Below are 45,722 nucleotides of genomic sequence, written 5' to 3'. Positions count from 1 at the left end.
GGGGAGGGGGCCAAGCCTTGATTTTTGGCTACCTTTTTATCAAGAAAAAGGTAGGAGCCCTTCCGGCGGCGAGGAAGCTCAAAAAACTCATTGGCAAAACAGATTGCTTCGTCGTACTTTCTTGCAATGACGATGGAATGGCAACAAAACCACCCCTGCCAACGCACTACCCATCACACCCCCTCCTTAAACAAGGAGGGGAGTTCCCCTCATGGCGCATCAGTAAATCCCCCTATCCGCCTATCGGCACCTTTCCCCTTGAAGGGAAAGGACTGGTAAAAGGACTGGTTGCAAAATTCGCCCTCAACCCACTAGCGACCGCCAAACAGCGAAAGCTTTAAGGTTTCCGCCTGCGCGGAAATGACGTTGGTGTACTAGGCTTCTTGCAGGGAACAATCCCCGTTACGCACTCTCTGGCCTAGGAAATGATAGAAGGATAGGCCGTTGAAACTTGTGCAGTTCCATTCGGATTTGCAGGCACAAAACAGCGGTCAGTCCGATCCTTCATCGGACCTCATCCGCTGTTGCCATTAAAGTTTCGATATTAATAAATAGCTCCCTCCCTTTAAGGGGAGGGCTGGGGAGGGGGCCAAGCCTTGATTTTTGGCTACCTTTTTATCAAGAAAAAGGTAGGAGCCCTTCCGGCGGCGAGGAAGCTCAAAAAACTCATTTGCAAACAGATTGCTTCGTCGTGCCTCCTTGCAATAACAACTTATAGATAAACTTCTGGGAAATGATCGGTTTTGCACCACAACAGCAAAAGCCTTAAAATCATCTTCGATGAGCACTTGCGTGGTTCCCACTTGCGCGGAAATCACGCAAATGGAATGTAGAATCATTATCCTCAAACACTAATTACAGTACTTCGCCATTACACCATCAGCAACATCACTTTTCAAAGCCTTTACCTTGTTCCAATCACTGCATGCGCCCGCTAGATTTCCCAACATTTGTTTGCAAATTCCCCGATGGTATAAATCGGTTGTCTCATCTGGCCTGGTTGCCAATGCCTGATCATAGTAATATAATGCCGTTTCATAATCCTTGTTGTGATAAGCCTGATTGGCTTTTTGCGAATTAAAAAAACTAGGTATAGCTTCGTCGGAAGTAAAATATTTCTTTTCCTGATACATTAAAACCCTAACCGGCCTCCCATTTCTCGTAGCAGGTTTCCAATTGTTTCTTGCTGCATAAAAAATTTTAGTGTAAGCTTTATCATAGGCTGGGTTTATGCCCTGAATAATCTTCAAACCGTCGGCCTTACCATTAGCATCAACAATAAAGGTAGCGTGTAAAGTACCTGTTCTGGTGCTCACATTTACCTTATATAGTTCATGCGATATATGCTCACTAAAATCGGTTCCTTTAAAAAGAGCATAAATCTTCTGCCCTGAATTAAATAAGGTATCAGTACCATTAACTTTGTAAATATCATTAGGACTTAAGGGAAGATTTTGCTGTATAAACCCCTCCCTGTAAAAGGTATAACGCAAGGAAGTCGGGCTATCAAGCGATCCGTTTAAATCGGCACTGATGAGAATAAGCCTGTTATTGGTCAACTCCATAATTCTAAAGGTATTTATCAAATAGCCCACCGCAGACTTCAGTAAAATTCTATTGCCTTTAAGTTCATAACGGAATTCAGATCCCAGCACATGATAAACTGCTGCGAAGTACATTTTATCTGGTGCCTCGAAAGTGTATTTGGTATAGCTATACTTTAAAACATTTTCATCCGGCAATTCATCGCCACTCAGGTAACTCACATTCGAGGCCACCCACGATCCTAAAATTTCTGATGTTTTAATTTCTGCCTTGCCAAACATCGCCAGCAGGCAAAATGTCGTAATAAGAAATGAGCGCATGATCCTTTGTTTGTACGAATATAAACTTTCTAAATCCAGTTTTCAAAATATGCCCATTTTTGCTGGCTTCGAAAATATTTAAAACGTATTGCCGTCATCCATTCAAATATACTGCTATGCCTTTTCCTGCCTCAAACTTCAATTTTCATCCAAAAACCCTTTCAGCCAGTTGCCAATTTAATATCTTTGCCGCAAAATATTGTCCCTAACAAAAGCATTTATACAAAGCATGAATACCCAAAATGAGGATATGGTTTCGAACTGGATCAAAGAAAATGGCAATCCGGCAATCGAAAAATTAACAAAAGTAAACCTGGAAACGGCCACTAAGGTTGCAGCGCTCCTCAAACAAAAAGGACTCCATGCTGATGCACTTGCCCAATTGGTTGATACACAAATCGCAGAAGTGAACAAATGGCTGGATGGAAAACACAACTTCAGCGAAAAAACCCTGGCGCAAATTGTTGCAACAATGGAGGGAAAAAATTAACCACCATTTAGCAAGCAGTCAAAAAATAACAGATGTTTATTGAGCTTTAATTATAACATATACTCAAAACCATTATTTCCCGCAATTGTAATCAGCGGTTCTATTGTAGTTTTAAATTTGATCTTATAGTCTTCCGGCAATTCCGTTACACTTTCCAGATCAGGAAATATACTTAAGTAATCTTCCAGTAGCTTTTCTTTGGGCATTTTATGTTTAATAATTTCAATGGCTGTTTTTTGTACACGATAAAAGGCCTCGAAATACTTTTCCATTCGAGGCAGCTTATCTGATTTGGAACTGTTAAAAGCAGGGTTGGCAGGGATTAAATTCCACAGCAAATCGTGTGACACGAATGCATAGGGAATAAAATGTTCTACTGCAAAACGATCCCTGTAAAGCCGGGTATTGGTATAAATGCAATCTACACCACCTAACTCATCTATGACCACACCCCAAACTTTTCGCTGTTTCGCCAAACCATTTCTTTGCGCAGGCTTAATCAACTTGTTGGGAATATCCGGAACATTGGGGTTATGTTTCTGTAGGTATAAACTCAGTTTCCAGTAGCAAAAGCTTTTTAAAATCCCTACATTTCTATTGAGATAATCTATCCAGATTGGATTAATGGTAATATGGGTTTGATCTACCGAATACAGGCAATCATTTTCGTACTGTTGCGAGGCCTGATAAACAGCACTTCGGTTTTCGGCTATAGACGGAAACCATGGACTTAAAAAACGATGCGGCACCTGCTTGTCAAAATGCCACAATATTTTTTGAGTGGACAGAAGATCACTGTTGTTTAGGCGTTTTTTTATCCGGCTACGATCTTCATCTATACTAATCCCTTCAACTGCCGCTACTTCTTTAACCTTATCATGTAACTGATCTTGCTTACCGAAACTGATGTGGAAATAATTAATGGTATACCAACTGGTGGCAACCATTCCAATAAATAATCTTTGCTTGGGAATATGGTATTGCCCATCTTCTACCTCATCTAAAATAGATAGGAACCAATAAAATTTATAGGCCGCAGCCGTGTTATTAAAACTGGCCGCTAACAGGTTTATAGGTAATTGGTCGTGAAAAGGGATCATTCAGTTGCAATATATCTATTACTGTACAAACAACAAATTCAATTATAATAATATTCAGCAATTTCTTGAGGATTTCATATTTTACAACATTAGCGGCTCTACATTGTTATTAAAGCATGGCAGACGTTCACAGCAAAGAAACCCGCTCTTATAACATGAGCCGCATTAAGGGCAAAAACACCAAGCCCGAAATGCTGGTGCGCCGATTTCTACATTCCAATGGTTTCAGATACTGTCTTCATGTAAAAGATTTGCCCGGTAAACCAGACATTGTACTGCCAAAATATAAAACGGTTATTTTTATTCAGGGTTGTTTCTGGCATGGGCATGATCAATGCAGATACTACGTTGTACCAAAAACAAAAACCGAATGGTGGCTCGCTAAAATTAATGGCAACAAATCAAAAGACAGCTTAAATATCGAGGAGTTAAGCCAATTGGGCTGGAAGGTGATTGAAATTTGGGAATGCGAGTTGAAGCCAAAGTTGATAAATGAAACTTTGACTCAGTTATTGTCGTCTTTATAGAAATAAACAGCTATAATCTTTTATTTGAACTATTTATTTTTCTTTGGCAATAATATATTTTAAAATATTTAAATCTAATTTTTTTCGATCGGTAAAGGAATAAGATAACTTTAAATTATTCATTTAGCTAAGTGTTTGATTTACCGGAATGGAAAATACACAAATAATTCTGTTAACGAATTTTGACTGGTCTTCTTAAATCTTCTATATCAGATACCTGAGAATGATATTTGATTTTTTGGACAGTTACTAGGTAGGTATCACATAATATGATTTAATACATGAATAATTTAATAGTTAGAGCAATTGAAGCATGGGAAAGTAGCGAACTAAAAGTTTTTAAGTACATTTCCCCCAGTGACGCGGGAAAAAGCAGGGGGCATCAATCAGGGATTTATATTCAAAAAGATAGCGGTCTTTTTATGTTTGAAAGGCCATGCAAAAAAGGAGAAAATAGGCAAAAGTTCGCATCAATAAAATGGCAAGATGGAATTCTAATAGAAGCATCCAGATTTATATATTATGGTAAAGGTACTCGGATGAGTTTAGAATCACCTGTACTAAAAGGAAAGTTAATGAAACAGATTTTCTTATAATGGTTAAAATTAAAGAAGATTTTTATAAAGCTTTTATCCTTAGTGATCAGGAAGAGATAAAATTGTTCTACAAGAATTTATCTAAATGAGATACTTTTGATATGCAAATCAGTGTAATTTATTATTGTTTAGATAATAAACTTTACTAACTTCGACCTTTAAATATATTTAATGTGAACTATATTGATCTCTTCGCTGGTGCCGGAGGCCTGTCAGAAGGCTTCAAAAGAGCAGGTTATTCTCCTGTTGCACACGTGGAGATTGATGCTGCTGCATCGTACTCCTTAAGAACAAGAGCAGCATATTACCACCTTAAAGAAAACAATCAGCTAGATCAGTATCTTTCTTATCTGAAAGGAGAAATACCTAGACAAGAATTGTATAGCAGAATACCAGACGAAATATTGAATTCCATTATTAATCTCGGCATTGGCGATGAAAACAATCAGGAAATTTTTAGCCGTATTAACCGAAATCTAAATAATAACAAAGAAATAGATCTCATTGTAGGTGGACCACCATGCCAAGCATACTCTTTGGTGGGCCGTGCAAGGTCTGAACATGGTATGAAGAAAGACTCCCGTAACTTTCTTTACGTCCAATATGCAAACTATCTGACGCAATATCAACCTAAAATGTTTGTGTTTGAAAATGTGTTAGGGCTCAAATCTGCAGGTGGAGGTATCTATTTACAAAACATGGAAAAGCTTTTTAACAAGAAAGGATATAGCATTCATATTTTTTCGGTTAAAGCAGAAAACTTTGGCGTACTACAAAAGCGAAGGCGTTTGATCATTATTGGCTGGAGACAGGATTTTACACCAAACCTACCCGATTTAGATAATTATCAAAGTGGGCTAAAGGCTAATGTATCATGCTTGTTTGCCGATTTACCAGCTATACAAGCGGGGGAAGGAAAAGATAAGTTTTTAAGTTATGCCAATAAAAAGAACGAATATCTTGAAGCAGCTCATATACGAAATGGAATTCCCACGCTAACTCAACATATTGCCCGGCCACATGCTTTGCAGGATAAAGAAATTTACCGTATAGCTGTTGATAAATGGAACAACGATAAAGAGCGCTTAAATTATAACGATTTGCCAGATCGTTTAAAAACTCACCAAAACAGATCTTCTTTTTTTGACAGGTTTAAGGTGGTGGCAGCTGATCTGGAGGCCTCTCAAACGATAGTTGCTCATATCGCAAAGGACGGACATTATTATATCCACCCTGATAACTCACAAAACAGATCAATTTCTGTTCGGGAGGCAGCTCGCTTACAATCCTTTCCTGATGATTTCTACTTCGAAGGTGTAAAAGAAGGTGCGAGCCGTACAGCTGCCTTTAAGCAAATTGGTAATGCGGTACCTTGCCTACTTGGTCAACAAATAGCTGTTAATATAAAAGATCTCCTTTAAATTATAATTTTAAATTTTTCCAGTTTTTTAATAGAATTAAATGCCTTAATTAGTGCTAATTCTTTTACTTTCTCTTTTTTCTGAAATGAGCTGTAAACAGATTTTATATTGCCAAGTTCCAAATGATCGAATATTTTGGTTTGACTAGCAACATCGATAATTCTCTTCCATTCTTCTTTTGAAAGGAGTAAAAATTTATCATAAATAAATTTCACTTCAATAGCGTCTTCATCCTGTAGCTTAGATAATGCCTTAATAGTTTCTATCAATGAAGGGTTTTCCTTCATATAAATCATGACTTTACTGCCAAAAGAAATCTCCCGTGATGATAAATTCTTATTGTCTTTTATCTTTTTGAGTAAATCAAAAGCTAAATAATAATCAAATTCTTCTGGTTTATTTTGGTCTATGTATGTCCTAAAGCCGTCCCAAAATCTTAATCCTGTTTTTCTTATTTCACTTATTGTAAATAGTTCATTTTCAAGGTTGTTTGTGTCTGTTTCTTTTTCAATTTCTCTACTGTCTCTTTCTTGCTCGCTAATAAGGTAACTCTCTAGCGTCTTCTCTAAATTCTCTTGATAATTTGCATTTTTTAAGTTTGCCCAGGAAGCCTCCTTTTTTGCATATTCTGAGAATAGTGTATTGTTTGATGCTTTTAATAAATGTTGATAAACAAAAATCATTAACCTTTTTAAAGTACCATTTAATTCATCATCAGTTTTCTGATCATCATAGATTTTCCAGAGATCAATTCTATTTTTAGTTAAGTAATGGAAATAGGAAACAGTATAAGCTACAGTGAATGACTTTAAATTAGTATCTCCAATTGAATCTACATTCTTCCTGCCAAAAAGTTTGTCTACAGATTTAAAAAGGATTGCGTTAGCAATTAATTTTCTATAAAAATTTTCTCCGGGCAACTTATTCTTCTTGACTAATTCTTCAATTTTTTTCGTGTAGTGGATAAAATTTTTTTGAGAACCAAGAGATACGTGGTGGGGTTCCAAATCCCAAATATTAATGTATTTAGCGATGTCTGATTTGACAAATTTAAAGCTATTTGGATTTTGTTCTTTAAACTTTTTTTGTTGACTTAAAGTCTGTTTATTAAGTGTTTCTCTGTATTGACCGCTTGCTCGCTCAAAGAACCATAATACAGATTGATTTCTGTTTTCAGGATTCACGACATACTTTCTTCTGGAGAGATTCTCAATCTGAACAAAATAAGGATTGTTAGAGGATAGGTCTAACTCAGTAACCTTATTTTGGCTATTTGCGAATCTCGCAATATTTGGTACCTCTTCATTTTTTTTCTCCTTATCTTTAATAACTGTAAGTTTCATTTGAACAAAAATTTTGTTCAAATCTGCATCTTTATATTTTTTCTGGGTATGATAAAGTGATGCGGTCGTTTGTCCACCATTAACAATTTGAAAATCATTTAAATGGGTAATAACCAGTTGATCGTCAAAAACCGCGGTCGTTACATTTTCAGCGGTTGCAGTTATACCATTGTTGTAAGGTAAAAACATGTGAGGCTTGTTCTGTATAGTTTCCCTTATCCCTTTATTGAATTTTCCTGTTTGGCCCAAAAAAGCTCTAACGTTACTTTCTAATAACTCATTCGAAAATTCTTTGTAAAGTTTTGCTAGAACTTCTCCTGGAACAATTGCTAGATAACAGTCATAAATTTCGTCTATTGTAGGAACCTTTAAACAAGGCAAGCCTTTGCGATTATCGCTAAATTTCTCGAATTCTATTTCAATCGGTTCGTGAATACTGTTAGATTCATTGATTTTAAATAATCGACTAACATCCCATGTATGCACGAATACACCGATATTATTTATTTCAAGCCGCTCTTTGTCATGGTTTGAAAAACCATTGATTAAGAAAAATATATTTATTCTGTCAAAATCTTTTCCTTGTTTTGATATAATTTTTATTAATTCATTTAGTTCTGTGTGTGAATGATCTATATAATCTATATGCCTTTTTAAAGCACCATTAATGAATTTTTTTATTTGATTCAGCGATTTAGTGTAATCAGCCTGAGTAATACTATATTCATAACTGTCATTTTTATAGTAAGTGATGAATAAATCTAAAGTTTCAAAATATGTCTTATTGTTCTCATCCTTAAATTGATCTTTCAAACAATAACCATTTAATTTCCAATCTATACTTCCTTGACTGTTTGGATGTACATACGATAATACCCTGGCACCTTCCGATTTTCCTATGGTTTCAAGCACTTCTATACAGTACTGAGTAAATTTATCTTCAAAGCTGGCACCCTCGCCATCAGAATAAACTAGTGATGCTACATCTGATTTTAATTCTTCAATATAGTTAGTAAGAGCCCTTTCCATTAATTAAATGAATTTATTATTATATCTGATTCAACCCTAAATTTTTCAACCGCAGAAAGTTCGATAGAGTAGGAGGTATTATAAATTCCCAATGGCAGTTGTGATTTTATAATTCTAGGGAAATCTCGGCTGATTCTATAGTTGTGTATTTGTTTGATAGAATACATTGTGTTATAATGGTCATCATCTAAGTAACCTAAAAGTAATAATCTTTCATCAAAGAATTTGAGTTTGTCTAAATCTGAATATAATTTATCTCTTATTTGAGAAATTAAAGAGTTCAAAGAAAAACCGTTTTCTTTTACATTTTCTACGACATAAAGAATAAGGTAAAGTTCGTTGACATTTTGAGTATCTAGTTGTCCCTCGTTTGTGATTTTTAGGCTTGGGTGCTTTGATGAAGTGAGTTTTATTTCAATGCCTATATTGCCAAATCTGAAATCTTTATCATCTTGTTCAGGTCCCATCCAAGCACCTAATAGTTTACTAATAGACACATTATTGTCAATCAAAGAATTGATAAAGAAAAGTTCTCCTATTAAACCCTTTTGATATTCAAGTGGCATTCCACTAAAGCTAATTTTATCAAATAGCTTTTTCCATTTAAAAATTACATTTAATGTTGTAGTAAGCGCTTCATTTTCGGAGGTTGTTGTTACAATATCTTCTATAATGTTTTGAACAAACAACGCGAAGATATCTTTCAAGTCATTATCTATCAGATAAATGTTTAATTCTAAAGAGCTATCCGTTTCAAAAGAAAATATCTCAACACCCCTGAAACGATAATTTTTGAGCTCAGGAATTATTATACTTTTTGCAACAGACATGATGTACAAATACTGTCCTGTTATATTGTTGGTGCCAGCATAGCAATTTAAATGTAAGATGTTTTCAAGCCTTGTTTTCATAATGAAATCACCTGTTGGTTTCTGGGTTTCCCAAATTGATTTGATGTTTACCATAAACTATTCATTATCATTATTTGGAGAATCGTCATCGTCCTGCGGCTCTTCATCAAAGCCATCAAAAATTGTCGTTGTGTATGAGGTTTTAAGTTCATTTTCAATTTTCGGAAAATGTAGACTGTAGCCGATAATAGGTATTCCGTTATTCACATTCGGTGTTCCTCTTTCGTCTAACGCATAGATTAAAAGCAAGCCTTTCTTTTCAATGGCTCTTTGTTCTTTGATTTCTTTATTGCTCTTTAACCCATTTGTCACAAGATCAACTTGTCTATCTTTTAGATCATCAATTTGATTTTTTGCAATTAAATAATAGTCACTTGCCCTAGATATTTTTGGTTGGTTACGGACACTGCATCCCAAGGTGATTTTTTCTCCATTAAAATGCAAGTCATAAGTCACTATGTTTTCTTTTTCTTGCCTCTCTTTTAACGGCGTATTACCTGCATAATCAATAAATACCTTATCATCTGTATTTGAAATGATGCATATGCTCCATTCATTAATATTTAAGTTTTTAGATTGTATTTTAATATACTCGCTCAACGTTGCATTGTTAATGCTCGGTTGTTCAATTTTAAAAGTATCAATGAAATCACAAATTGGACTAATATCCTGATTAGGGTAAAATAAATATCTTATTTTTTCTCTTGTTACTTGCCTATTCTGCATCTTGGGGAACCCAATTGCAGAAATTAAATCGTTTAATGCTTTATAGTTATTTTCAATTGCCTTTTTTGTCTTAAGCAACTGATAAGTTTGAGGATTGGTTCCAGAAAAGGAAATTTCAATGTTTTTTGAGAAATTGAGTTTAGCCAAACTTGTAATTGTCATTAGTCCATGATGATTTCTCACTTTTAACCTGAAATCTTTTGGACGCTGATGCGATGTGGTCATTTCGTCAAAATCATTACGCATCTCTTCGGTTGCCATTGTAATATGATTGAACCATTCAAAAATCTGTTCAGTGGTGTACAATCTACATAGATCTACATAGCCAGGGCGATAGCCAAACCAACGACCCATTTGCATTAACGAGTCGTACATTTTTGTGGTTCTCAGGTAATAACTTATAGACAACCCTTCTAATGTAATCCCTCTGGATAACCTACTTCCGCCAACGGCAATTACAGACAATCCTTGTTCGTATCTAGCATAAGCAATCTCCTCTATATTATGATACTCCAAATTGGTTGTAGATCGAGTTCCATGAACAGCACGGACATCGATTTTTGATGCTGCTTTTTTTAGCTCTTTTTTAATTTCTTCCCAAGAATGTTGTTTAATTCGGATGTCTTTATAATCTAGATTGTCTAAGATATTGTCTGTAGTAGGAACGAAGTCCGTTTGGTATAAAACTCTCAGTTCTTCCAAAATGCCTTCGTCCTCACTATTGATTGCATTCGCGAATTCTTTCGTTTTTCCGTTTACCAGGTAGGCAACTCTATCTATCCATTTTACAAGCAACGCAACGTGAACAAGCATAGAATTATGTTTGTTTTCATGCCCTCTCAATCTACGAATTGCACAAGTTAAAAAGAAGGATTTTATTGCCTTTTCTAAACTGGATGGGAGATATTCAGGTAAATCATCTTTGTTAGATTTATTTATCGTTTTAAAAAAAGGAGGATCGAAATCATTGATTTCTCTAAATATATCCAAAGGTTCTTTTTCTTCACCATTCGGATTCTCAAATCCAAATACTTTAGCAGCACCAAAGTAATTTGTTGGCGCTTTAATATTGATGATAAAATCTCGCGGAAATAAATCTTCTCCAATTTTATATTCCTTGTTTTTTACAACAGTTTTTAACTCGTCATTATACTCTTGTGCAATAAACAGATTTGCATAAGGCGTTGCTGTATAACCTATAAAAGTGTTTTGGTTGAATAAGTTTAGTAGCGTTCTAATTAATCGATTGATAGTCTTTATATCCTCGATACTTTTTGAAGCGTTTACGGATGCTGCATCGGCTTCGTCATCAATGACTAAAACGGGGACATTAAAAAGTTTTGGTGATCCGTCAATATTTTTTGCATTTACATCTTTTGCAAACCAATCTATCAGGTTTTCAAGAATGCTTTTATTTTTCTTAATAACAAATACTACTGGATTTTTACCAATTGGAATATTTAACCTATTTGCTATAGATTGACTAAAATCCCCTTCGTCATTATTTTTGTAGTACGAAGAAGTTAAAGAGTAGATTTCGGTATTGACTTTGTATTTACCAACCCCGATAATTTTATTCTCTCCCTTATTGTTGATGAATGCAGAGCTATTTCTTCCAATATAGCCTGAATCTATCCTTTCTTGTGTCTGTCTCCTTAATGAGCTAATTGTTCCTGCAATAACAATTATAACTTTATATCCAGCATCAGTAGCCTTATTAATTAATCCCACATAATTAGACGTTTTTCCAGATTGTACGTGACCAACAACCATTCCTCGTCTATCCCATGAATTATTGTCTTTGGGGTTTATACACTTGTCTAATATTTTATCTGTAAAATCATCTAAATCGTTAACTGGAAAAGACGGATCGTTTTCAGCCATATAAAGCTTGTACCTATTCCATAATTCAAAATTGATATTTGCTTTTTCATCATTTAACCAAGGAGTTACGTCTTTGTCATAAAGTTCGGTAATTGCTCCTTTACCAATGCTGAAATCAGCACGAAGAATTTCAAATAATTCTTGCTTATCTAAAGTTTGCCCATCAACAATGTTGATAGCCGAGGCTTTTTCAATCACATTTAATAAAATGTCATCAGTAATTTCTCCTTGGTGTAATGCCAATAGCGTGTGGGAAATTGCTCTCGCAGATTGTAGTAAAGTACTCATTTTAGATAGTCGTTAATAAGTGGAAATAGATTAAAAGGAGTGGAATTCATTAGTTGTTGTTTAGCTAGCGATTCTGGTATTCCTTGTGCCGAATAAACTTGATAAATTTCTACTGCCAAACTTATTAGCTCGTCGCTAGGTATATCATTATGCTTTTCTAACTCGTGAAAAGCAGGGTCTTCATTCTGGTTGCTTAATATCAATTCGATAGGCACGTTGTCTTCAAGTAATTTTAAGGCTTTGGTTAACAGTTTATTTTTTTCGTTCAGTAGTGATATGATAATTGGATGTTTTTTATTTATTCTATATTTTTTAATTCCTTCTCTAGTTATTTCATCTTTCCAAAGAGGCTCGTAGCTATGTTGGGTATATGTTGTCAATGTCTTTTGTCCCCGCCAGTTATAAATCTTTGCTGATTTCATAATTGCAATTTTTGCAATTCTAGAAAGCTCTCTCCTAATTTCAATAGGAGGCGTGGCCGTAGACTTTTTGATGTCGAGGTTCCAATTAAAATCATTGGCATTAGAGAAGTTTACTGCAATACGTGACAGCTTAGAATAGTCTCTTTTCTTTTCTAGGCCCAACCAATCTCCGGCCACCAATAATCTATCCCCTCTGTACACGTAAAATCCCTGTTGTTGAAACCAGCCTAAAGCACCTCCTGATTTTTCATAATCATCTTTTCCTATTTCAGACATATGTGGTAAAATGAAATAGGTAATTTCTACATTGCCAAAAGTTTCTGGTAATCCCATTTCTGGCTTCGCAGCCAGATTTAGTAGAAAGGGATTGATTGGTTCTAATTCTTCATTTTGAAAATAGATCTTGATTTTTTTAGTTTCAATAAATTTGTGAAATACGAGTGCTAAATGTGCTTTCACCACTTGCATTTCTTGGTAGAAAGCATTTTTAACTGCTTCATTATTTATGTCTGCGTTACCAACTATTCTATCTAATTTCTCCCAAAGCACTAAAGTACCAGATAACTGCTTATCAATAACGTCTAAAAAAAAGTTTTCCGAAACAAAATCTAAAAGAAACCATTCATTTTCATCATTGATAAAATCAATATCCCAACAGCGTTTGATAACGTTGTAGTTTTCTTTTTTAGTGATACAGGTAAGTCTCTTGCATTGAGAAAATGACGCGGTTTTTAAACCCATGCCAAACCTCCCTAAGTCTTTCTCGTGTCGTTCTTCTTCTGGATCTTTACTTCCTGGAGTCATAGCTATTACCAATTCCTCCTGATTCATTCCACTTCCGTTATCATAAATAGAAATGAAAGAATTCTGTCCTTTCCATTGATATTCAACACGGATTTCACTAGCACCGGCAGAAATGCTGTTATCTATAATATCGGCTATGGCCGTAGACAGATTATAACCAAAACTACGATAAGAATTTATGGTCGATTTAGGTTTCGGCTTTGCAGTTTCGGCTATAAAATTCTTCATATCAGGAAATTATTTTGTTAATAAATTGAGCTCGGTTGGAGAAACTATCCAGTTAACTTGTATAGAGGTATAAATGTGTTTTTTAGGTTTTAGTTCTTCTGTTGGATTTTGAATAAAAGTAACTCGCGGTTTGTTTTCTATGTCGGAAATGATACAAAGGAAATAATTTTCTCGTTTTTCATGAGCCATTGTCCATTCTTTATCAGTTAAAAGAATTCCTCCTTTTTCACTTGATAAACCTTTTACTTCTATATAAAACTCAGCTTCATCAGCCTGGATTTTAAAATCGTACCCGACTCCAAAGTCTCTAACGTCAATGAGTTCTCCAGCCATTGGAGCATTTGTTTTTGAATGGTAATCGATAAAGAAATTTTCTGCAGCTTTTCCAGTAGGTGCTCTTATAACAAAATCTCTCAGCTCTTTATTATCATCTTCGTTGATGATGGTCAATAGGCTTCTTAATTCTTCATAATTTTTATAGATATTTCCAGAAAGTATGTCTTTTGCGATCTCTCTAACTTGAAGCTCAGAGAGATTTTCTAACGCTTGCGCAATTGTCACTCTGCTTATGCTCATAGGTCTTTGGTGCCATCCGGCTCTATGTTCGAAAAGTGGATCAAATTCATCTCTCCAATTTTTAACTGAATTAATATTGATTTTAAGCTTTGAACTTACATCTTCGAACGCACTGCTCCAAGTCTTATAGCCTAAACCGCTTAGAGCTTTTTTATCATATTTTGCAAGATAATATGAAACATATAATGCTAATTTGTGATTGTCTTTCATTAAGCTAGTGCTTGTCTATCTATTATTTCCATGATATAATTATTCATAAGAAGCAAAAAATACTGTCTAGATTGCTTGTGCAATCTCATCAGAAACAATAACGTCCTTCGCTGAACTTTCATAGTATTGCGCAGTTAGTTCAGAAATAAGGTATGCGTCATCTAACATCTTTATGAAAAGCTCTCTGGATATTTTTGTGTGTAAAATTATTTGAGTGCCGTCGTCATTATACTTCATCTTATTAATTAAAGATGGGTGAGTTTTAGTAAAAGCTATTATTCTATCATTTGGAATGTTATTCGTAAATACAGGAGAATTCCTAATTTTAACTACCTTCCTTGCAAAGCTAGTCTTGCCTAATAGATCTTGTATTCCTTGTACAGAATCTAAAACAGCAATTTGAGTTAACAATTGAAGGCTATTTGTCGCTTCTCTAACGATTACTTCGTGAAAGCCAAAGCTCGTTTCAAGTAACTTTAAAGAGAGGAATACGTAAGTCTCATTTATCGATAAAGCATCGAAATTTGGTGTTAATCTTAAAACTTTATCCTCGAATCTCTCTAATCTGTTGTTTGCTTTCCAAAGTAAATATCCCCCTCTTCCGAAAACTTCAACGTTCGTAAGTTTTTTGTATAGTTTTATTTGGTTCTCTTCTGTGCCTATTTTGATAATTAGCGAATCAATATTCGCCAAATCATCATTCTGAAAAGAAAAAATAGGTGTTTCATCATTTAAAGCCGAGGAATAGTAGTTTAAACCTTCTGGTAAATCCAAATCATATTCAAAGACAGTATTCGCTCTATTATCTGCTTCTGAAACTTTGATAATCGTTTGTTCTTCCACTGATATGATTTTGTCTCTAATACTTTGGAGAAAAATATCTTGTATTACAGTAATTTCTTCATTATCAATATCAAGTTTTTTTACTTGATAACTATCTTTCATAACTGCATAAACGATTGTAGAAAGATTATTTCCTTGCTCTAACAAAAGATTTAATGAGTTTGTTAATTCTTCTCTATTCATACTTTATTTTAATTTTGTATAAAATATTCTGTTATCCAGCTTTATATAATCACATCTATCTCCTTTTTTTAGATTATGTTTAGTTATTAAAATGATACCATTTCTTTTCTCATTATTCTCGAATGAGCCATTTATATTAAATATTTTAAATCCTAAAAGAGCAAGAGTAGGGTTGGCGTAAAATAAATCGGTTTTGACATAAATAGCGCAGATTACTATCATAAGTATTAATAGAACTAAATGATAGCGAAATTCAGCGAAATTGAAACATACCAATGGTACAATATATGTTGTTAAAAAGGTCAAGTGCTCATAATTAATATTTTCAACTTCATCAATTAGAAAAGGCATATTTGTTGAACTCTTCAATTCATAAGAAAAGTCAAAATAAGATACTACTCCTGTAATAATCCCTATAAGACATAGTATCGAGATTATGTTTTTTGAAATTAATTCTTGCCAACCTATAAAATGACAATCATTAGAAATACATATTGGCGCATATCCTGTTATAATAATTGTTAGAACGAAGAATAACCACATTGATAATAGAAATAGGCCAATTTTCCTTTTCATGACCTAACTCCCTCCATTTTAAACTCTCTTGCACCAATCCTAATAAATTTCACTTTATCACCTGCTTTAATCCCTAATTCTTCTAAAGCGTCGCTTCCTAATCTTAAAATATGCGAGCGTTTACCTTTATGCTTAAAAGGAATAGTGTAGTCGTTTTTAATTGTGATTTTCAATTCATCATTTTGCTCTGGAAATAACCCTTTAAAAGCAGCCGTTATTCTTAGCTGCTTATTTTTAATGTCGTTTTCTGTTATGGAATTTCCATCAGAAGGAAGAGTAAATGTTAGACTGGTATTTTTCATAATACTTTCAGTTATTTTATTTCTATTCTTTCGTACAGATTACTTAAGTGTACTATTAAAATTTCAACAAATCTTCCCAGTAAATATCCATATGTTGAATCACACTCAATAGGGATGCCATCATCCTCTGTTAGTTTAAAATAGATTTCTGTATTTAGCTTGTTCCCAAATGGCTTTACATAAAGGCTGTTTTCCCATTGTTCGGATTTGGTGGAATGGTAGAATATAAAATGGTTTTTGCTATCAATATGAACGGACCAAGTTTTTAAGGTTCCATTGTTGATATACTCCTTAATTGTAGTTACTAGCTTTTTTGCGTCGTTTGTGTAAACAGTTATATGCATACTTTTAATTTAGATTTTTCGCTTTTCCTATACCCCTCCCCAAACTCCTTCAATCTCTTAATCGGCTTTCACCTTAACCTTTCTTCTTTTTAGTAGATGCTCCCTTTATAGCTTTTGGTTTTTCTGCTTTTTCTAATTTTTTTATGCTTTCGGCCGTAGGCAAATCTTCGGGCATAGTACCACCCAATTCTCGGATAGTTTTCCTTACTGTTTTTCCTACTTCAAAATGCGTTTGGTTGGCAGCATTCTTACCCTGTATCTGTTCACGCCGTAGTTTTTCTTCTGTTTGTGTTGCACGGAACAGGTTTGCAGCAAGTTCTGTACTCCCCATGTGGTCGAGTATTTGTTGGCTGTTTTTTAATCCTTTCTTTGCATGTATCTTCTTGGCATCTAAACCACCATACAGCCCCATATATCCGTGGTTTTGGAATATTGCGTAATCAATACTCTCAATTACCCCCGCTTTTTTAGCCGCTGCGGCAAGCTGAATGTTGTGCTTTGCCAATTCATCCCTCAGAAATAACCTTTTTTTATCCTCACTTTGAAGTCTATTGTAGGCCTCCATTTGTTGTATTTCCTGCAAACGGGTTTGTACGGCAAAATAGGTTTGCCCTAATGCAACCACTTCTTTGCTTGGATCGGCATTTTGCACTACAAGGTAACAGGCATATCGGCTCAGCTTGTAACTTTGCATTTCTCTTTCTGCGCCCGAGCCAATGGCTACCATCTCGTTGAACTCAACGAGATGGTTTTCGACATCTTGCCCACTATTTTTACAGGCTTCAATGGCTTTAGCTATAACAGATGAGAAGTTTCTAAAATCGGTATATTCCAATGCTTTGGCTAATTGCCTTGCCATCCAGTATTCGTTCCCTGTTTCGTCTATCTGTTTAATTTGCTCAAATAAACTTAAGCTCTGTTTCGATAATTCTTTAGCCATAACTATCCTTTCTTGCTACTTGTTTCCTATTGCTCTAATCTCAATTACCCTCTCTTCAAACTGCTTGCTCTCACTGCCATCTTTATTGAGTTTTGGGATTTTTTCATAAGTTATTTCTATCTACATGCGAGATTACATAATAGATGTTTCCTCTATCAGTCTCTTCTAACGCAACTCCTACAGCTATTTTCTTTTTACCTACATTCCATATGCAAGCTTCAAAGGCTTTGCCATTCTTCATTTTTTTTTCCTTTGGATAACCACTGTTGTGCTGTGGAGTTCCGTAGGTTTTCATAAAATATTCCTTAATCAAATCCATTCGGTTAAAAAGGGCTTGATCAAATTTTGTATTATAAAATGTAGCACTATCAATCAAATAGACCATATTCAGTTCGTTTGAACTGTTGAAGAATGAAGTAAGAATGTATTTGTTTCCATCCAGATCAATCAAGGAGTCTGGATATAATTCGTTAAATTCTTTTTCAGATATACCAAACTTCGCATTACCGACGGCAATGTCTTCAGTTGCCCTAATCAAGCTATCAGTTAACACACCAACTTTTCCTTTATTGTTTTGTCCGCACGAAAAAAGGAACGCCATAACGGAAACGAACATTAAAATAAAGATGTGTCTATTTTTCATTTATTAGCTTAAACTATATTATAATAGAAACTACTTATTTAATTAGTTTTTCTTTTTGTTAATTCAATTACTTAGTGTTATTCAATAATTCCCTAATATCTACATCTAAGAAAACCGAAATATTATAAAGCTCTTCAATAGAGGGTTGTTGTTTATTGCTGCACCATCTAGACACTGTTTCTTCTCTTCTTTGAAGCTTTTCAGCAAGTATCTTGTTAGATATTTTCTTTTCGGCTAATACAACTTTAATTCTATTGAAATCTTTCATTTATGATTTTTTTAGTCAATATTTTGATTTTAATAATCAATTAACTATATTTGTTATCAGTTAATTATAGCGACAAATAGAGTTGGGTGTAAGCCTTGCTTTTTACGATGTCACTCATGAAAGAAAACCGCTAAACTTTCCACATGAGCAGACCGTGAGTTCGCTTTCTATTGGATTTTGTATCTTCGCATACTTATTCAATAGGGCGAAACTCATGTAAGTCTTTTGTGGAACACAAACCTAGGTTTGTGCGGTTCTTAGCGGTACCTCTTTCAAAAGCATTGAGTTTCGCCTTATTGGTTCTCACCAATCAGGTTTCCTTTCATTGCTTTTACGGGTACACATCGTTTTACATAAAAATTAACCGTTTATGAAAACGAAAAAATTAAGCTCCATTAAAGTGCCCCACTTCCATGAGGTGGTGCACAATTATTCCCTTAAACTCTTGTTAAAGAACATTATTTGTTCTCCATCGTAATGCAGGCTAGAAATTCCAAGTAAAAAGCGCCCTAAAAACTGAGGCCATGATTGCGAAGTTCGCATACATAAGTCTGAGTGAAGGTTAATTTAGCTTGGTACCAGCCCTTATTGCTAATTAGGCAAAGTGCAGTACTATGGTTTATCGCAATCCCAAGGTAAGCATCTTTTTTCTAATTACAATTACGGTTTTCCGTAAAAGCATGCAAAACACATGTTGAGGGCTGGTTTTTGTTTTATTTTTTTCAACATAACAAATAAATGATCCGAAGATGGGCCGATAAGCTGAAAGAATTACTATTAAAAGAGATTGCCACGGCTGATGAAGAATCATCCTCGCAATGACGGGTTATGGATATGACTAACGGAAAATGCCTGGCGCTGCATCATGCTATAGCCGCCATGCCATCCGGCCTGGCAGATGATGGAAGGATAGGCCGTTGAAACTTTTGCAAAAACTTTCAAATACCACAGAACAAGGCAACGCGTCCTCCCGATCCTTCATCAGGGCTTGTGTTGCCGCTTTTAAAGTTTCGACGAGCATAGCCGACATCAGGTGCAAGCCTTGATTGTTTGGTCCTTTATCATCAAGGATAAAGGACTAGGCAGCCGCCAATGAGGCAAAACAATGAAAAGAAAATTATATAACATACTTCAATAAGCTCAACAAATAAATAAACACAAGAGAAACATTCTATCAGTCCACTTAATCAAACAATCAGAAAGATGAGTCAATTAAAAAACTTGTTTTATTCGATTCCCCCTATCTTGAGGGCCTGGAATAGCAATGCCTATCTATTTGCCATCTTTCAGATCCCTCCCTTTTATGTTACCCATCCCATCGAGTGCCCCTTTGATTATTTGTTCGCTTTGAAACCTAAAAATCCTGTTTAGTTTGAGGTGGCAAGCCCTGTTCCAGTCTGGTTTTTTCATAAGAATTATGGTTGATTTAATAATGGTAAACGGAATGGACGGGGCTTTGCTTTGATTAAAGCCAAAGCAGATACTAAGGCCGAAAGCCTGTTTTGTGGAATGAGATCCTTCGAAACTCAGGATGACAATACACCAAAAAGATTGCCACGGTGGCGAAAAGCCATCCCACGCAATAATGGAATTAGGATGACTAAGCCTATATGATTAAAAGAAATACAATTGCTTTGTGCAAAAGATAGATCAGTACGGCAGGCAAAGGGTTTCCTTCAATGACAGAGCTGTAGGCAAATAATATTAATTGATCAACTAAATCAAAACTGTGCCCAGGGCTCTCTTTAAGGGGAGTGGGGAGAAGTTAAACCAAACAAATAATGACTAAAAAAATAACGATATCCATCGTAATGGCCGTGCTATGCCTAAATTTTGGAGCAATAGCACAAACCCTCACCAAAATAACGGGCAGGGTTGCAAACCTGGAGGGCAAACCCTTACCAGGGGCAACATTAAAAATAAAACAGAGTGGAGCAATAACAACAACCAATAACAATGGCGAGTTTGTGCTCAATGTAACTGAACCCGCTGGCACTTTGCTGATTAGCTTTACAGGTTATAAAAACAAGTCGCTAAATTATCAGGTGACCAATCAGAGCCAGCTGCAAATTATACTCGATGAAAACACCAACAGCCTGGATGAAGTACAAATTATGGGTTATGGGCAAACCACCAGAAGAACAAATACAGGTAACATATCAACCGTAAAGGCAGCAGACCTGGAAAGGCAGCCCGTTACCAATCCATTGGCCGCATTGCAGGGCCGGGTGCCGGGGCTAAGTATTACCCAAACCAGCGGTGTGGCAGGTTCGGCCTTCAAAGTGCTTATTCGGGGTCAAAGTGCACTTGATGCCGGCTTATCGCAAAATGATCCGCTTTTTATTATTGATGGCATTCCCTTTGAACCTGGCAATACGATCAGTGGCCGCTTAAATTCTGCGGCAAACAACAGCGCTGATGAAGGAGGGTTAAGTCCTTTAAACACCATTAACCCACAGGATATAGAAAGTATTGATGTGCTAAAAGATGCCGATGCCACCGCCATTTATGGGAGCAGGGGAGCCAATGGCGTAATTCTGATCACCACCAAACAGGGGAAAAATGGAAAAACCAGTTTCAACGTAAATACCTATACTGGCTTTAGCCAGGTGGGCAGAACAATGAGCATGCTCAATACCAGCCAATACCTTACCTTAAGGAAAGAAGCTTTTAAAAATGACGGCATTATTCCAACAGCAGTTAATGCGCCCGATATCCTATTGTGGGATACCACCCGTTATACCGACTTTAAAAAACTATTAATTGGCAATACCGCACACGATTACCAGTTGCAGCTTTCAGTAAATGGAGGTAATGAGCATACCAATTTCAGGCTTGGCGGTAACTATCACAAACAAACAACCGTATTTGCTAAAAACTTTGCCGATGAGGTAAGTGCGGTAAGCCTAAGCATTAACCACCGCACGCCCGATAATCGTTTTTCCATACAGCTTTCAACGCAGTATGCACGAGATCACAATAAGCTGCCCGGCAAAGACTTTAGCCGCTACCTGAACCTGCCACCTAACCTTCGGTTATATGATGATCAGGGCAATTTAAGTTGGGAAGAATCTGGCGTGGTATACAACACACTTGGCAATGGCGATATCATTAACCCTTTGGCGCTGCTTGAAGAAAAATTCAACAGCAACAACAGTAATCTGGTGACTAATCTGGTACTTAACTATAAGATTTTAGAGGGGCTCAGTTTTAAAACCAATTTAGGCTACAACCAGTTCAATACCAAAGAAACCCTCATTAAGCCAACAAAAGCTATTGATCCTAACCTCATAACCAATTATGGAGTGATGCCCGCTGCTTCCTTTTCCAGTTCCTTGCTCCAAAACTGGATTATCGAACCGCAGGCAGATTATAAACGGGCAGGACGGTTCGGTACCTTAAATTTAATGGCAGGGCTTACCTTCCAGTCAAAGAATAGCCAGTCAGATTATCAGTATGGCAACAATTACAGTTCAGATTTACTGCTGAACAACATTGCCGCAGCAGGTTTGCTTACCGTGGGGAATGATGAGGCCACATACCGGTATAACGCGGTCTTTGGAAGAATCAATTACAATTATGATGAAAAGTATATCGTTAATATTACAGGCAGAAGAGATGGTTCCAGCCGCTTTGGGCCTGGTAAACAAATGGCTACTTTTGGCGCTGTAGGAATAGCCTGGCTGTTTACTAATGAGAAACCGATCAAAGCACAGCTTCCTTTTCTAAGCTCAGGAAAGTTAAGAGCAAGCTATGGTACCACAGGCAATGATCAGATTGGGGAGTACAAATTTCTAAATCTTTGGGCCAACACCACGGCCACTTATAATGGTGCGGCTGGCCTTTACCCAAGGAGCTTATATAATCCGAATTACAATTGGGAGATGATTAAAAAAGCAGAAGCCGCACTGGAACTGGGCTTGTTTAAAGACAGGATCTTATTTTCAGCAGCATACTATAACAACCGATGCAGTAACCAATTGATCAACTATACACTGCCCAGTCAAACAGGATTCTTTCAGGTGGTTAAAAATTTTCCGGGATTGGTACAAAATGCTGGCCTTGAGTTTACACTAAACACAATCAACATTGATCGAAATGGATTCAGGTGGACAACGGCTTTCAATTTATCGGCCAACCGAAATAAGCTGATTTCTTTTCCCGGTTTATCCGCGTCGAGTTACAAGAGCCGCTATATAGAAGGCGAACCCTTAAGCCTGATACAAGCTTTACGCTATTTGGGTGTGAATCCTCAAACCGGGGTTTATACCTTTGAGGATTTCAATAACGATGGAAGATTAACTTCAGCCGATTATCAGCTTTTTGGCAGCAGAGACCCAAAATTTAATGGTGGTTTTCAGAATAATTTTAGCATTGCCGGCCTCGAGCTGACTTTCTTTGTTCAGTTTACCAGGCAACTGGGATTGAATTATGTGAACCAATTATCCAGTTCAACGCCAGGAAAGATATATAACCAACCGGTAGTGGTATTAAACAGGTGGCAAAATGAGGGAGATGTTACCGATATTCAAAAACTAACCTCAGCAACCAACAGCACCGCCGGAGCATTGAGCAACCTGCGCCAGTCAAATGGTTTATATACCGATGCATCCTTTATCAAACTCCGTAATGTAAGCCTTTCTTATCAGTTCCCACAGCAATGGCTAAGTCGTTACCCTATTTCTGGTTGTAAAATATATGCCCAGGCACAAAATGTTTTAACCCTTACCCACTATAAGGGAGCTGATCCCGAAACCCAGAATTTTTACACCCTGCCGCCATTGAAAACTTTTGTATTTGGTCTGCAATTAAACTTATAAACGCATGGAAAAGAAATTATTATTAACATTTGCCTGCCTGATGTTTCTGGGCTTTTCGGCTTGTGAGAAGTTTGTACAAATAGCCCCGCCTAAAAACCAGGCCGAACTGAGTCGGATTTTCGAGAACGACCAGACTGCAGTAGCAGCCACTACAGGGCTGTACACGCAGTTAATTGCATCAAGCCTGCTCTTCTGCAATGGTGGAATGACAATTTATCCTGCATTATCGGCTGATGAACTCGTAAATGTAACTTCAAGCACTTTAACAGATTCTTTTAGAAATAATCAGTTGCTTGCTGATAATACAACAATCGGCAGCACCTTTTGGAGCAATCCGTATAAAAACATCTTTCACGCCAACGCGGTAATAGAGGGGTTGCAAAACTCATCTCAGGTCACGCCGAAATTAAAGGAACGTTTGTTGGCCGAAATGTTATACATCAGGGCGCTGCATCATTTTTACCTGCTTAATCTCTTTGGCAATGTTCCTTTGATCAATACCACCGACTATGAGAAAAATGGAAACATGGCCAGGGTAGAAGCCAGTGTTATTTTCCTGAATCTGATTAATGACCTGCTTAAGGCAAAGCTTTATCTTACCAACAATACAACAGAACAAAACCGGGTAAATAAAGAAACGGTTACCGCATTGCTGGCAAGAATTTATTTATACCAGGGCGATTGGCAAAATGCGGCCACACAGGCATCAGAAGTGCTGAACTCAGGAAAATATAGCCTGGAACCTTTGGTTGCCGTATTTTTAGCGGGTTCAAAAGAAGCGCTCCTCTCCCTTGCCAGGCCTGGCGCCAATACGGCAGAGGGCACAGCGCTGATTCCCTCATCAGCAACCACCCGCCCGGCTTATGTGATTAGTGATGCTTTAAATGATGCTTTCGAAAATGGCGATAACAGGAAAACCACCTGGTTGAAAAGCAATGTGGTATCAGGCATTACCTATACTCATCCTTTCAAGTACAAAATACGAACGGGCACTACCGTTACAGAGAATTATGTGGTGCAGCGCCTGGCCGAAGTATATCTTATTAGCGCAGAGGCAAAGGCACAACTCAATGATTTGGCAGGAGCCATAACAGATATAGATCGGATCAGGCAAAGAGCGGGCGTTCCGTTAATCAAGGCAACTCATCCTGCTATCGGCAAAGAGGCACTTTTAAAACTGATTATGAAGGAACGCCAGGTTGAACTTTTTTGTGAATGGGGCCATAGGTGGTTCGACCTTAAAAGAATGAACAAGGCAGATGAAATACTGGGCGTTGTAAAGGCACCTACCTGGAAGCCCGATGCTGTGCTTTATCCAATTCCTTTGGCAGAGTTACAGAAAAACCCCAATCTCACTCAAAATAGTGGCTATTTTAACTAATGCAATATGAAAAAATATTTTTGTTTAATTATTCTCATACCTGTTTTGATGAAGGCAAAGGCACAGGAAACCGGGAAAAATTATCCTGAGGTAGGAAAACCAATGCCTGGTTTTAAATTTAATGAAGTAATGTACTTCACAAAAGATACCGTAAGCAACAGTGATTTTGAAGGCCAGTGGCTGGTGCTGGATTGTTGGAACCGCTATTGTTCCTTATGCCTGAAAAAGATGCCCGCGCTTGATAAGATGAGAGAAACCTTTAATAAAAAAGTGATTTTTTTACTCGTGGGATATAACGGTTCCCGCTATACCAAACGCAGTGACGATACTGCAATTAGAAAGCTTTATGAAATGAACCGCTTAGATCAGCATTTAAACTTAGCAATTGCCTATGATTCGGTCATGTTCCACCAGTTTGACATTGGCCCTTGCCCATACATGATCATTGTTGACCCTAAAGGGATAGTGAGAGCAATTACAACCAGCCTTTCAGAACCCGACTTACATAACCTCATGGAAAACAAACCTGTTGTATTCAATAGGGCCTATAGGAGAGGAGAACGGATTTTAAAAGAATTAAAGTGAAACAAAGCCCGCAACAACTTTATGCTGCGGGCTTTATAATTATTCGATGGGTTTCTGAATTTTTGGTGTGCTTAAATCATCATTGGGAAAAACAGTGATCGGGGCTTCAAAGCCTCTTAAGCAATCCAATTCATCACCCTCCTCGCAGGGCGATTCAACAGCCTCTTGTTCCGCATAAGCGAAAACCGGCGTTCCACTTTTAATATAGCCATTTGGATGATTAACCATATCATCATAAGAAACCGAATACCAATAGCGAAGTGCCTTTTTATTCTGATTTTCGGTAGATTTAAATGCAGAACCGGCAAATACCAATGCCAATCCAAAAGCAACGGCCATTATACCTTTGCTTAAATTGCTGAATGTTATTTTCATGTTTGAGGAATGCTTTATTACTTTGAAAAAGCAAGCGAAAAAGTTGGTTAAAAATACCTCCTGTTAAAGGCAGGTGGTGAATGAAATGTAATGACTGCCTGAGCAAAGCCTCGCTTTCTCATGCGTTAATCAACTATCTTTGCCTGAAACCTCCTTTCCTGAAATGAAACAAGATGTAAATCATCATGATGAAGGGATAAGAAAACAAATTGAAGATCAGCTGACTGTGGCAGTTTAACATTTTTTAATGTACCTCTCCATGCACAGGCCACCTGATCAAAAACATTCAATAAAACCAAACCAATGTAAATGCTAAAAATCGCCGGCAACATCATAATGATATTTAAGACGGCTTTAGCTGAAATTTTTAAATTCTTCATCCCATCCTGATTTACAGGAACCAAATTAGGGCTTAATGCCAGGGCTTTAAACTTTGAAGGCAAAGGCAAAATCACTTTGCATGCACAGTTAACCAAAGGTGTATCTACAATATTTTGGCATATAGGCTACAGAAATAATCGTAGTTAAGGTGCAAATAATTGCAAATGTCTTTTCTGGAAATGAAATTAAGCTGATGGCGATATCTTTTGATCATCATCCGGATTTTTTGAGAAGCTGATTTTTCTTCCAGTAGCAATTGCCTGAATTCCTGCCCTTCATCATACTGCGCACACAGGGAAAAATAAATGGCCCTTAATTCCGGAAATTGTAAATAGAGCTGTACCAGTTCTTCAAAACCCAGATGGTACAGTTCACTATCCACGCAGGCTTTCAGGTAATAACCGGCATTGAGTTTTCGGGTAATCAGGCTATCGTTCGGAATGAGAAAATTAATGACTGAAGGCTTTTTCCTTGAAAATGTATTGTACTCTTTAAGGATGCCCGAGGATAGCCAGGCCAATTCTCCAGGCTTACGGTTAAAGCTTTCGCCTTTTTTGATTTGAGTAAAATGAAGCAGGCCGGTAATCACTGCCCAGGCTTCTGGCCGCACACTTCCGAATGACTGGAGGTGAACTTTTAGTTTTTCGAGATCGTTGTACATGATATTGAATCGAGAGCGTAATAAAATAACCGCCAGCCTTACACTGGTCATGGCCGCTGGCGGCTACTTTCAACATGTTTATTGATTTACCGGATAGGAAATAGTATACGTTAAACTTTCCTCATCATCAAAGCCGCCTTCATCCGAATAGCTGGCATCTGATTGTTTCTTCAGGTCGACCAATTTTCCTTTACCGTCCTTATCCCCGGCTGCACCCGCAGATTCAGGTTTGATCAATGTTATTGGCGAGCGCTTGATCAGAAAGCCTGGCGTAAGGGTCGCGGCCCGGTCAATAAAGCGATCGTCAATCTTTTGAAGGAAATCTAATTGGCTTGGGCTCAGCAAAAAATGATCATTAACCCACGATCTGAAATCCTGTGCTAAAGCGTAGGCTTGTCTTTCAAGTGCTTCATCAGGGAGTTGATAGAGCTCCTTCAACAACTTTTGAAAACCAGCCTCATTAAATGGAAATTTATTCATATTGTTTGAGGTTTAATGGTCATGCACCATGCACAACCATGTTCAAAACTATTCTAAGTAACCTGCTGATGAAAAAAATAAGGAATGGAATTGATTAAGTGGAGCAAAATAGTCAATAAGTGGTTTTAACCTGATGGATTGGAACCTGTACTCCTGCGTGGATTCGCAGGGCTTTTTTTTTCTCAAACTGATATTTTAAAATGCCAGAAATTGGAAAATACAAGCTGTTTAGCTTTATTTGTGAATGTTTTAATGGATTAATATGAATGTGAATGCATCTCCTACTAAAACATCCCTATATTTTTCTGGTTATACAAAAGCTATCGGAGCAGTGGTGGTTAGCATATCCCTCATTTTGCTAAGCACAGAGGAAACCTTTCTCGAACTGATTATCGTCCCTAAGTTTTATACCTCCTTATGCTTTGGTTTTCTAATTGCCATGTTGCTGATTGAATTTATCCATTGGATAAATGTACTCCTTGATCACATTTATTCCTGGCAACAATGGCAACGGCGAATCCCTTTACAGTTGATATTAGGCGTTTTGCCACTCATCTGTCTGGATTGGCTATTGGTGAAAGGTATGTACTTCATGGCACATGATAACTTTGAGGAAAGTGGTTTTACCGAGAAAATCTTACCCCTTAATACGGTTCTCATCTGCATGGCTCATTTATTGTTTTATTTGCGCCATCGGTATCTGGCAAACAAAGCTGCACAGGCTGCGTATTCCTTTACAACAACAAATCCCGCAGGCAATAAAACGGATGCACAGCTTGAAAATTTAACTCCGCAATCCAATAATAATGACAGCGTGACAAGTGGCGCGAACGAAGTCGAGACCGGGGTTCTGCAAACTTTTCCTGCTAAAGCACCAAAACCTGTAGCTACTTTTATCCATCACGGTTATTGGGCAGTGATGGAGGGTTCCATTCAGAACAAAAAGTATACGTATCCTGTTACTGAAATTGTTTGCATAGCCACAGCAAGCGTGTATGGCGATATTTATCTCAAAGACGGCAGAAACATAAACATGAAATTCAGAAAAAAGATCCTGCGGAAATGTCTTGATCCGGATATTTTTGTAGAAATAAAAGGTGGAATATTTTTTGCTTATGATGTAATTGCAGGGATTCAATCGCACGGCAAGGAAAACGTGGTAATTTTAAAAGAAGGCAACCGGTCAGACCTACCTGTGTCCATTAGCCGACGGTTCTTTCCCACATTTGAGGAGGGTTTTAGTGCATATCAGCGCAGAAAAAATTAGATTGTTAAAAAAAAATATTCTTTCCATCTTGGTGATATTAAATGTGTTAATTAAATTTAGGTTAATAATTGGTCATGGCGCAGCATTGGAAATTGCTTTCAAAACTGCCCGTCATTCTTTCTGGAATGTATAAAAAGCCTTTTTAAAAGGCATGAGCAGGTTGATAGCTAAAAACGCTCATATGAAAAAGATTGATACACTCATTAAAATCCTGTATAACATTTATCTTTTGCTAAAAAACCATCAGGATTACTGGTCGCTTTCTCATGTACCTTTCCCTGATGATGAACAGATGACGCGTCAGGAAGTAAAAGATTACCTGAAAATCAGTGAAAGCACCTACAAACGTAAAGTAAAAGACGGCACCTTAAAACCAATCAAAATGCCTGGTGGCGATCGCTTTTACAAAAGGGAGCTGCTTGCAGCTTTTCAGGAAAGTTACCGGAAAGGACGACTGTGATTTGTTTACCTGTTGTGGTGACCAGGTTAACCCCTGCTTAACCCTTTGTTAACCCTTTCTGTACCCTTTGTTAACCCTTTGCTTACCCCGGCTTAACCCAAATGGTTAAGAAACAGTTAAGAAAAGGTAGAGGATTAGATGAAAAGCACACTATTCACAACCAGAGAATGTACTGGCATGACACTTCATAATCTCTGTCGTACATCCCCTGGCAGACTAAGTGTTTAAAATAAAACATTGTTGAAACATTCATCATTGCGAACTGAAGAAAAGGCATGCGCATTGGAGTGAAGCAATCTTTTCAATGCTTCAATTGGGATTACATTGGTTAAACAGATTGCTTCGTCGTTCCTTCTCGCAATTGTAAAGGTCAGATAATTCGGTAACAGAATTAGCTTTAAAGAATAAAGCTAAAAGTTATGCGCAACATTAACAATGATCTGACTTTAAAACGGAATTACCTGAGTAAATATCGGTTTTTGATTAGCGAGTACGAGCAGTTGAAGCGTGGCGAGCATCCGCTTTTCAGGTTTGCCAAAGATTTTTATCTGGCTCATGATACGGATCCGAGGAGTTTCCTTAAGTATTACAATCGCTTTAAGCGATCGGGTAATGAATTGGATCTGTTGCCAGCCAAGCGTGGCCCCAAGTATGTCACGAGACGGCCTGCTCCTGATGATCAGGAATCGGGCAACTAATATCAGAAGCGGTGTTGATGGAAGAGATACAGGTTAAAAAAACACCTGGAGTCCGAAGACTGAGAACGGGCGTAATACCCGGAAAAGGATGGCCGCATTTTCCGGGATTAAATTCTCTGGCTACTGTGCCTGAACAAAAAGCGCTGATTGAACTTGCTCAAAAAGAACTTGGGGTTCGAGAGCGAACAGGAAAAAATGATGGCAAGCGGGTGGAGGAATACCTGCAATACGTAGGTTTTAATAAAGGAACGCCCTGGTGTGCTGCATTTGTGAGTTGGGTATTTGGTCAGGCGGGTTATCCTCAACCAAGAACGGCCTGGAGCCCTGCGCTTTTCCCATTGTCAAGGCAAACGCAGCATATTTCTCCGGCAATGGTATTCGGAATTTATTATTCAGCTTTAAAGCGAATTGCACATTGAGGCCTGATAGAAAAACAGGAAGGCCAATGGCTCATTACCATTGAAGGAAATACCACTATGGAAGGCAACAGAGATGGCGATGGGGTTTACCGAAAGCGAAGGTTAATAAAAAACATCAGATATTATGCCGATTGGTTTACCCGTGAAGAAAGCTTGAAAGAGAGAGGAGCTCACAACAAAACCACCCCTGCCAACGCACCACCCTTCACACCCCCCCTTAAAACAAGGAGGGGAATCTCCCCTCATGGCGCATCAGTGCCCCCTATCCGCCTATCGGCACCTTTCCCCTTGAAGGGAAAGGACTTATTGATTTTGGTTTTTCGCCTGCTGTTCATTGATGAAAAATTGTTGAAACACTTGTCATTGCGAACGGAAGAAAAGGCATGCGCATTGGAGTGAAGCAATCTTTCCAATGCTGCAATTGAGATTACGATGGTAAATGAATTGCTTCGTCGTGCCTCCTCGCAATAATAACCCATGTATGGAACTTGTTAGTAATAATCCATTCACAAAAAAATCATTTTTATTATATTTACGACTATGCAAAACCTAGCCCCATTAGCCGAAAGAATGCGTCCTCAAAATCTTGATGAATACGTTGGACAGAAACATTTGGTGGGTACAGGAGCCGTTTTACGCAAAGCGATTGAGAGCAGCCAATTGCCATCCATGATTTTTTGGGGACCTCCCGGAGTTGGTAAAACCACACTTGCTTATATTATTTCGCAAACTTTAGACCGGCCTTTTTTTAATTTAAGTGCGATCAATAGCGGAGTAAAAGATATTCGCGATGTAATTGATCGGGCAGCACAATTAAAAGACAGCTTTTTAGGTTTACCGATTTTATTTATTGATGAGATTCATCGTTTCAGCAAATCGCAACAGGATAGTTTGCTGGGCGCTGTAGAACGGGGTTTGGTTACTTTAATTGGCGCAACCACAGAAAACCCCTCCTTTGAAGTGATTTCCGCTTTGCTTTCCCGTTGCCAGGTTTACATTCTAAAATCACTAACCGAAGAAGAATTGGCCGGTTTATTGCAAACCGCTATCAAGAAAGATCCGGTTCTTGCGGAGAAAAAAATCGCGATAAAAGAACACGAGGCTTTGATTCGCCTATCGGGTGGCGATGCCCGTAAACTTTTAAATGTTTTGGAAATTGCAGTTAATGGCATTGGCGGGAATAAAATAACGCTTACCAATGAGAATGTTCTTGCGCATGCACAGCAAAACTTAGCCTTATACGATAAGGCCGGAGAGCAACATTATGATATCATTTCTGCTTTTATTAAATCCATCCGCGGCAGCGATCCAAATGCAGCGGTTTATTGGTTAGCCAGAATGATTGAGGGTGGCGAAGACCCTTTATTTATTGCCAGAAGGTTGCTGATTCTTTCCTCGGAAGATATTGGCAATGCCAATCCGAATGCTTTGCTCCTGGCTAACAACTGTTTTACGGCTGTTAATGTGATTGGTTATCCGGAGGCGAGGATTATTTTATCACAATGCGTAACCTATCTCGCAAGTTCGGCGAAAAGCAATGCCTCTTATGAAGCCATTAATCAGGCACAGGCACTGGTTAAGCAAACAGGGAATTTACCCGTTCCACTCCACATCCGGAATGCGCCTACCAAATTGATGAAAAATATCGGATATGGAAAAGACTATAAATACTCACATAGCTATGTAGGCAATTTTGAGGCTCAGGAATATTTTCCTGATGAGCTGAGCGGAACCAGACTTTACAATCCAGGTAAAAATCCGGCAGAAGAAAAGTTGCGGGAAAAGCTGAGACAAAACTGGAAAGACAAATACAATTATTAGTTGTAACATTTTAATCAAAACAAATACTAATTAACAGAACTAATACCTAAACTATTTATGTTGAATACCTTTTTAAGCCATCAATGGAAATCATTCTGGCGTTCACGGAACCGTGGCAGCAGCATTGCAGGTCAAATTGTTTTGGGCTTTTTCATGCTTTATTTTCTTGTGCTGGCACTCGGCGCTGGTTTCGGAATGCAATTTCTGCTGCCCAAAGTTTTCCCAAATCAAGATGTGATCAAAAGCTTTAACGGATTGATTCTTTATTATTTTGCCTTAGATTTTATTATGCGCCTGCAATTGCAGGAGTTGCCAACACTGAGCATCATTCCTTATCTGCATCTTCGGATTTCAAGAAGTAAAATCATTCGTTTTCTGAATATTAAGTCGCTGTTTTCTGCTTTCAACTTGTGGCCGTTCTTTATATTTCTGCCATTTTGCTTCATGAAAATCGCACCAGCTTATGGTGCTTTTTCAACGCTGATGTATATCGTTACCATACTTTCCATAATGGTTTTTAACAATTATCTGGCGCTTTATATTAAACGAAAATCGATCAGCAACGTGCTTTATACGCTATTTGGTTTATTGATTTTTGCTGCTTTTGCTGCGCTGGAATATTATAAAGTTATTTCAGTGATGGCAGCATCAGATTATGTTTTTAAAGCCATTGCATCAAAACCTTATATCGGTTTTGCCTCTACTCTGGCGGCCATAGCAATCTTCTATATCAATTCAGATTTTCTTCGTAAGAACTTATATACGGAAGAATTAAGCAGCAAGCAGGAGAAAAAAGCCAGTACCGATTACGCTTTTCTAAACCGCTTCGGTAAAGTTGGCGAACTTGCGGCTTTAGAGTTAAAATTAATTCTCCGGCATAAAAGATCACGTTCCTCAGTCATTATGGGATTCTTTTTCTTATTCTATGGGTTCATATTTTACAAGGAGAAAGCAATCAACAGAGATGCATTCGGGCAAATGATGTTCGGCGCCATCTTCATGACCGGAATCTCCATTATCATTTACGGCCAGTTTATGTTTGCCTGGCAAAGTGCCCACTTTGACGGGATACTTGCCAATAAAATCAATTTTAAAGATTTCATCAAAGCCAAATTTTTGCTCTTTACCATTGGCTGTACAGTGATTACTTTGCTTGCCAGTTTTTACGGGTTTTTAAGCCCTAAACTATTGCTTTTACATGCGGCGGCATATTTATACAACATTGGCTTTGGTACGGTCGTGGTACTTTATCTTGCCACGCTAAATTATAAGCGGTTAGATATCACAAAGGCCGCAAGCTTTAATTATCAGGGAACCGGTGCTACACAATGGCTTTTAATGTTTCCATATGCATTAACCCCGATATTGATTTATGTTCCGTTCGGGATGCTTGACAAACCTTACTGGGGTTTAATTGCTGTTTCTGTTTTCGGCCTTGCCATGTTACTGATGCGTGGGTTCTGGGTTAACTACATTGCAAAAAGATTAGAATTACAACGTTATAAAATAGCCGAAGGCTTTAGAGAATAATTATGATTTTAGAAATTAAAAATTTGAAAAAAGTTTATGGCGATAAAACCGTTGTAAACATTGAGCACGTACAAATAAGACAGGGCGAAACCATTGGTTTGGTAGGAAATAATGGTGCCGGGAAAACGACATTTTTCAGAATGCTTTTGGATTTGATTCGCCCGACCGAAGGAGAGGTTTTATCAAAAGGCGAAAATGTGATGCAGCACGATCAATGGAAAGACTATACCGCATCATTTTTAGATGAAGGTTTTTTAATTGATTATTTGACTCCAGAGGAATATTTTACTTTTATCGGAAGCTTAAACAACCTGAGTGCGGCCGATGTTGCGGCATATTTAACCCAATATGGGGAATTTTTTAATGGGGAAATTTTAAATAGTGGGAAATATATCCGCGATTTTAGTAAAGGGAACCAGAACAAGGTTGGCATTGCTGCGGCATTAATGCAAAAACCTGAGCTTTTAATTTTAGATGAACCTTTCGCCAACCTCGATCCTACAACGCAAATCCGTTTAAAGAAATTGCTGAAGGAATATCCCGGAAACATGACCACTTTTATTTCGAGTCACGATTTAAACCATGTTACAGATGTTTGTAACCGCATTATTTTAGTTGAAAAAGGACGAATAATTAAAGATTTTAAAACAGATGAAAATACACTAAAAGAGTTGGAGAGTTATTTTTCAGCATAACTTTGTACTAAGAATGATACAATATGAAAGAGCGCCAAATAAACTGTCGCTCTTTTTTTATGGACAGAAAGTATTCTATTTAGGGTTAAGAGTTATAATTATTAATAAAATGCTGTTTGATTATTTTTTGGCATCGTGTTTGAATATGAACCCGTAGAATTATAAATCTAGATTATTATGAGTATTTCAAAAGTAAGAATAGCAACATTAAGTATAGGATTAGCAGTAGGTTCAATAGCATTTCAAAGTTGTGATAGTTTAACTAAAACACAAAAAGGTGCTGGTATAGGTGCTGCTGCAGGTGGTGTGGTTGGTGCACTAATCGGGAAAAAAGCTGGTAACACAGCAGTAGGTGCATTAATTGGTGGTGCTATTGGTGGTACAGCCGGCGCATTTATTGGCCGTAGAATGGACAGACAGGCTGCAGAGATTCAAAAAGCGATTCCAAACGCAGAGGTTATTCGCGAAGGTGAAGGAATTATTGTGAAGTTTGATAGTGGTATTTTATTTGATTTTGATAAAACAGCTTTAAAAGATGCCGCAAAAACAAACATTCAAAGTTTAGCTTCATCGTTAAATCAGTATCCTGATACGGATATAAAAATTATTGGTCATACTGATAGCAAAGGAACAGAAGTTTATAATCAAGGTTTATCTGAAAGAAGAGCAGCAGCTGTAAAGGCTTATGCTGTTTCTCAAGGTGTTCCCGGATCAAGATTAGTAACTATTGGTAAAGGTTTTTCAGAACCAATTGCCGATAATGAAACTGAAGCAGGACGCGCTCAAAACCGTCGTGTGGAAATTGTAATCGTAGCAAACGATCAGTTAAAAGAAACTGCGAAAAGCCAAGGATAATCCAGGCAATTACCCTCTACCTATGAGGTCATTATATATCCAACCCCAGTGCAAAACACTGGGGTTTTTTAGTTTGATTTGCGGTTAATCTCTTAAATTTTACCGCAAAGAATTGAAGTGAAACCAGACAAGAGGGCGATAAATAACCACAGCGTACACCGGGAAAGGCACAGCGTACACAAAGTTTATACTGTCTCTCTTCGTGCGCTCTGTGAAAAACTTTGTGGCCTCTGTGGTAAAAAAAATGGCTTTGTGCCCTTTGCGAAAAACTTTGTGCCCTTTGCTGTTATCTCAATAATGGAAACATCTTTATGTTTTACCGCAAAGAATTCAAGTGAAACCGCAAAGAACGCCAAGGCAGATGGGCGATGAATAACCACAGAGCGCACCGAGAAAGACACAGAGTACACAAAGTTTATACTGTCTTTCTTCGTGCGCTCTGTGAAAACCTTTGTGTTCTCTGTGGTAAAAAAATGGCTTTGTGCCCTTTGCGAAAAACTTTGCGCCCTTTGCGGTTAATTTTTTCTCTGTAAAAAGAAAACCGAAAAACTTTTGCGGCTAATCTTAAGAATAAATATCTTCGAAATAACTAACCACCAGTGATTTCATGAGCATTTCCTGCTCCAGCATGGTGTAAGGCGGAATAGCTTTTATTAATTTCCAGTGTGGCCAGCCATCCTGATCCAGTCCTTCCAGTTCGTAAAAACCCATTTCGCTTAGCAGGCGACAGGTTGCAATATGCATTAATTCTTCTTTTTGGCGCTTACTGTATTTTTTAGGGCCTTTCCCTAATTCCTGAACGCCGATCAGGAAAAGCATTACTTTTAAATCAGGAAATTCAGAATCAAATTCTTTTGATATTCTTTCTTGTAAAACTTTCCACTTAGCATTAATCTCTGATGGTTTCATGATGGCAAAGATAGTGTTAAAAGAAACAAGCTGAAAGATTAAAGCCGAAACGGAAAGTTTGACGATAAAACGTAAAACTTTAAATCTTCGGGCTTTCGAAGTTTTCATAAAAGGTAATTTTCTTTACATTTATAACCTATGGATACAAATTCTAATAAAATTATTGCAACTGGAATACTGTCTTACGGAATGTCGGGAAAAGTGTTCCATGCGCCATTTTTAAATGCACATCATGGATTCAATTTAAAGGCCGTTGTAGAGCGCAGTAAAAAAAATGCAGTAAATGATTATCCGGATATTATAAGCCACAACAGCATTGATGAGTTATTGAATGATGAGGAGATTGAGCTGGTGGTGGTTAATACACCGAACTACCTTCACTATGAACACTCAAAGGCTGCGCTAAAAAAAGGCAAACATATTTTGGTTGAGAAACCTTTTACAGCTACTTCAGCCCAGGCCAAAGAATTATTTGAATTGGCAGATCAGGTTGGAAAGCAAATCATTTTTTATCATAACCGCCGTTGGGACAGTGATTTCAAATCCGTTATAAAAGTATTGGAAAGTGGCAAACTTGGCAAATTAATTGAAATGCATCTGCGCTATGATCGTTATAGAAATGTAATCGGACCAAAAACATTTAAAGAAGAAGCTATAGAAGCAAGCGGTTTGCTTTACGATTTAGGGCCACACCTCCTGGATCAGGCCATTAGTTTATTTGGCAGGCCATTAAGTTTTCATAAAGTGCTCGGAAAAAACAGAGTGGGCACTCAGGTGGATGATTATTTCAGCATTCAACTGAGTTATCCGGATAGCCTGTTTGTTTTTATAACCTCGAGCATGTTGGTGGTTAATCCTCAGGCAGCCTTTGTTCTGCACGGCGTTAACGGAAGTTATATTAAACAGAAAGCTGATGTTCAGGAAGATCAACTATTAACCGGCATGAAACCTACTGACGAAGGATACGGAATCGAGCCTGAAGAAAAACAGGGTTTGTTAACTACAATAGATGCGAAAGGAAATAAGACTGAAACCATTATTCCATCAGAAAGCGGCGGCTATATGGCCCTTTTTGAGTCTGTTTACCAGGCATTGGCGAACCAAAAGCCTTATCCCGTTAAAAGAGATGATATCCTGATCCAATTGGAGATTTTAGAACATTGATGGTTTAATCGATGGTTAAAAGGCGTGTAAGTTTTATACGCTTATAATATATAATCTGTACTGAAGCATTAATTATCTTAAGTTCATCCGTTCACAAATTACCAATATGAATTCGCTGCCATTCGCTTACCTGATCCCAATTTTTTTAATTGCACTTTACCTGATTCTGAAAAAAAAGAAGCCTAAAATTGATCCGTTAACAGATACAGATAAAAAAATTCTGGATGATTATGTAAGCTATTACCATCATTTGGATTCGACAGATAAATTAAGGTTTGAACAAAAGGTGGCAGAATTTTTTGCCACGGTAAGGATTGAGCCTGTAGGCCTGGAAATGACCACCCTTGATGAACTTCTGATTGCTTCAAGTGCTGTTATCCCAATTTTCGGTTTTGCAGATTGGCAATATAAAAATCTGAGCAGCGTATTATTATATCCCGATACTTTTGATAAAGACTTTCAGTTTGAAGGTGGCGAAAGAAGCATTATGGGAATGGTTGGCAGTGGCTACATGAACGGACAGATGATTTTATCACGGTCAGCCCTGCGACATGGATTCTCTAAAAGTGCAGGCAAAGAAAACACAGCCATTCACGAATTTGTACACCTGTTAGATAAATCTGATGGTGCAACAGATGGCGTTCCCGAAAATTTGATGGCGCACGAATATACCTACCCCTGGATTAAGATGATGCATGAAGAAATGGAAAAAATAGAAGATAACAAATCTGATATTAATCCCTATGCCATTACCAGTGAAGCAGAATTTTTTGCCGTGGTATCAGAATATTTCTTCGAGAAACCAGATCTTTTAAAAGATAAACACCCGGATTTATACCATCAGTTAAGCCGCATATTTGCACAACAACCTGCCAAATAATAGTATTCACAATAACATCATTGCTCTATGAAATCAGCTAAATTATTAATTCTATTTTCGTTTTTGCTGGTTTCAGTAAACGCTTTCGCCCAGAAAACCTATGTGTTAAAACAAAACCTGCCAATTGGTAAGAAATATGATTTCTCTATGGTTTCTGATCAAATCATCAATCAAACCATTAGTGGTCAGAAAATAAACCTGAAGCAAAACATAGGTACTGATTACACTTTCGATATTCGTAACGGAGATAATCTGGAGAAAGATATAGAAGTGATCTACAACCGGATTTTTATGACATCATCGGCAATGGGCAACACCATGTCTATGGATTCAAATGATCCGGATACGACCAAACAAAATCCATTTCGGGGAATAAAGGGTGCGGCTTTTCGCATGGTGATGGAGCCGAACGGAACAATCAGGTCATTAATCGGTATTGATCAAATGCTTACATTAATGGCCTCAAAGATGTCTAAAGATTCGGCTGTTGTTAATAGTTTAAAGGCTTCATTGGCTAAGCAATTTAATACCGAAGGGATGAAACAAACGATGGAATCATCGCTAAAAATCTATCCTGATAAACCGGTAAAGATTGGTGACAGCTGGACAGTTGATACCAGGATGCAGATGACAATGCCAATTGAAACCATTACAAAATATACCCTGAAAGCAGTTAAAGATGGCGTTGCATACCTGAATATTGCAGGTACATTGATTTCTAAAGGCAACTTTGAAACAATGGGGAACAAGATGGAAACCAATTTAACAGGCACCAATTCAGGCGATGCTGAACTGGACATCAAAACAGGTTTAATACTAAAAAGTCATTTGAGAATGAGTTTGGCCGGCACAATGACTGCCCAGGGACAAGTTATTGATTTTGAACTGCAAGGTATTAATAAAATAACAGGTAAAGAGATTCAGTGATTTTAAGTTTCTGTATCCTGGTATCGTCTAGAAGTTTTTAAAAGATTATTGGCGTTTCCTGTGCCGGAGAATGCGTAACAGAAATTTGTTTTACGCAAGGAGCATAGCACACTGGTGTCATTTCCACGCAGGCGGAAACCTTAAAGCTTTCGCTGTTTGGCTGTCGCTATTGGGTTGAGGGTGGATTTGGCAACCAGTTCTTTTTACGAGTCCTTTCCCTTCAAGGGGAAAGGTGCCGATAGGCGGATAGGGGGTACTGATACGCAAGGAGGGGAGATTCCCCTCCTTGTTTTAAGGAGGGGGTGTGAAGGGTGGTGCGTTGGCAGGGGTGGTTTTGTTCCATTCCATCGTCATTGCTACGAGGCACGACGAAGCAATCTGTTTTGCCAATGAGTTTTTTGAGCTTCCTCGCCGCCGGAAGGGCTCTAAACTTTGTCTTGACACAAAGTTTAACAAAAGTCAAGGCTTGGCCCCCTCCCCAGCCCTCCCCTTAAAGGGAGGGAGCTATTTATTAATGTCAAAGCTTTTAGATCGGAAGCACAAGGCCCGAAGAAAAATCGGGCGTTCGCGCTGCCTTGAGCAGTGGTAGCATTAACATTTCTGCAAAAGCTTTAACGTTTTCTCCTTCCATCATTTCCTATGCCGGAGGACAGGGCGCAGAACCAGGCATCTCTTATAGGTTCATCTATAAGTCGTCATTGCTGAGGAGGCACAACTAAGCAATCTGTTTAACCAATGCAATCCCAATTGCAGTATTAAGATTGCTTCACTCCAACGCACATCCTTTTTCTTCCGTTCGCAATGACGAGTGTTTCAACAAAATTTGTCTTAACCCTCAATGGCAACAGCATGTTATCAAAACCTACCACGAGTTATTGATTCCCGTCGTTCTGCCTCGCCATGACAACGGATCTTACAAACTTCCGGTAAGTGCAACTAAAAACTCCGTAGGAATTTCGATATGTGGAATATGTCCGCAGGCCTCAAATTCAATGATTTTTGCTCCGGGAATTTTTGCGGCAGTTTGCCTGCCCAAAAACCTGTACTGGCCGTGTAAAACTTGCTGATCTGGAGTTAAAAGCCCTTTTCCGACTATGGTTTTATCTTCCTTGCCAATGAACAAAACCGTTGGCACTTTCAAATTCTGGAATTCGTAAACAACAGGTTGCTCATAAATCATGGTAAAAGTCATGGCAGCCACCATTGCCCAACGTGGATAGTCGACACTGAAAGTAACTCCTCCGGCAATGTTAACCAGGTATTCGTACTCAGGTTTCCAATAAGTAAAATAAGAGCTTTGGTAATATTTCCGAACACTTTCGGCAGTGGTTTTTAACTCGGTTTGATATTGTTGAGCCGTATTAACATAGGGTACGAAAGTTTTATAATCTTCCAGTCCTATTGGATTTTCGAGCAGTAATTTTTCAGTTTTTTCAGGATAAAGCAATGCGAAGCGGGTAGCTAACATTCCACCCATGCTATGGCCTAAAACAACTGTTTTCTGGATGCCTAAAGTATCCAACAACTTTTTATTCCAGGCGGCCATTTGATGAAAACTATAATGGATGAAGGGTTTTGATGATTTCCCGAAACCAATTTGATCAGGTACAATTACCCGATAGCCAATATCAGTCAGCGCCTTGATCACATTTCCCCAATAGTAACCACCAAAGTTTTTCCCATGAAATAAAATGGCTGTTTTCCCATTTGCCGTTTTAGTTGGTGCCACATCCATATAAGCCATTTTAATATCTTGTCCCGCTGTGGTTATCGGCAAAAATTTAACAGGGTAAGGGTATTTTACATTTTCCAGATTAATGGAAAGCGTATCAATTTTTTGCGCTTTTGAAGACGTTAAAAGAAACAGTGAAACAGCAAGTAAAAGGAGAAATCTCTTCATGTTAAAATTATTTAGTGCTATTGTTGATAGCTAATCCGACTAATTTAATACTTATTTATACTTTTGACCAACCAAATAGAATTAAAAACCATGCCCGTTTTTCATATTAGCGAACAACCTTTAACACTGGACGTTTTAACAGAGATCATTTCAAAGAATAAATCAATTGCATTAAATGCCGTTGCCACTGAACGCATTGAAAAATGCAGAAACTATCTTGACAACAAATTAAAGCAACATAATGAACCTGTATATGGAATAAATACAGGCTTTGGTTACTTGCAGAATGTTAAGGTGGAAGACGAAAATTTAACCAAACTGCAACATAATTTGCTGCTTTCTCATGCTTGCGGAACCGGCGAAGAGGTACCTGCGGAGATTGTAAAGTTAATGTTGCTATTGAAAATTCAATCGCTGAGCTATGGTTATTCAGCCATTGCATTGCAAACTGTACAACGGTTAGTGGATTTTTATAATCATGATATTTTACCAGTTGTTTACACGCAGGGCTCTTTAGGTGCCTCTGGCGATTTAGCACCGTTGGCACATTTGGCATTGCCATTAATCGGTGAAGGCGAGGTTAATTACAATGGGAAGAAACTCAAAACCGCTGATCTTTATGCACAGCTGAACTGGCATCCATTGTCTCTTCATTCAAAGGAAGGTTTGGCTTTAATAAACGGCACACAGTTTATGAGTGCTTATGGTGTTCATATTTTATCGAAAACTCAAAACCTCAGTAATTGGGCTGATGTAATAGCCGCAATTTCCATCGATGCCTTTGATTGTAGAATAGATCCTTTTGATCGTTTAAGTCATGAAATCAGACCGCACAAGGGGCAGTTGGAAACTGCAAAAAAAATAAAGGATTTATTAAGCGGGAGCGAACTCATTGCCTGCGGAGGAAAACAAACGCAAGATCCTTACTCGTTCCGTTGCGTTCCGCAAGTACATGGAGCGAGCAAAGATGCGATAGCTTATGTATGCTCAGTTTTTGAAACCGAGATTAATTCGGTAACAGATAATCCTAATGTTTTTCCAGATGAAGATCGCATTATTTCTGCGGGAAATTTCCACGGACAACCACTTGCCCTGAGCTTAGATTTTCTATGCATTGCCTTGGCCGAACTGGGTTCTATTTCAGAAAGAAGGGTTTTTCAATTGATTTCAGGACAAAGAAATTTGCCGCCATTTCTCATTAAAGATGCCGGACTGAATTCTGGCCTGATGATTACTCAATACACCGCAGCATCAATTGTAAGTGAAAATAAACAGCTTTGCACTCCTTCTTCAGTCGACAGTATTGTAAGCAGTAACGGGCAGGAAGATCATGTGAGCATGGGCGCAAATGGTGCTACAAAATGCTTGCGGGTGGTTAAAAACCTAGAGAATATTCTGGCTATTGAACTTTTAACTGCTACGCAGGCTTTGGATTTAAGAAAACCGCTAAAATCATCATCTGAAATTGAAAAGGTTGTTTCGGCTTATAGAAAGGCCGTGAGCTTTAATGATGCCGATCGAATATTGGCTGATGATATAAAGAAATCAGTATCATTCATCAATCGATACCAAACTAAATAACCTTATTAAAATTTGAAAAGGCAATCCCACAAATATTTTTTATAACCTCTTTGTAAAATCTGAGTTTAATATCTGTTGCATTAAAACATCCTTAACATTCGGATTGTATGTTTGTAGAAAAACCAGATAAAAAAAATGGATAAGAACTGGGCGTACCTGATGAGCAGATTGGCAATTGGTTTGAGTTTTTTCGGACATGGTTTGGTTCGTTTACCGAAGCTTGCCAATTTTAGCCATTGGATGACCGGACAGTTTTCCAAATCATTTTTACCCGAAGTCCTGGTTATTCCCTTCAGCTACATTTTACCCTTTGCTGAGTTTATTGCCGGAACACTGATCATTTTAGGGTTATTTACCAGGCAAGGCTTATTACTTGCCGGTTTAATTTCTTTGATGCTGATTTTTGGAACAACCTTGATTGAAAACTGGGAAGCTTTACCTTCTCAGCTTATTCATGTCGCATTTTTATCGGTCTTATTAGCTTACCTGCCGCTAAATAGCTACGCAGTTGATCACATTATTAAAAAATAATTATGGAATACAGAAAAATTGGAAATTCGGATTTAGAACTATCAGTAATCACTTTCGGTGCCTGGGCAGCTGGCGGTTGGATGTGGGGAAGCACCGACAGAAACGATGCCATTAATGCTATAAAGGCAGGTTACGATTTAGGTGTCACTTCAATTGATACTGCACCCATTTACGGGCAAGGCGATAGCGAAGAAATTGTTGGCGATGCCATCAAAGGAATTTCCAGAGATAAACTCCAGATTGTAACAAAATTTGGAATGCGCTGGGATTTAGCCAAAGGCGAATTGGCAATGAAATCCAAAAACAATAATGGTCAGGATATTGATGTTTATAAATATGCCGGCAAAGAAAGTGTGATTTATGAATGTGAGCAATCTTTAAAGCGTTTAGGAACTGATTATATCGATTTGTATCAAATCCATTGGCCAGACCTCACTACACCAATTAGTGAAACTTTCGAGGCCGTTGGCCGATTAATTGAACAAGGAAAGGTTCGTTATGCAGGGGTTTGCAATTACAATGCAGCGCAATTAAAAGAGGCCGATCAAACTTTGGAAATCGTTTCCAACCAGATTCCTTTTAGCATGGTAAACCGTGGCGTAGAAGATGAAACTGTTCCTTATTGCATCGAAAAAAATAAAGCTGTTTTAGCTTATAGTCCTATGGAAAGAGGCTTGTTAACGGGTAAAATGACTGCTGGCTATAAATTTGAAGAAGGAGATCATCGCCAGGGAAGTAAATTCTTTACACCCGAAAGTATCGAAAAAACGAATGCATTTCTAGCTAAAATTAAACCTTTGGCTGATGAAAAAAATGCCACTTTATCACAGTTGGTTTTACGTTGGACGGTGGAACGGCCAGGCATTACCATTGCACTTGTTGGTGCCAGAAATGAGAAACAATCAATCCAGAATGCAGAGGCAATTAATGTAAAGTTAAGTGCTGAAGAAATTGAGTTGATCAATACTGAATTGAAAAACGCAGGTTTTTAATATTCAACCGCAAAGAAAAGAAGGAATGCGCAAAGTACACAGAGGCTAAGGTCTTTTATTTCTTTGCGAAAAAACTTTGTGTCTTTTGCGGTTAAACAAACAATATATGTCGAAATTATTCTCTCCTTTTACCATAAAGGATGTAACCTTAAAAAATAGAATTGTAATCTCGCCAATGTGCCAATATTCGGCTGTTGATGGTTTCGCCAACGATTGGCATTTGGTTCACTTAGGAAGCCGCGCTGTTGGCGGTGCGGGTTTAATCATACAAGAAGCTTCTGCGGTTACTCCCGACGGAAGAATTACCTATGCAGATTTAGGAATCTGGAAAGATGAACACATTGCAAAATTAAAACAAATCGTTTCTTTTATTCACGAAAATGGTGCAATTGCAGGTATACAACTGGCACATGCTGGCAGAAAAGCAAGTTGTGAAGTGCCATGGAAGGGTGGCGAACAGATTTCCGGTGGAGAAAACAGCTGGAAGCCTGTAGGTCCATCTCCCATTCCTTTTAAACAGGGACAAGTTGAGCCACATGAATTAAGCATTGCTGAAATTCAGGATATTATTTTCGCTTTCAGAGCTGCGGCAAAAAGAGCTTTGGATGCAGGTTATAAAGTAGTGGAAATTCATGCTGCACATGGTTATTTGTTACACGAGTTTTTTAGTCCGCTGAGCAACAAACGAACCGATGTTTATGGCGGGAGCTTTGAAAATCGGATTCGCCTGGTAATCGATGTGGTAGAAGCCATTCAATCTGTATGGCCTGAAAATCTACCGCTGTTTGTGCGCATCTCTGCAACAGACTGGACGGAGAATGGATGGAATGAAAATGATTCCCTTCAATTGGCTGCGGTTTTAAAAGATAGAGGAGTAGATTTAATTGACACCTCATCAGGTGGAAATGTTCCTGATGCCTTTATTCCTGCCGGACCAAATTACCAGGTTCCTTTTGCAGATAAAATTAGAAATGAAATTGGAATTTATACTGGTGCCGTTGGTGTTATTATTGATCCTCATCAGGCAGAAGATATTCTTCAATCAGATAAAGCAGATTTAATTTTCATTGCCCGTGAATCATTGCGTGATGCTTATTTCCCAACACATGCCGCACAAGTTTTAGGCGATGATATAGAATGGCCCAATCAATATGTAAGGGCAAAACGGGAGGTTTTTAAGAAAAAAGTGTAATGTGTAGGAGTATAAAACTGGCTGTTGCCAGTTTATATTCCTCGTTATCGGGTGTTGACGCAAAGACCTTGACACTGGTGTCATTTCCGCGCAGGCGGAAATCTTGAAGTTTTCGCTATAGGTGCAAAAACCGATCATTCCTATAAGTCGTCATTGCGAGGAAGTATGACGAAGCAATCTATTTTGCCAATGAGTTTTTGGAGCTTCCTCGCCGCCGGAAGGGCTCCTACCTTTTTCTTGATAAAAAGGTAGCCAAAAATCAAGGCTTGGAACTGATGTCGGCTATGCTCGCCGAAACTTTAATGGCAACAGCGGATGAGGTCCGATGAAGGATCGGACTGACCGCTGTTTTGTGCCTGCAAATTCGAATGGAACTGCACAGGTTTCAACGGCCTATCCTTCCATCATTTCCTAGGCCGGAGAACAGGGCGCAGAACCAGGCATCTCTTATAGGTTCATCTATAAGTCGTCATTGCGAGGAGGCACGACGAAGCAATCCGTTTTGTCATGCAATCCCAATTGCAGTATTGGAAAGATTGCTTCACTCCAACGCACATACCTTTTCTTCAGTTCGCAATGACGAGTGTTTCAACAATTTTTCATCAGTGAACAGCATGCGAAAAACCAAAATCAATAAGTTCTTTTTACGAGTCCTTTCCCTTCAAGGGGAAAGGTGCCGATAGGCGGATAGGGGGATTT

At 38.0% G+C, this 45,722-nt stretch carries 42 protein-coding genes; 23 read left to right on the top strand and 19 right to left on the bottom strand.

Going from position 1 to position 45,722, the window contains the following annotated elements; translation table 11 throughout:
• On the top strand, nucleotides 1-341 hold a 341-nt coding region (locus DU508_RS23955; protein ID WP_158542238.1), incomplete at its 5' end, for a hypothetical protein.
• Nucleotides 342-851: 510 nt separating this feature from the next.
• On the opposite strand, the gene DU508_RS23280 is transcribed toward DU508_RS23955, so the two are convergent.
• On the bottom strand, nucleotides 852-1,865 hold the full coding sequence (locus DU508_RS23280) for a hypothetical protein (protein ID WP_147273680.1): 1,014 nt from the start codon (nucleotides 1,863-1,865) through the stop codon (nucleotides 852-854).
• A gap of 229 nt (nucleotides 1,866-2,094) precedes the next feature.
• Between DU508_RS23280 and DU508_RS23275 the strand changes: the two genes are divergently transcribed.
• Nucleotides 2,095-2,355 carry a hypothetical protein gene (locus DU508_RS23275; RefSeq protein ID WP_115405071.1) on the top strand — a complete coding sequence of 87 codons (261 nt, stop codon included), beginning with the start codon at nucleotides 2,095-2,097 and terminating at the stop codon, nucleotides 2,353-2,355.
• A gap of 50 nt (nucleotides 2,356-2,405) precedes the next feature.
• On the opposite strand, the gene DU508_RS23270 is transcribed toward DU508_RS23275, so the two are convergent.
• Nucleotides 2,406-3,455: an HNH endonuclease domain-containing protein gene (locus tag DU508_RS23270; protein ID WP_115405070.1), complete on the bottom strand. Its 1,050-nt coding sequence runs from the start codon at nucleotides 3,453-3,455 to the stop codon at nucleotides 2,406-2,408.
• A gap of 116 nt (nucleotides 3,456-3,571) precedes the next feature.
• Between DU508_RS23270 and DU508_RS23265 the strand changes: the two genes are divergently transcribed.
• The 3 genes from DU508_RS23265 (at nucleotide 3,572) to DU508_RS23255 (ending at nucleotide 5,999) form a co-directional block, all read left to right on the top strand.
• Entirely contained in the window at nucleotides 3,572-3,982 is a 411-nt protein-coding gene (locus tag DU508_RS23265) for a very short patch repair endonuclease (protein WP_115405069.1), read from the top strand.
• A gap of 281 nt (nucleotides 3,983-4,263) precedes the next feature.
• Nucleotides 4,264-4,578, top strand: coding sequence for an EcoRII N-terminal effector-binding domain-containing protein (locus DU508_RS23260; RefSeq protein WP_115405068.1), 315 nt, complete (start codon nucleotides 4,264-4,266; stop codon nucleotides 4,576-4,578).
• Nucleotides 4,579-4,751: 173 nt separating this feature from the next.
• Nucleotides 4,752-5,999: a DNA cytosine methyltransferase gene (locus tag DU508_RS23255; RefSeq protein ID WP_115405067.1), complete on the top strand. Its 1,248-nt coding sequence runs from the start codon at nucleotides 4,752-4,754 to the stop codon at nucleotides 5,997-5,999.
• Here DU508_RS23255 and DU508_RS23250 read toward each other — a convergent pair.
• From DU508_RS23250 to DU508_RS23190, 11 genes are all read right to left on the bottom strand, one after another.
• Nucleotides 5,996-8,371, bottom strand: coding sequence for an AIPR family protein (locus tag DU508_RS23250; RefSeq protein WP_115405066.1), 2,376 nt, complete (start codon nucleotides 8,369-8,371; stop codon nucleotides 5,996-5,998). The genes DU508_RS23255 and DU508_RS23250 overlap by 4 nt on opposite strands.
• Entirely contained in the window at nucleotides 8,371-9,336 is a 966-nt protein-coding gene (locus tag DU508_RS23245) for a PD-(D/E)XK motif protein (protein ID WP_115405065.1), read from the bottom strand. The genes DU508_RS23250 and DU508_RS23245 overlap by 1 nt, the downstream gene beginning before the upstream one ends.
• A gap of 3 nt (nucleotides 9,337-9,339) precedes the next feature.
• A complete protein-coding gene (locus DU508_RS23240; protein ID WP_115405064.1) occupies nucleotides 9,340-12,180 on the bottom strand; it encodes a Z1 domain-containing protein in 2,841 nt (946 codons plus the stop codon).
• Entirely contained in the window at nucleotides 12,177-13,634 is a 1,458-nt protein-coding gene (locus DU508_RS23235) for an ATP-binding protein (protein ID WP_115405063.1), read from the bottom strand. The genes DU508_RS23240 and DU508_RS23235 overlap by 4 nt, the downstream gene beginning before the upstream one ends.
• 9 nt (nucleotides 13,635-13,643) lie before the next feature.
• Nucleotides 13,644-14,420: a DUF3883 domain-containing protein gene (locus DU508_RS23230; RefSeq protein WP_115405062.1), complete on the bottom strand. Its 777-nt coding sequence runs from the start codon at nucleotides 14,418-14,420 to the stop codon at nucleotides 13,644-13,646.
• A 66-nt stretch (nucleotides 14,421-14,486) separates the two neighbouring features.
• Nucleotides 14,487-15,446, bottom strand: a complete 960-nt coding sequence (gene kwaB, locus DU508_RS23225; RefSeq protein ID WP_115405061.1) for an anti-phage protein KwaB — start codon at nucleotides 15,444-15,446, stop codon at nucleotides 14,487-14,489.
• A 3-nt stretch (nucleotides 15,447-15,449) separates the two neighbouring features.
• Nucleotides 15,450-16,022: an anti-phage protein KwaA gene (kwaA, locus tag DU508_RS23220; RefSeq protein ID WP_115405060.1), complete on the bottom strand. Its 573-nt coding sequence runs from the start codon at nucleotides 16,020-16,022 to the stop codon at nucleotides 15,450-15,452.
• Entirely contained in the window at nucleotides 16,019-16,324 is a 306-nt protein-coding gene (locus tag DU508_RS23215) for a hypothetical protein (RefSeq protein WP_115405059.1), read from the bottom strand. Before DU508_RS23215 ends, kwaA begins: the two co-directional genes overlap by 4 nt.
• Nucleotides 16,325-16,741: 417 nt before the next feature.
• Nucleotides 16,742-17,608, bottom strand: coding sequence for a DNA damage-inducible protein D (gene dinD / locus DU508_RS23205; RefSeq protein ID WP_115405057.1), 867 nt, complete (start codon nucleotides 17,606-17,608; stop codon nucleotides 16,742-16,744).
• Nucleotides 17,609-17,711: 103 nt separating this feature from the next.
• The gene (locus DU508_RS23195) at nucleotides 17,712-18,251 is read right to left on the bottom strand and encodes a hypothetical protein (RefSeq protein ID WP_147273679.1); all 540 of its coding nucleotides are present in this window, start codon (nucleotides 18,249-18,251) and stop codon (nucleotides 17,712-17,714) included.
• 67 nt (nucleotides 18,252-18,318) lie between these two features.
• Entirely contained in the window at nucleotides 18,319-18,519 is a 201-nt protein-coding gene (locus DU508_RS23190) for a helix-turn-helix transcriptional regulator (protein WP_115405055.1), read from the bottom strand.
• A 1,781-nt stretch (nucleotides 18,520-20,300) separates the two neighbouring features.
• Between DU508_RS23190 and DU508_RS23185 the strand changes: the two genes are divergently transcribed.
• Genes DU508_RS23185 through DU508_RS23175 form a run of 3 tightly spaced genes read left to right on the top strand, consistent with a single transcriptional unit; the run spans nucleotide 20,301 to nucleotide 25,305 of the window.
• Nucleotides 20,301-23,339, top strand: coding sequence for a SusC/RagA family TonB-linked outer membrane protein (locus DU508_RS23185; protein WP_115405054.1), 3,039 nt, complete (start codon nucleotides 20,301-20,303; stop codon nucleotides 23,337-23,339).
• Nucleotides 23,340-23,343: 4 nt separating this feature from the next.
• Nucleotides 23,344-24,720, top strand: coding sequence for a RagB/SusD family nutrient uptake outer membrane protein (locus tag DU508_RS23180; protein ID WP_115405053.1), 1,377 nt, complete (start codon nucleotides 23,344-23,346; stop codon nucleotides 24,718-24,720).
• Nucleotides 24,721-24,726: 6 nt separating this feature from the next.
• The gene (locus DU508_RS23175; RefSeq protein WP_115405052.1) at nucleotides 24,727-25,305 is read left to right on the top strand and encodes a TlpA family protein disulfide reductase; all 579 of its coding nucleotides are present in this window, start codon (nucleotides 24,727-24,729) and stop codon (nucleotides 25,303-25,305) included.
• A 39-nt stretch (nucleotides 25,306-25,344) separates the two neighbouring features.
• Here DU508_RS23175 and DU508_RS23170 read toward each other — a convergent pair whose 3' ends face one another.
• The 4 genes from DU508_RS23170 to DU508_RS23155 all read right to left on the bottom strand — a co-directional run bounded on the left by DU508_RS23170 (nucleotide 25,345) and on the right by DU508_RS23155 (nucleotide 27,202).
• The gene (locus DU508_RS23170; RefSeq protein ID WP_115405051.1) at nucleotides 25,345-25,680 is read right to left on the bottom strand and encodes a hypothetical protein; all 336 of its coding nucleotides are present in this window, start codon (nucleotides 25,678-25,680) and stop codon (nucleotides 25,345-25,347) included.
• Nucleotides 25,681-25,805: 125 nt separating this feature from the next.
• On the bottom strand, nucleotides 25,806-26,060 hold the full coding sequence (locus DU508_RS23165) for a hypothetical protein (protein ID WP_147273678.1): 255 nt from the start codon (nucleotides 26,058-26,060) through the stop codon (nucleotides 25,806-25,808).
• A 104-nt stretch (nucleotides 26,061-26,164) separates the two neighbouring features.
• Nucleotides 26,165-26,722, bottom strand: coding sequence for a cyclic nucleotide-binding domain-containing protein (locus tag DU508_RS23160; protein WP_115405049.1), 558 nt, complete (start codon nucleotides 26,720-26,722; stop codon nucleotides 26,165-26,167).
• Nucleotides 26,723-26,800: 78 nt separating this feature from the next.
• Nucleotides 26,801-27,202, bottom strand: a complete 402-nt coding sequence (locus tag DU508_RS23155; RefSeq protein ID WP_115405048.1) for a hypothetical protein — start codon at nucleotides 27,200-27,202, stop codon at nucleotides 26,801-26,803.
• Between the two features lie 262 nt (nucleotides 27,203-27,464).
• Here DU508_RS23155 and DU508_RS23150 point away from each other — a divergent pair, with 262 nt between their 5' ends.
• From DU508_RS23150 to DU508_RS23115, 8 genes are all read left to right on the top strand, one after another.
• The gene (locus tag DU508_RS23150) at nucleotides 27,465-28,469 is read left to right on the top strand and encodes a hypothetical protein (protein WP_115405047.1); all 1,005 of its coding nucleotides are present in this window, start codon (nucleotides 27,465-27,467) and stop codon (nucleotides 28,467-28,469) included.
• A gap of 181 nt (nucleotides 28,470-28,650) precedes the next feature.
• Nucleotides 28,651-28,929, top strand: a complete 279-nt coding sequence (locus tag DU508_RS23145; RefSeq protein ID WP_115405046.1) for a helix-turn-helix domain-containing protein — start codon at nucleotides 28,651-28,653, stop codon at nucleotides 28,927-28,929.
• Between the two features lie 419 nt (nucleotides 28,930-29,348).
• Nucleotides 29,349-29,627: a hypothetical protein gene (locus DU508_RS23140; RefSeq protein ID WP_115405045.1), complete on the top strand. Its 279-nt coding sequence runs from the start codon at nucleotides 29,349-29,351 to the stop codon at nucleotides 29,625-29,627.
• 17 nt (nucleotides 29,628-29,644) lie between these two features.
• The gene (locus tag DU508_RS23135; RefSeq protein ID WP_199562774.1) at nucleotides 29,645-30,046 is read left to right on the top strand and encodes a C40 family peptidase; all 402 of its coding nucleotides are present in this window, start codon (nucleotides 29,645-29,647) and stop codon (nucleotides 30,044-30,046) included.
• A 540-nt stretch (nucleotides 30,047-30,586) separates the two neighbouring features.
• On the top strand, nucleotides 30,587-31,867 hold the full coding sequence (locus DU508_RS23130) for a replication-associated recombination protein A (RefSeq protein WP_115405044.1): 1,281 nt from the start codon (nucleotides 30,587-30,589) through the stop codon (nucleotides 31,865-31,867).
• Nucleotides 31,868-31,924: 57 nt separating this feature from the next.
• Nucleotides 31,925-33,397, top strand: coding sequence for a DUF5687 family protein (locus DU508_RS23125; protein ID WP_115405043.1), 1,473 nt, complete (start codon nucleotides 31,925-31,927; stop codon nucleotides 33,395-33,397).
• A 2-nt stretch (nucleotides 33,398-33,399) separates the two neighbouring features.
• On the top strand, nucleotides 33,400-34,092 hold the full coding sequence (locus DU508_RS23120; RefSeq protein ID WP_115405042.1) for an ABC transporter ATP-binding protein: 693 nt from the start codon (nucleotides 33,400-33,402) through the stop codon (nucleotides 34,090-34,092).
• A 177-nt stretch (nucleotides 34,093-34,269) separates the two neighbouring features.
• On the top strand, nucleotides 34,270-34,947 hold the full coding sequence (locus tag DU508_RS23115; RefSeq protein WP_199562773.1) for an OmpA family protein: 678 nt from the start codon (nucleotides 34,270-34,272) through the stop codon (nucleotides 34,945-34,947).
• A 564-nt stretch (nucleotides 34,948-35,511) separates the two neighbouring features.
• On the opposite strand, the gene DU508_RS23110 is transcribed toward DU508_RS23115, so the two are convergent.
• Nucleotides 35,512-35,856 carry a hypothetical protein gene (locus DU508_RS23110; protein WP_115405074.1) on the bottom strand — a complete coding sequence of 115 codons (345 nt, stop codon included), beginning with the start codon at nucleotides 35,854-35,856 and terminating at the stop codon, nucleotides 35,512-35,514.
• A 138-nt stretch (nucleotides 35,857-35,994) separates the two neighbouring features.
• Between DU508_RS23110 and DU508_RS23105 the strand changes: the two genes are divergently transcribed.
• The 3 genes from DU508_RS23105 (at nucleotide 35,995) to DU508_RS23095 (ending at nucleotide 38,827) form a co-directional block, all read left to right on the top strand.
• Nucleotides 35,995-37,020, top strand: coding sequence for a Gfo/Idh/MocA family oxidoreductase (locus DU508_RS23105; protein ID WP_115405040.1), 1,026 nt, complete (start codon nucleotides 35,995-35,997; stop codon nucleotides 37,018-37,020).
• A gap of 106 nt (nucleotides 37,021-37,126) precedes the next feature.
• Nucleotides 37,127-37,900 (top strand): M90 family metallopeptidase, encoded by a 774-nt coding sequence (locus DU508_RS23100; protein ID WP_115405039.1) that lies wholly within the window; start codon nucleotides 37,127-37,129, stop codon nucleotides 37,898-37,900.
• 27 nt (nucleotides 37,901-37,927) lie between these two features.
• The gene (locus tag DU508_RS23095; RefSeq protein WP_115405038.1) at nucleotides 37,928-38,827 is read left to right on the top strand and encodes a DUF6263 family protein; all 900 of its coding nucleotides are present in this window, start codon (nucleotides 37,928-37,930) and stop codon (nucleotides 38,825-38,827) included.
• A gap of 913 nt (nucleotides 38,828-39,740) precedes the next feature.
• Here the strand turns inward: DU508_RS23095 and DU508_RS23090 are convergent.
• Nucleotides 39,741-40,727, bottom strand: a complete 987-nt coding sequence (locus tag DU508_RS23090) for an alpha/beta fold hydrolase (protein WP_115405037.1) — start codon at nucleotides 40,725-40,727, stop codon at nucleotides 39,741-39,743.
• A 63-nt stretch (nucleotides 40,728-40,790) separates the two neighbouring features.
• On the opposite strand from DU508_RS23090, the gene hutH reads away from it, so the two are divergent.
• The 4 genes from hutH (at nucleotide 40,791) to namA (ending at nucleotide 45,023) form a co-directional block, all read left to right on the top strand.
• Entirely contained in the window at nucleotides 40,791-42,308 is a 1,518-nt protein-coding gene (hutH, locus tag DU508_RS23085) for a histidine ammonia-lyase (RefSeq protein ID WP_233509716.1), read from the top strand.
• 135 nt (nucleotides 42,309-42,443) lie between these two features.
• Nucleotides 42,444-42,839 (top strand): DoxX family protein, encoded by a 396-nt coding sequence (locus tag DU508_RS23080; protein WP_115405035.1) that lies wholly within the window; start codon nucleotides 42,444-42,446, stop codon nucleotides 42,837-42,839.
• 2 nt (nucleotides 42,840-42,841) lie between these two features.
• On the top strand, nucleotides 42,842-43,831 hold the full coding sequence (locus DU508_RS23075) for an aldo/keto reductase (protein WP_115405034.1): 990 nt from the start codon (nucleotides 42,842-42,844) through the stop codon (nucleotides 43,829-43,831).
• 106 nt (nucleotides 43,832-43,937) lie between these two features.
• Nucleotides 43,938-45,023 (top strand): NADPH dehydrogenase NamA, encoded by a 1,086-nt coding sequence (gene namA, locus DU508_RS23070; RefSeq protein ID WP_115405033.1) that lies wholly within the window; start codon nucleotides 43,938-43,940, stop codon nucleotides 45,021-45,023.
• The last annotated feature ends 699 nt before the right edge of the window (nucleotides 45,024-45,722 follow it).

This window comes from Pedobacter chinensis (genome assembly GCF_003339865.1).
Classification (GTDB): Bacteria; Bacteroidota; Bacteroidia; order Sphingobacteriales; family Sphingobacteriaceae; genus Pedobacter; species Pedobacter chinensis.
The sequence above is the reverse complement of the archived record's forward strand: the minus strand, read 5'-3'. Positions and strand labels throughout refer to the sequence as shown.

Coding starts and splice junctions, on each gene's coding strand:
- DU508_RS23280 (WP_147273680.1), bottom strand. CDS start 1,865: ATGCGCTCATTTCTTATTACGACATTTTGCCTGCTGGCGATGTTTGGC.
- DU508_RS23275 (WP_115405071.1), top strand. CDS start 2,095: ATGAATACCCAAAATGAGGATATGGTTTCGAACTGGATCAAAGAAAAT.
- DU508_RS23270 (WP_115405070.1), bottom strand. CDS start 3,455: ATGATCCCTTTTCACGACCAATTACCTATAAACCTGTTAGCGGCCAGT.
- DU508_RS23265 (WP_115405069.1), top strand. CDS start 3,572: ATGGCAGACGTTCACAGCAAAGAAACCCGCTCTTATAACATGAGCCGC.
- DU508_RS23260 (WP_115405068.1), top strand. CDS start 4,264: ATGAATAATTTAATAGTTAGAGCAATTGAAGCATGGGAAAGTAGCGAA.
- DU508_RS23250 (WP_115405066.1), bottom strand. CDS start 8,371: ATGGAAAGGGCTCTTACTAACTATATTGAAGAATTAAAATCAGATGTA.
- DU508_RS23245 (WP_115405065.1), bottom strand. CDS start 9,336: ATGGTAAACATCAAATCAATTTGGGAAACCCAGAAACCAACAGGTGAT.
- DU508_RS23240 (WP_115405064.1), bottom strand. CDS start 12,180: ATGAGTACTTTACTACAATCTGCGAGAGCAATTTCCCACACGCTATTG.
- DU508_RS23235 (WP_115405063.1), bottom strand. CDS start 13,634: ATGAAGAATTTTATAGCCGAAACTGCAAAGCCGAAACCTAAATCGACC.
- DU508_RS23230 (WP_115405062.1), bottom strand. CDS start 14,420: ATGAAAGACAATCACAAATTAGCATTATATGTTTCATATTATCTTGCA.
- kwaB (WP_115405061.1), bottom strand. CDS start 15,446: ATGAATAGAGAAGAATTAACAAACTCATTAAATCTTTTGTTAGAGCAA.
- kwaA (WP_115405060.1), bottom strand. CDS start 16,022: ATGAAAAGGAAAATTGGCCTATTTCTATTATCAATGTGGTTATTCTTC.
- DU508_RS23215 (WP_115405059.1), bottom strand. CDS start 16,324: ATGAAAAATACCAGTCTAACATTTACTCTTCCTTCTGATGGAAATTCC.
- dinD (WP_115405057.1), bottom strand. CDS start 17,608: ATGGCTAAAGAATTATCGAAACAGAGCTTAAGTTTATTTGAGCAAATT.
- DU508_RS23195 (WP_147273679.1), bottom strand. CDS start 18,251: ATGAAAAATAGACACATCTTTATTTTAATGTTCGTTTCCGTTATGGCG.
- DU508_RS23190 (WP_115405055.1), bottom strand. CDS start 18,519: ATGAAAGATTTCAATAGAATTAAAGTTGTATTAGCCGAAAAGAAAATA.
- DU508_RS23185 (WP_115405054.1), top strand. CDS start 20,301: ATGACTAAAAAAATAACGATATCCATCGTAATGGCCGTGCTATGCCTA.
- DU508_RS23180 (WP_115405053.1), top strand. CDS start 23,344: ATGGAAAAGAAATTATTATTAACATTTGCCTGCCTGATGTTTCTGGGC.
- DU508_RS23175 (WP_115405052.1), top strand. CDS start 24,727: ATGAAAAAATATTTTTGTTTAATTATTCTCATACCTGTTTTGATGAAG.
- DU508_RS23170 (WP_115405051.1), bottom strand. CDS start 25,680: ATGAAAATAACATTCAGCAATTTAAGCAAAGGTATAATGGCCGTTGCT.
- DU508_RS23165 (WP_147273678.1), bottom strand. CDS start 26,060: ATGAAGAATTTAAAAATTTCAGCTAAAGCCGTCTTAAATATCATTATG.
- DU508_RS23160 (WP_115405049.1), bottom strand. CDS start 26,722: ATGTACAACGATCTCGAAAAACTAAAAGTTCACCTCCAGTCATTCGGA.
- DU508_RS23155 (WP_115405048.1), bottom strand. CDS start 27,202: ATGAATAAATTTCCATTTAATGAGGCTGGTTTTCAAAAGTTGTTGAAG.
- DU508_RS23150 (WP_115405047.1), top strand. CDS start 27,465: ATGAATGTGAATGCATCTCCTACTAAAACATCCCTATATTTTTCTGGT.
- DU508_RS23145 (WP_115405046.1), top strand. CDS start 28,651: ATGAAAAAGATTGATACACTCATTAAAATCCTGTATAACATTTATCTT.
- DU508_RS23140 (WP_115405045.1), top strand. CDS start 29,349: ATGCGCAACATTAACAATGATCTGACTTTAAAACGGAATTACCTGAGT.
- DU508_RS23135 (WP_199562774.1), top strand. CDS start 29,645: ATGGAAGAGATACAGGTTAAAAAAACACCTGGAGTCCGAAGACTGAGA.
- DU508_RS23130 (WP_115405044.1), top strand. CDS start 30,587: ATGCAAAACCTAGCCCCATTAGCCGAAAGAATGCGTCCTCAAAATCTT.
- DU508_RS23125 (WP_115405043.1), top strand. CDS start 31,925: ATGTTGAATACCTTTTTAAGCCATCAATGGAAATCATTCTGGCGTTCA.
- DU508_RS23120 (WP_115405042.1), top strand. CDS start 33,400: ATGATTTTAGAAATTAAAAATTTGAAAAAAGTTTATGGCGATAAAACC.
- DU508_RS23115 (WP_199562773.1), top strand. CDS start 34,270: ATGAGTATTTCAAAAGTAAGAATAGCAACATTAAGTATAGGATTAGCA.
- DU508_RS23110 (WP_115405074.1), bottom strand. CDS start 35,856: ATGAAACCATCAGAGATTAATGCTAAGTGGAAAGTTTTACAAGAAAGA.
- DU508_RS23105 (WP_115405040.1), top strand. CDS start 35,995: ATGGATACAAATTCTAATAAAATTATTGCAACTGGAATACTGTCTTAC.
- DU508_RS23100 (WP_115405039.1), top strand. CDS start 37,127: ATGAATTCGCTGCCATTCGCTTACCTGATCCCAATTTTTTTAATTGCA.
- DU508_RS23095 (WP_115405038.1), top strand. CDS start 37,928: ATGAAATCAGCTAAATTATTAATTCTATTTTCGTTTTTGCTGGTTTCA.
- DU508_RS23090 (WP_115405037.1), bottom strand. CDS start 40,727: ATGAAGAGATTTCTCCTTTTACTTGCTGTTTCACTGTTTCTTTTAACG.
- DU508_RS23080 (WP_115405035.1), top strand. CDS start 42,444: ATGGATAAGAACTGGGCGTACCTGATGAGCAGATTGGCAATTGGTTTG.
- DU508_RS23075 (WP_115405034.1), top strand. CDS start 42,842: ATGGAATACAGAAAAATTGGAAATTCGGATTTAGAACTATCAGTAATC.
- namA (WP_115405033.1), top strand. CDS start 43,938: ATGTCGAAATTATTCTCTCCTTTTACCATAAAGGATGTAACCTTAAAA.